Annotated in this window: 57 protein-coding genes and 2 tRNA genes (2 of these 59 cut by a window edge); 28 read left to right on the top strand and 31 right to left on the bottom strand. The window is 59.8% G+C overall.

The window, feature by feature from the left end; all coding sequences use genetic code 11:
• Positions 1–1,919, bottom strand: the 5' portion of a protein-coding gene (locus GGD50_RS01925; protein ID WP_107107439.1) for a sensor domain-containing protein. 400 nt of this gene lie to the left of the window's left edge; the window shows 1,919 of its 2,319 coding nt (coding positions 1–1,919); it begins with the start codon at positions 1,917–1,919; its stop codon lies off the left edge, out of view.
• Positions 1,920–2,157: 238 nt separating this feature from the next.
• On the opposite strand from GGD50_RS01925, the gene GGD50_RS01920 reads away from it, so the two are divergent.
• Entirely contained in the window at positions 2,158–3,531 is a 1,374-nt protein-coding gene (locus tag GGD50_RS01920; RefSeq protein ID WP_107107438.1) for a TIGR03808 family TAT-translocated repetitive protein, read from the top strand.
• A gap of 6 nt (positions 3,532–3,537) precedes the next feature.
• Here GGD50_RS01920 and GGD50_RS01915 read toward each other — a convergent pair whose 3' ends face one another.
• The 7 genes from GGD50_RS01915 to GGD50_RS01885 form a co-directional block, all read right to left on the bottom strand.
• On the bottom strand, positions 3,538–4,320 hold the full coding sequence (locus GGD50_RS01915) for a crotonase/enoyl-CoA hydratase family protein (RefSeq protein WP_107107437.1): 783 nt from the start codon (positions 4,318–4,320) through the stop codon (positions 3,538–3,540).
• On the bottom strand, positions 4,317–5,186 hold the full coding sequence (locus tag GGD50_RS01910; protein ID WP_107107436.1) for a hydroxymethylglutaryl-CoA lyase: 870 nt from the start codon (positions 5,184–5,186) through the stop codon (positions 4,317–4,319). Before GGD50_RS01910 ends, GGD50_RS01915 begins: the two co-directional genes overlap by 4 nt.
• Entirely contained in the window at positions 5,183–7,171 is a 1,989-nt protein-coding gene (locus GGD50_RS01905; RefSeq protein WP_107107435.1) for an acetyl/propionyl/methylcrotonyl-CoA carboxylase subunit alpha, read from the bottom strand. Before GGD50_RS01905 ends, GGD50_RS01910 begins: the two co-directional genes overlap by 4 nt.
• Positions 7,172–7,180: 9 nt before the next feature.
• Positions 7,181–7,564 carry a RidA family protein gene (locus GGD50_RS01900; RefSeq protein ID WP_107107434.1) on the bottom strand — a complete coding sequence of 128 codons (384 nt, stop codon included), beginning with the start codon at positions 7,562–7,564 and terminating at the stop codon, positions 7,181–7,183.
• 10 nt (positions 7,565–7,574) lie between these two features.
• Complete coding sequence (locus GGD50_RS01895) at positions 7,575–9,182, bottom strand: carboxyl transferase domain-containing protein (protein ID WP_107107433.1); 1,608 nt, start codon at positions 9,180–9,182, stop codon at positions 7,575–7,577.
• A 35-nt stretch (positions 9,183–9,217) separates the two neighbouring features.
• Complete coding sequence (locus tag GGD50_RS01890; RefSeq protein ID WP_107107432.1) at positions 9,218–10,381, bottom strand: isovaleryl-CoA dehydrogenase; 1,164 nt, start codon at positions 10,379–10,381, stop codon at positions 9,218–9,220.
• A 79-nt stretch (positions 10,382–10,460) separates the two neighbouring features.
• Complete coding sequence (locus GGD50_RS01885) at positions 10,461–13,934, bottom strand: indolepyruvate ferredoxin oxidoreductase family protein (RefSeq protein WP_107107431.1); 3,474 nt, start codon at positions 13,932–13,934, stop codon at positions 10,461–10,463.
• A gap of 292 nt (positions 13,935–14,226) precedes the next feature.
• Between GGD50_RS01885 and GGD50_RS01880 the strand changes: the two genes are divergently transcribed.
• Positions 14,227–14,886 (top strand): glutathione S-transferase family protein, encoded by a 660-nt coding sequence (locus GGD50_RS01880; RefSeq protein WP_107107430.1) that lies wholly within the window; start codon positions 14,227–14,229, stop codon positions 14,884–14,886.
• Between the two features lie 27 nt (positions 14,887–14,913).
• Here GGD50_RS01880 and GGD50_RS01875 read toward each other — a convergent pair whose 3' ends face one another.
• Both GGD50_RS01875 and GGD50_RS01870 read right to left on the bottom strand, forming a co-directional pair.
• On the bottom strand, positions 14,914–15,810 hold the full coding sequence (locus tag GGD50_RS01875) for a LysR substrate-binding domain-containing protein (protein ID WP_107107429.1): 897 nt from the start codon (positions 15,808–15,810) through the stop codon (positions 14,914–14,916).
• A gap of 31 nt (positions 15,811–15,841) precedes the next feature.
• A complete protein-coding gene (locus GGD50_RS01870; RefSeq protein ID WP_181316020.1) occupies positions 15,842–16,198 on the bottom strand; it encodes a hypothetical protein in 357 nt (118 codons plus the stop codon).
• 47 nt (positions 16,199–16,245) lie between these two features.
• Between GGD50_RS01870 and GGD50_RS01865 the strand changes: the two genes are divergently transcribed.
• Positions 16,246–16,608, top strand: coding sequence for an MmcQ/YjbR family DNA-binding protein (locus GGD50_RS01865; protein WP_107107427.1), 363 nt, complete (start codon positions 16,246–16,248; stop codon positions 16,606–16,608).
• On the opposite strand, the gene GGD50_RS01860 is transcribed toward GGD50_RS01865, so the two are convergent.
• Together GGD50_RS01860 and GGD50_RS01855 are read right to left on the bottom strand one after the other, a co-directional pair.
• Positions 16,609–17,229: a glutathione S-transferase family protein gene (locus GGD50_RS01860; protein ID WP_107107426.1), complete on the bottom strand. Its 621-nt coding sequence runs from the start codon at positions 17,227–17,229 to the stop codon at positions 16,609–16,611. It abuts the gene before it with no gap.
• Positions 17,230–17,347: 118 nt separating this feature from the next.
• The gene (locus tag GGD50_RS01855) at positions 17,348–17,704 is read right to left on the bottom strand and encodes a DUF4406 domain-containing protein (protein ID WP_107107425.1); all 357 of its coding nucleotides are present in this window, start codon (positions 17,702–17,704) and stop codon (positions 17,348–17,350) included.
• Between the two features lie 123 nt (positions 17,705–17,827).
• Between GGD50_RS01855 and GGD50_RS01850 the strand changes: the two genes are divergently transcribed.
• Positions 17,828–18,589, top strand: a complete 762-nt coding sequence (locus GGD50_RS01850) for a DeoR/GlpR family DNA-binding transcription regulator (protein ID WP_107107424.1) — start codon at positions 17,828–17,830, stop codon at positions 18,587–18,589.
• 23 nt (positions 18,590–18,612) lie between these two features.
• Here GGD50_RS01850 and GGD50_RS01845 read toward each other — a convergent pair whose 3' ends face one another.
• Positions 18,613–19,203 carry a phosphatase PAP2 family protein gene (locus GGD50_RS01845; protein WP_245407434.1) on the bottom strand — a complete coding sequence of 197 codons (591 nt, stop codon included), beginning with the start codon at positions 19,201–19,203 and terminating at the stop codon, positions 18,613–18,615.
• Here GGD50_RS01845 and GGD50_RS01840 point away from each other — a divergent pair.
• The 5 genes from GGD50_RS01840 (at position 19,202) to GGD50_RS01820 (ending at position 22,932) form a co-directional block, all read left to right on the top strand.
• Positions 19,202–19,678, top strand: a complete 477-nt coding sequence (locus tag GGD50_RS01840; RefSeq protein ID WP_107107423.1) for a DUF2127 domain-containing protein — start codon at positions 19,202–19,204, stop codon at positions 19,676–19,678. The genes GGD50_RS01845 and GGD50_RS01840 overlap by 2 nt on opposite strands.
• Positions 19,679–20,010: 332 nt before the next feature.
• Positions 20,011–20,253, top strand: coding sequence for a hypothetical protein (locus GGD50_RS01835; RefSeq protein ID WP_146143980.1), 243 nt, complete (start codon positions 20,011–20,013; stop codon positions 20,251–20,253).
• Between the two features lie 241 nt (positions 20,254–20,494).
• Complete coding sequence (locus tag GGD50_RS01825) at positions 20,495–21,301, top strand: DUF2092 domain-containing protein (RefSeq protein WP_107107500.1); 807 nt, start codon at positions 20,495–20,497, stop codon at positions 21,299–21,301.
• Positions 21,298–21,510: a hypothetical protein gene (locus tag GGD50_RS32660; protein WP_107107421.1), complete on the top strand. Its 213-nt coding sequence runs from the start codon at positions 21,298–21,300 to the stop codon at positions 21,508–21,510. The genes GGD50_RS01825 and GGD50_RS32660 overlap by 4 nt, the downstream gene beginning before the upstream one ends.
• 99 nt (positions 21,511–21,609) lie before the next feature.
• Positions 21,610–22,932: a DUF2254 domain-containing protein gene (locus tag GGD50_RS01820; protein ID WP_107107420.1), complete on the top strand. Its 1,323-nt coding sequence runs from the start codon at positions 21,610–21,612 to the stop codon at positions 22,930–22,932.
• A gap of 6 nt (positions 22,933–22,938) precedes the next feature.
• Here the strand turns inward: GGD50_RS01820 and GGD50_RS01815 are convergent, their stop codons facing one another.
• Both GGD50_RS01815 and GGD50_RS01810 read right to left on the bottom strand, forming a co-directional pair.
• Positions 22,939–23,946 carry an asparaginase gene (locus GGD50_RS01815; protein ID WP_107107499.1) on the bottom strand — a complete coding sequence of 336 codons (1,008 nt, stop codon included), beginning with the start codon at positions 23,944–23,946 and terminating at the stop codon, positions 22,939–22,941.
• Positions 23,947–24,056: 110 nt separating this feature from the next.
• Positions 24,057–24,680 (bottom strand): helix-turn-helix transcriptional regulator, encoded by a 624-nt coding sequence (locus GGD50_RS01810; RefSeq protein ID WP_107107419.1) that lies wholly within the window; start codon positions 24,678–24,680, stop codon positions 24,057–24,059.
• A gap of 100 nt (positions 24,681–24,780) precedes the next feature.
• On the opposite strand from GGD50_RS01810, the gene GGD50_RS01805 reads away from it, so the two are divergent.
• Entirely contained in the window at positions 24,781–26,205 is a 1,425-nt protein-coding gene (locus GGD50_RS01805; protein WP_107107418.1) for an MFS transporter, read from the top strand.
• Here GGD50_RS01805 and GGD50_RS01800 read toward each other — a convergent pair.
• The 4 genes from GGD50_RS01800 to GGD50_RS01785 form a co-directional block, all read right to left on the bottom strand.
• Positions 26,186–27,184, bottom strand: a complete 999-nt coding sequence (locus GGD50_RS01800; RefSeq protein ID WP_107107417.1) for an NAD(P)H-quinone oxidoreductase — start codon at positions 27,182–27,184, stop codon at positions 26,186–26,188. The genes GGD50_RS01805 and GGD50_RS01800 overlap by 20 nt on opposite strands.
• A gap of 79 nt (positions 27,185–27,263) precedes the next feature.
• Positions 27,264–29,069: a bifunctional diguanylate cyclase/phosphodiesterase gene (locus GGD50_RS01795; protein ID WP_107107416.1), complete on the bottom strand. Its 1,806-nt coding sequence runs from the start codon at positions 29,067–29,069 to the stop codon at positions 27,264–27,266.
• A gap of 207 nt (positions 29,070–29,276) precedes the next feature.
• Positions 29,277–29,528 (bottom strand): ribbon-helix-helix domain-containing protein, encoded by a 252-nt coding sequence (locus GGD50_RS01790; RefSeq protein ID WP_028750717.1) that lies wholly within the window; start codon positions 29,526–29,528, stop codon positions 29,277–29,279.
• Between the two features lie 233 nt (positions 29,529–29,761).
• Complete coding sequence (locus GGD50_RS01785) at positions 29,762–30,310, bottom strand: HdeD family acid-resistance protein (RefSeq protein WP_107107415.1); 549 nt, start codon at positions 30,308–30,310, stop codon at positions 29,762–29,764.
• A gap of 147 nt (positions 30,311–30,457) precedes the next feature.
• On the opposite strand from GGD50_RS01785, the gene betI reads away from it, so the two are divergent.
• From betI to betA, 3 genes are all read left to right on the top strand, one after another.
• Positions 30,458–31,075 (top strand): transcriptional regulator BetI, encoded by a 618-nt coding sequence (gene betI / locus GGD50_RS01780; RefSeq protein WP_107107498.1) that lies wholly within the window; start codon positions 30,458–30,460, stop codon positions 31,073–31,075.
• Positions 31,072–32,541 carry a betaine-aldehyde dehydrogenase gene (gene betB / locus GGD50_RS01775; protein WP_107107414.1) on the top strand — a complete coding sequence of 490 codons (1,470 nt, stop codon included), beginning with the start codon at positions 31,072–31,074 and terminating at the stop codon, positions 32,539–32,541. Before betI ends, betB begins: the two co-directional genes overlap by 4 nt.
• 163 nt (positions 32,542–32,704) lie before the next feature.
• Positions 32,705–34,354 (top strand): choline dehydrogenase, encoded by a 1,650-nt coding sequence (gene betA / locus GGD50_RS01770; RefSeq protein ID WP_107107413.1) that lies wholly within the window; start codon positions 32,705–32,707, stop codon positions 34,352–34,354.
• A gap of 58 nt (positions 34,355–34,412) precedes the next feature.
• Here the strand turns inward: betA and GGD50_RS01765 are convergent, their stop codons facing one another.
• Positions 34,413–34,859: an RrF2 family transcriptional regulator gene (locus tag GGD50_RS01765; RefSeq protein ID WP_107107412.1), complete on the bottom strand. Its 447-nt coding sequence runs from the start codon at positions 34,857–34,859 to the stop codon at positions 34,413–34,415.
• Positions 34,860–35,349: 490 nt separating this feature from the next.
• Between GGD50_RS01765 and GGD50_RS01760 the strand changes: the two genes are divergently transcribed.
• The 6 genes from GGD50_RS01760 (at position 35,350) to GGD50_RS01735 (ending at position 42,337) form a co-directional block, all read left to right on the top strand.
• On the top strand, positions 35,350–36,081 hold the full coding sequence (locus GGD50_RS01760; protein WP_107107411.1) for a phosphoadenylyl-sulfate reductase: 732 nt from the start codon (positions 35,350–35,352) through the stop codon (positions 36,079–36,081).
• Between the two features lie 128 nt (positions 36,082–36,209).
• A complete protein-coding gene (gene cysD / locus GGD50_RS01755) occupies positions 36,210–37,163 on the top strand; it encodes a sulfate adenylyltransferase subunit CysD (protein ID WP_107107410.1) in 954 nt (317 codons plus the stop codon).
• 1 nt (position 37,164) lies between these two features.
• Positions 37,165–38,649, top strand: a complete 1,485-nt coding sequence (gene cysN / locus GGD50_RS01750; RefSeq protein WP_107107409.1) for a sulfate adenylyltransferase subunit CysN — start codon at positions 37,165–37,167, stop codon at positions 38,647–38,649.
• 223 nt (positions 38,650–38,872) lie between these two features.
• Positions 38,873–39,220, top strand: a complete 348-nt coding sequence (locus GGD50_RS01745) for a hypothetical protein (RefSeq protein WP_107107497.1) — start codon at positions 38,873–38,875, stop codon at positions 39,218–39,220.
• Between the two features lie 428 nt (positions 39,221–39,648).
• Positions 39,649–40,710: a porin gene (locus GGD50_RS01740; RefSeq protein WP_107107408.1), complete on the top strand. Its 1,062-nt coding sequence runs from the start codon at positions 39,649–39,651 to the stop codon at positions 40,708–40,710.
• A gap of 562 nt (positions 40,711–41,272) precedes the next feature.
• Positions 41,273–42,337: a 3-deoxy-7-phosphoheptulonate synthase gene (locus tag GGD50_RS01735; RefSeq protein WP_107107406.1), complete on the top strand. Its 1,065-nt coding sequence runs from the start codon at positions 41,273–41,275 to the stop codon at positions 42,335–42,337.
• Between the two features lie 106 nt (positions 42,338–42,443).
• Here the strand turns inward: GGD50_RS01735 and GGD50_RS01730 are convergent, their stop codons facing one another.
• Positions 42,444–43,223: a class I SAM-dependent methyltransferase gene (locus tag GGD50_RS01730; protein WP_107107496.1), complete on the bottom strand. Its 780-nt coding sequence runs from the start codon at positions 43,221–43,223 to the stop codon at positions 42,444–42,446.
• Positions 43,224–43,425: 202 nt separating this feature from the next.
• On the opposite strand from GGD50_RS01730, the gene GGD50_RS01725 reads away from it, so the two are divergent.
• Positions 43,426–44,316, top strand: a complete 891-nt coding sequence (locus GGD50_RS01725) for a LysR family transcriptional regulator (RefSeq protein WP_107107405.1) — start codon at positions 43,426–43,428, stop codon at positions 44,314–44,316.
• Here the strand turns inward: GGD50_RS01725 and GGD50_RS01720 are convergent.
• The 7 genes from GGD50_RS01720 to GGD50_RS01690 form a co-directional block, all read right to left on the bottom strand.
• The gene (locus GGD50_RS01720) at positions 44,313–44,711 is read right to left on the bottom strand and encodes a DUF6314 family protein (RefSeq protein WP_146143979.1); all 399 of its coding nucleotides are present in this window, start codon (positions 44,709–44,711) and stop codon (positions 44,313–44,315) included. The two genes, GGD50_RS01725 and GGD50_RS01720, sit on opposite strands and share 4 nt — an antisense overlap.
• Positions 44,712–44,742: 31 nt before the next feature.
• Positions 44,743–45,273, bottom strand: a complete 531-nt coding sequence (msrA, locus tag GGD50_RS01715; RefSeq protein ID WP_107107403.1) for a peptide-methionine (S)-S-oxide reductase MsrA — start codon at positions 45,271–45,273, stop codon at positions 44,743–44,745.
• Entirely contained in the window at positions 45,270–45,719 is a 450-nt protein-coding gene (gene msrB, locus GGD50_RS01710; RefSeq protein WP_107107402.1) for a peptide-methionine (R)-S-oxide reductase MsrB, read from the bottom strand. Before msrB ends, msrA begins: the two co-directional genes overlap by 4 nt.
• 188 nt (positions 45,720–45,907) lie before the next feature.
• Positions 45,908–46,405, bottom strand: a complete 498-nt coding sequence (locus GGD50_RS01705) for a GAF domain-containing protein (protein ID WP_107107401.1) — start codon at positions 46,403–46,405, stop codon at positions 45,908–45,910.
• A 44-nt stretch (positions 46,406–46,449) separates the two neighbouring features.
• On the bottom strand, positions 46,450–47,247 hold the full coding sequence (locus GGD50_RS01700) for a pentapeptide repeat-containing protein (protein WP_245407433.1): 798 nt from the start codon (positions 47,245–47,247) through the stop codon (positions 46,450–46,452).
• A gap of 815 nt (positions 47,248–48,062) precedes the next feature.
• The gene (gene tnpA, locus GGD50_RS01695) at positions 48,063–48,497 is read right to left on the bottom strand and encodes an IS200/IS605 family transposase (protein WP_107107399.1); all 435 of its coding nucleotides are present in this window, start codon (positions 48,495–48,497) and stop codon (positions 48,063–48,065) included.
• Positions 48,498–48,645: 148 nt separating this feature from the next.
• Positions 48,646–48,722 (bottom strand) — tRNA-Pro (locus GGD50_RS01690).
• Between the two features lie 305 nt (positions 48,723–49,027).
• Here GGD50_RS01690 and GGD50_RS01685 point away from each other — a divergent pair.
• Positions 49,028–49,423 carry a hypothetical protein gene (locus GGD50_RS01685; RefSeq protein ID WP_107107495.1) on the top strand — a complete coding sequence of 132 codons (396 nt, stop codon included), beginning with the start codon at positions 49,028–49,030 and terminating at the stop codon, positions 49,421–49,423.
• A gap of 191 nt (positions 49,424–49,614) precedes the next feature.
• Here GGD50_RS01685 and ftsZ read toward each other — a convergent pair whose 3' ends face one another.
• A complete protein-coding gene (gene ftsZ, locus GGD50_RS01680; RefSeq protein ID WP_107107398.1) occupies positions 49,615–50,637 on the bottom strand; it encodes a cell division protein FtsZ in 1,023 nt (340 codons plus the stop codon).
• A 193-nt stretch (positions 50,638–50,830) separates the two neighbouring features.
• On the opposite strand from ftsZ, the gene GGD50_RS33465 reads away from it, so the two are divergent.
• From GGD50_RS33465 to GGD50_RS01665, 3 genes are all read left to right on the top strand, one after another.
• Positions 50,831–51,133, top strand: a complete 303-nt coding sequence (locus GGD50_RS33465; RefSeq protein ID WP_107107397.1) for a DUF2293 domain-containing protein — start codon at positions 50,831–50,833, stop codon at positions 51,131–51,133.
• A 62-nt stretch (positions 51,134–51,195) separates the two neighbouring features.
• Positions 51,196–51,924 (top strand): GIY-YIG nuclease family protein, encoded by a 729-nt coding sequence (locus GGD50_RS01670; RefSeq protein WP_107107396.1) that lies wholly within the window; start codon positions 51,196–51,198, stop codon positions 51,922–51,924.
• A 6-nt stretch (positions 51,925–51,930) separates the two neighbouring features.
• Positions 51,931–52,278: a hypothetical protein gene (locus tag GGD50_RS01665; RefSeq protein ID WP_107107395.1), complete on the top strand. Its 348-nt coding sequence runs from the start codon at positions 51,931–51,933 to the stop codon at positions 52,276–52,278.
• Between the two features lie 104 nt (positions 52,279–52,382).
• Here the strand turns inward: GGD50_RS01665 and GGD50_RS01660 are convergent.
• Positions 52,383–52,457 (bottom strand) — tRNA-Gln (locus GGD50_RS01660).
• 158 nt (positions 52,458–52,615) lie between these two features.
• Between GGD50_RS01660 and GGD50_RS01655 the strand changes: the two genes are divergently transcribed.
• Together GGD50_RS01655 and GGD50_RS01650 are read left to right on the top strand one after the other, a co-directional pair.
• Positions 52,616–52,915, top strand: coding sequence for a cupin domain-containing protein (locus tag GGD50_RS01655; protein WP_107107394.1), 300 nt, complete (start codon positions 52,616–52,618; stop codon positions 52,913–52,915).
• Complete coding sequence (locus tag GGD50_RS01650) at positions 52,912–53,820, top strand: MBL fold metallo-hydrolase (RefSeq protein WP_107107393.1); 909 nt, start codon at positions 52,912–52,914, stop codon at positions 53,818–53,820. Before GGD50_RS01655 ends, GGD50_RS01650 begins: the two co-directional genes overlap by 4 nt.
• A 6-nt stretch (positions 53,821–53,826) precedes the next feature.
• On the opposite strand, the gene GGD50_RS01645 is transcribed toward GGD50_RS01650, so the two are convergent.
• Entirely contained in the window at positions 53,827–54,759 is a 933-nt protein-coding gene (locus tag GGD50_RS01645) for a DUF1499 domain-containing protein (protein ID WP_107107392.1), read from the bottom strand.
• 234 nt (positions 54,760–54,993) lie between these two features.
• Here GGD50_RS01645 and GGD50_RS01640 point away from each other — a divergent pair, with 234 nt between their 5' ends.
• Both GGD50_RS01640 and GGD50_RS01635 read left to right on the top strand, forming a co-directional pair.
• Positions 54,994–55,419, top strand: coding sequence for a hypothetical protein (locus tag GGD50_RS01640; RefSeq protein WP_107107391.1), 426 nt, complete (start codon positions 54,994–54,996; stop codon positions 55,417–55,419).
• A gap of 123 nt (positions 55,420–55,542) precedes the next feature.
• Positions 55,543–55,627 carry the 5' portion of a hypothetical protein gene (locus GGD50_RS01635; protein WP_107107390.1) on the top strand. The gene runs 185 nt beyond the window's last position, so the window shows 85 of its 270 coding nt (coding positions 1–85); its start codon is at positions 55,543–55,545; the stop codon falls past the right edge of the window.

Here is a 55,627-nt window from a genome sequence, read left to right as displayed (position 1 = left end):
TCGAGCTCCAGCCATTGCGGGTCGAGGCCGCTCGCCTCCAGAGCTTCGGTGACATGCGCGGCAAGCGCCGGATCGCTGAATTGCCGCGCCGAAACATTGACGGCGATCGTAAGCGGCGGCAGGCCCATCGCCTGCCATTCCTTGGCCTGTCGGCAGGCCTCGTTCAGCACGAATAAGCCGAGGGGGATGATCAGCCCGGATTCTTCCGCAAGCGGGATAAACTGACCGGGCGGCAGCATGCCGTGGCGCGGATGACGCCAGCGCACCAGCGCTTCCAGTCCGACGATGCGGCCGCTCGCGACATCGACCTGCGGCTGGTATTCCAGGAAGAACTGCTTGGCGCCGATGGCGCTGCGCAATTCTTCCTGCTCGCTCAGCGGCATGGTGCCACCCGCGTCCGACCTATGGATATGATATTGCAATCGGTTGCGGCCATGTTCCTTGGCCTTGTACATGGCCGCGTCGGCGCAGGCGATCAACTCATCCGGCGTCTCGCCATCGGCCGGAAAGGCGGCAACGCCGATACTGCTCGTCACGGCGACCTCGATTTCCCCGATCATCACCGGCTGCGTAATCGCCTTCTGCAGTTCGCGCAGCCGCCGCGTGATGCCGGTGTCGTGGCGCGACTGATGGACGATGACCAGCAGGAATTCGTCGCCGCCGAGTCGTACCACCATGTCGGAGGCCCTGAGGCTATCGACCATGCGCGCCGTCAATTCCTTCAACAGCTCGTCGCCGGCGCTGTGGCCGCGGCTGTCATTGACTTGCTTGAAATTGTCGAGATCGACATAGGCGACCGTCACCTTGCGGCCGTTTCGACGCGCCTTGAACAGGATCTTCGCCATGTTCTCCTTGAGAAAGGCACGGTTCGGCAGGCCGGTCAGGTCGTCATGATGGGCCATGAAGTAAATACGGTCTTCGGCGCGCTTGCGCTCGATGGCGATGCCGGCAATGTGGGTCGCCATGGCCACCAGCTCCAGCTCGCGTTCGGTCGGCTCGCGCACGGTGCCGGAATAGAGCGCGAACGTGCCGAGCACATTGCTCTGCGAGGTCACGATCGGCGTCGACCAGCACGAGCGCAGGCCGTACTGCGCGGCTAGAGCACTAAAATCCTCCCAGAGCGGGTCCGTCTGGGTGTCACTAACGAAGACCGGCTTGCCACGCCAGGCGGCCGTACCGCAGGAACCGACCTTCGGGCCGATGGCGATGCCGTCGATCAGGCGGCTATAGGCGGCAGGCAGATTGGGTGACGCACCATGGGAGAGACGGATGCCTTCAGGATCGAGCAGCAGCACCGACCCCTTGATGTCGGTCATCTGATCCTCGACCATTAATACCAGCGCCTCGAGGATCATCTCCAGCGGCTCGCTCTTGGCGATCATTTCCAAAAGTTCGGCCTGGCTGCGGCGCAGATGCTCCTGGCGCTTGCGCTCGGTAATATCGCGCGACGTGCAGATCAGGCCGATCACCTCGCCACGATCGTTGCGCAGCGGTAACTTCGAGGTCAGCCGATAGACCGGCTTGCCGCCGTTCGCGGAGGGAATGACGTCCTCCATATCAAGCCGCGGCTTGCCGGTAGCGATGATTTCCTGCTCGATGCGGTAGTATTTCGTAGCCCGCTCCAGCGGCACCAGATCAAAATCGGTCTTGCCGGTCAGCGCGCTTGCTCTTTCCATGCCGAGACTTTTTGCCGTGGCGGCATTGGCGAAGACGAAGCGGCTTTCCCGATCCTTGACGAAAAGAAAATCCGGCAGTTCATGCACGATCGCCTTGAGGCGTAGTTGCTCGATGCCATCGGCGACATGGTGCGCATTCGCCGCCATCAGCGCCTGCGTCGCTGCCAACAGGCGCTCCGTCTCAATATCAAGCGAACGACTGCGCTCGCCTGACCGGACGTGCTGAAGAGCCGGCTTATTCATGATGTGCATTCTCCCAACCCGGCCGCAGCTTCATCAAATGTCACAACCGAAACGCGATCATTATAGCTCCCGCTTCCTTCGAGGCTCTTAAGCGGATGGGTGAACGAAAGGATAAAACGGCGGAACCTGCGAGAAACGGGCGGCCTAATTCTACGAAAACAGCTCTTTTCGTGCCAAATCGGGACAGGCGCGCATGGCACGGTTCCTGCTTCTGCAAGGTTCGTTTCAGGAGTTGATAATGGTCCAGCGCCGCGCGTTCATTGCCTATATCGCCGCCTCGGCTGCAACCGGCCTGTTTGCCCGAAGCGCCTTTTCTGCGCCGCTCGCCAAGATGGCCGGCGCCGAGATGCGTGGACCGATCGATGCCATCGCCTACAAGGCGACACCGGGCACCAGCGACATCAGAAGCGGCAAGCTTCAGGCGATGATTGACAGCGCCGCGCGCGACAACGCGCCGGTCTTTCTGCCGCCCGGCAATTACAATGTGTCGAACCTTTCGTTGCCCGATAATACGCGCGTTACCGGCATCCCCGGCGCTTCGCGGCTGGTCTATGGCGGCGAAGGCCATCTGATGAGCGCCGACAAGGCGAAACGCATCGAACTGTCCGGCCTCGTCCTTGATGGCGGCAACCGCTGGCTTGCCGACTATGCCGGCGGGTTGCTGCAATTTACCGGCGTCGACCAGGTGCTAATCGACAATTGCGACATCGCCGGCAGCCGCAAACATGCACTGCAATTGGAGCGCTGCGGCGGGCGGATCGAACGCAGCCGCATTTCGGGGGCAGCCGAAGCCGGCCTTTATGCGGTCCAGTCGACCGGATTGACAGTCGCGGGCAATACGGTCGAGGATTGCGGCAATGGCGGCGTCCTCATTCATCGCTGGGACAAGGGCGAAGACGGCAGCATCGTCACCGGCAATCGCATCTCCCGCATCGGCGCCAATGATGGCGGCACCGGCCAGAACGGCAACGGCATCAACATCTTTCGCGCCGACGGCGTTTTGGTCTCCGGCAACCAGATAGCCGATTGCGCCTTCACTGCCGTCCGCGCCAATTCAGCCTCGAGCGTGCAGATCACCGGCAATCAGTGCTTGCGCTCCGGCGAAACGGCGATCTTCTGCGAATTCGAGTTCGAAGGCGCCGTGGTCAGCAACAATCTCGTCGATGGTGCTGCCAACGGTATCGCCATTGCCAATTTCGACAAGGGCGGGCGGCTTGCCAGCGTCACCGGCAATATCATCCGCAACCTGTCCCTGACCGGCCCCTACCCCCAGGAAAGCGGCTTCGGCATCGGGATCTCAGCCGAAGCCGACACGCTGATTGCCTCGAACCTCATCGAAAACGCCCCGCTCTGGGGCCTGAAACTCGGCTGGGGTCCCTATCTCCGCAACATCGTCGCCACCGGCAACATCGTCCGCCAAGCCCCTATCGGCTGCGCCGTTTCCGTCGCCGATGGTGCCGGCGCGGCTGTCATCTCCGACAATCTGTTCCAGCAAATGGAAAAAGGCGCAGTCTTCGGCTTTCGGTGGGACAAACCAGCTTCCGGCGACCTTACGATAACAGAGAGCGGAGAGTTTCCACAACTGACGATAGAGAGAAACAGGCTGATTTAAACGCCGCTATCTCCAGCTTGGCTCCCGCCGCTCGAAGAAGGCCGTAACCCCTTCCCTTGCTTCCTCCGTCTCCCACGTATCGGCCAGTTGAGTGATGACGCGATCAATAAGCTCATCGCTGATCGGCATGCCGAGAGAACGAGCCAGTGCCTTTGCCCGCGCCGCGGCCTGCGGCGAGGCGGCAAGCAGGTGGCGGATTTCGGATTCGATGGCTTCGTCGAGTGCGTCCTCCGGGACGACCCGGGACAGCAGGCCGGCCGCATGGGCCTGCCAGGCGTCAATGATCTTGCCAGACAGGAAGAGCGGGCGAGCCTTGGCCTCGCCGATGCGAGCAATGACATAGGGGCTGATCGTGGCGGGGATGATGCCGAGCCGAACCTCCGTCAGGCCGAAACGAGCCGTCGCCGCGGCAATCGCCATATCGCAGATACTGAGGATGCCGATGCCGCCGCCGAAGGCATTGCCATGCACGCGGGCGATCAGCGGCTTCGGCAATTCGTTCAGTGCCTTGAACATCATGGCAAGCCGCCGGGCTTCGACGATGCGTCCCGCACGGGTGGCATCGAACTGGGCGCGCATCCAACCGAGATCGCCGCCGGCGCAAAAGCTTCCGCCTTCACCCGCAAGAACCACCACGCGCACGCTTGCGTCCCTGCCGAGATCGTAAGCCGCCTCCGTCAGGGCATCGATCATCTCGGCCGACAGGGCGTTGTGCTTTTCCGGGCGCGCCAAGGTCAGGCGGGCGACACCACGTTCCTCGATGGCGATATGGATGGTTTGCGATGTCATGCGACGCTCCTCAGGCTGCGGGCAAAAGCGGCGGCTTGGGCAAGCTTCTCGTCATCGAGGCCTGTTTCGAAACCGTGCAGTGCCAGATAGTGGTGAACCGCCACGGTATCGACATTGCCTTTGGCGCCGGGCGCAAAAGGACAGCCGCCGAGACCGCCGGCAGCGGCATCAAACACCCGGATGCCCCGATCCAGGGCTACGCCGATATTGTCCAATGCCCGGCCCGAAGTATCGTGAAAATGACCGGCCAGCATGGCGGCGGGGAGATCGGCAAGCACGACTTCCAGCATTCTGTCTACCGCCTCCGGTTCGCCCCTGCCGATCGTATCGCCGAGGCTGATCTCGTAACAGCCGAGTTCGCGCAATTGCCGAGCGACGCTTGCGGCATTTGCCGGCGGCACTGCGCCTTCATAGGGGCATTCGACGCCGCAACTGACATAGCCGCGCAGCGGAATGCCACGATCACGGCTCGCCGCGGCCACCGGCCGGAAACGCTCGATGCTTTCGGCGATGGAGCAATTGATATTGCGGAGTGAAAAGCTTTCGGAGGCAGACGCGAAGATCGCCACCTCGTCGGCGCCTGCTGCAAGCGCCGCCTCCAGCCCCTGCATATTCGGCGTCAGCACCGCATAGCGAACACCGGGCTTGCGTTTGATCCCGGCCATGACATCGGCAGCATCGGAGAGCTGAGGCACCCATTTCGGACTGACGAAGCTGGTGACTTCGATGCGCTCGAAACCGCAATCGGACAGCAGATCCACGAGTTCGATCTTGGTGCCCGTGTCGATCAGCCGCTTTTCGTTCTGCAGGCCATCTCGCGGCGCCATTTCTACTATTGTGACATGGTTGGAAGTGCGGTCGGTCATTGCGTGTCCTCCGGCCGGAGCGATAGCAGGACAGCGCTCTCGCTGGTCTGATCCCCTTCGCCGACATGCAGGCTTTCCACCACACCGTCGCGCGTCGCCGTCAGCGTCAGCTCCATCTTCATGGCTTCCATGACGATCAGCGCCTCGCCCTTTGCGACCATGTCGCCTTCCTGCACCCGAACGATCTTGATGAGGCCGGGCATCGGCGCAATCAGCCGGTCGCCGCCAACGGCCGCCTCTTCAGCGCTATCCAGTGGGTCGGCCCGATGGAAATGATGGGTGTGGCCATCGAGGAACAACGTCATGCTGTGCGGCATCTGGAAAAAGTCGGCACGCAATTGCCGCCCGTCGATCTCCACGCGGCAGCAGCCATCATTGCGGCTGATGATCTGAACGGCGAGCGCGCGACCATCGAAATGCACGGAGTATCGATCCTGCCCTTTCGCAATCACGCGGCCGTTCGTGTGGCCGCCACTGTGATGCAAGGTGACAGGGCGGTTCACCTCACCCCAAAGCTGCCAAGCGCCAAGCGCTTGCCACGGGTCGCTCTCCAGGGATCGCGCCATGCCTCCGGCCTCGAAGATGGCGGCAATGGCAAGCGCGATATCGTCCGGTATCGGTGCTGCAGTCAGCCTCTCCGCGTCGCGGTCGATCAGGCCCGTATCCGGATGGCCCGCAACGAAATCCGGCTGCTGGCTCAATCGAACCAGGAAATCGAGATTGCTTGCCGTTCCCGCCGCCTGGGTATCCTGCAGCGCTCGCGTCAGCTTGGCGAGGGCCGCTTGACGGGTTGGCGCATGGACGATGAGCTTGGCGATCAGGGGATCGTAATGCGGTGTAATGCTGTCGCTTTCGCGCACGCCGGTATCGATGCGGACATCGCCCTCCGGAAATCTGAGATGTGAGAGCGTGCCGGTCACCGGCAGGAAACCCCGCGATGGGTCTTCGGCATAAAGCCGTGCCTCGAAGGCCCAACCGTCGATGGAGAGTTCGGCCTGGGTTCTCGGCAAGGGCTCGCCGCCGGCAATCCGCAATTGCCATTCGACCAGATCGACGCCGGCTATCGCCTCGGTGACAGGATGCTCGACCTGCAGGCGGGTGTTCATCTCCATGAAGAAGAAGCGATCCGGCGACAGGCCATCGGAGACATCGGCAATGAATTCGACAGTGCCGGCACCGCGATAATCGATGGCGCGGGCTGCGCGGACGGCAGCTTCGCCCATGGCGCTGCGCATCTCCTCCGTCATGCCGGGGGCCGGCGCCTCCTCGATCACTTTCTGATGACGGCGTTGCAAAGAACAATCGCGCTCGAAAAGATGCACGACATTGCCATGGCTGTCGCCGAAGACCTGGATTTCGATATGCCGGGGCTGGGTCAAATATTTTTCGATCAGCACGGCGTCGTCCCCGAAAGCGGATTTCGCCTCGCGTCTTGCCGCTTCCAGCGAGGCCACAAAATCTTCCGGTCGATCCACCCGCCGCATGCCCTTGCCGCCGCCGCCTGCCCGCGCCTTGATAAGAATAGGAAAGCCGATCTCTGTTGCCCGCTCCGCAAGGAAAGCCGTGTCCTGTTTATCACCATGATAGCCGGGAACGACAGGCACGCCTGCGCGCTCCATCAACGCCTTGGCCGCGTCCTTCAGGCCCATGGCGCGGATCGAGGCCGGCGATGGGCCGGTAAAAACCAGTCCTGCGGCTTCGACGGCCTCGGCGAAATCGGCATTTTCCGAGAGAAAGCCATAGCCGGGGTGAATGGCCTCGGCGCCGGATCGCCGTGCGGCGGCGATGATCCGCTCCCTCGAAAGATAGCTTTCGCTCGCAGCCGCCGGACCGATGTGAACGGCCTCGTCCGCCAACGCCACATGCAACGCATCTCTGTCGGCGTCCGAATAGACGGCGACCGTGCGGATGCCCAGCCGCCTTGCCGTCCGGATGACCCGGCAGGCGATTTCTCCGCGATTGGCGATCAATATCCTTGAAAACATTGGCAAACCCTATTGCGCGGCGACGACCTCGACTTCGAGCAGCCACGCGGTGTCGAAAATCCCCGCGATCACCACCGTCATCGCCGGGGCGAGCGAGCCCAAGTACTCACTGCGGATCTCGCGGTTCTCGAGCGTATGGTGACGATCGGCGAGAAAGGTGGTGACCTTGACGATGTCGGCCTTGCTCATCCCCGCAGCCTTGAGCTGTGCGTCGACATTGAGCCAGACCTGACGCGCCTGCGCCTGAAATCCCTCGGGAAGCGTATCATCGGCGGTCGTCGGAATCTGGCCGCTGACAAACAGCAATCTCTCAAAATTCTCCAGTTTGACGGCCTGGGCGTAGCCGCCGCGCGGCTGCGGTGCGTTCTTGGCATTGACGATGTCGCGTTTCATCTCAATCTCCTCACATCCTGAACAGGCCGAAGCGCGTGTCTTCGACCGGCGCGTTGAGCGCGGCGGAAAGCGACAGAGCCAGCACATCACGGCTCTTGCGCGGGTCAATGATACCGTCGTCCCACAGACGCGCTGAGGCGTAGAGTGGGTGGCTCTGGGTCTCGAACATCTTCAAGGTCGGTTGCTTGAAGGCCGCCTCTTCCTCCTTTGTCCAAGGCTTGCCGGCGCGCGCCAGGGCCTCGCCGCGCACCGTCGCCAGCACGCCGGCCGCCTGCTCTCCGCCCATGACCGAGATACGGCTGTTGGGCCAGGTCCAGAGGAAGCGCGGCGAATAGGCCCGGCCGGCCATACCGTAGTTGCCGGCGCCGAAGGAGCCGCCGATGAGCATGGTGATCTTCGGCACTTTCGTCGTTGCCACCGCCGTCACCAGCTTGGCGCCGTGCTTGGCAATGCCTTCCGTTTCGTATTTCCGGCCGACCATGAAGCCGGTGATATTCTGCAGGAAAACCAGCGGGATTTTGCGCTGCGAGCAAAGCTCGACGAAATGCGCGCCCTTCAATGCCGATTCCGAAAACAGCACGCCATTATTGGCGATGATGCCGACGGGGATGCCGTGAATATGGGCAAAGCCACAGACCAGTGTGGCGCCATAGCGCGCCTTGAATTCGTCAAAGCGTGAGCCATCGACGATACGGGCAATGATTTCACGGACATCGTAGGACGTGCGCAGGTCGGAGGGCACGATGCCGAGTATATCCTCCGGATCGTAGAGCGGCGGCTCCGGCGCGCGCAGTTCGACGGTCGTCGGTTTGTGGCGATTGAGATTGGCCACGGCCTGCCGCGCCAAGGCAAGCGCATGCGCATCGTCGCGCGCCAAATGGTCGGCGACGCCGGATAGACGCGTGTGCACATCGCCGCCGCCAAGATCTTCGGCAGACACCACCTCGCCGGTTGCGGCCTTGACCAGCGGCGGCCCGGCGAGAAAGATCGTCCCCTGCCCCTCGACGATGATGGTCTCGTCGGACATGGCCGGCACATAAGCGCCCCCCGCCGTGCACGACCCCATGACCACGGCGATCTGCGGAATGCCCGCCGCCGACATATTGGCCTGATTGTAGAAGATGCGGCCGAAATGTTCGCGATCTGGAAAGACCTCATCTTGGTTCGGCAGGTTGGCCCCGCCGGAATCCACAAGATAGAGGCAGGGAAGATTGTTTTCAGCCGCGATCTCCTGCGCCCTCAAATGCTTCTTCACCGTGATCGGATAATAGGTGCCGCCTTTGACGGTGGCATCGTTGCAGACGATCATGCAGTCGCGGCCGGCAACGCGGCCGATGCCGGCGATCAAACCCGCTCCCGGCGCCTCATCGCCATACATGCCGTGAGCCGCCGTCGCGCCGATTTCGAGGAAAGACGTCGCAGGATCGATCAGCCCCGCCACCCGGTCACGCGGCAGTACCTTGCCGCGACTGACATGACGCTCGCGCGCCTGCACGCCGCCGCCCTCCGCCGCCCGCAACGCCGCCGCCTTAGCCACACCGATCGCCTCCAGCATCGCGGCACGATTGTCCCTGAAACGGTCCGAATGCGTGGAGATTTGGGATTTCAGGACGGTCATGCAGTATCACCAAAATTGGGGGTGAAATTTCAAAATCAGACAGTCTCGGTAAATAGCTCCCGCCCGATCAGCATGCGGCGGATTTCGGAGGTGCCGGCGCCGATTTCGTAGAGCTTGGCGTCGCGCAGCAGCCGGCCGGCGGGGTAGTCGTTGGTATAGCCGTTGCCGCCGAGGGCCTGGATGCATTCGAGCGCCATGCCAGTCGCCTTTTCGGCAGCATAGAGAATGCAGCCCGCGGCGTCCTTGCGGGTCGTTTCGCCGCGATCGCAGGCCGCGGCAACCGCATAGACATAGGCGCGCGCGGCGTTCATCGTCACATACATGTCGGCAAGCTTGCCCTGCATGAGCTGGAATTCGCCGATCGGCTGGCCGAACTGCCGGCGTTCATGCAGATAAGGCAGCACGACGTCCATGCAGGCGGCCATGATGCCGAGCGGGCCTCCCGACAGGACGACGCGCTCGTAGTCGAGGCCAGACATCAGCACGCGGACACCGCCATCGACCTGACCCAGCACATTCTCCGCCGGTACCTCGCAATCGATAAAAACCAGCTCCGAGGTGCTGGACCCACGCATGCCGAGCTTGTCGAGTTTCTGGCCTACGGAGAAACCCTCGAAACCTTTCTCGACCAGGAAAGCGGTGATGCCGCGCGGGCCGGCCTCCGGCGCGGTCTTGGCATAGACCACCAGCACATCGGCATCCGGACCATTGGTGATCCACATCTTGCTGCCGTTCAACACATAGTGGTCGCCGCGCTTTTGCGCGTGCAGCTTCATCGAGACGACGTCGGAACCTGAGCCGGGTTCCGACATGGCGAGCGCACCGATATGTTCGCCAGAGACCAATTTGGGCAGATAGCGTGCTTTCTGCTCGTCGGTGCCGTTGCGATTGATTTGGTTGACGCAGAGATTGGAATGGGCGCCGTAGCTCAGACCGACGGAGGCCGAGGCGCGGCTGATCTCCTCCATGGCGACCGCATGCGCGACGTAGCCGAGACCAGCGCCGCCATAGGCTTCATCGGCGGTGATGCCGAGCAGCCCAAGATCGCCCATTTCCCGCCACAGCTCCATCGGAAAACCATTGTTGCGGTCGAACTCGTCGGCGAGCGGCGCGATGCGCTGGCCGGCAAAGCGGCGCACGCTGTCGCGCAGCGCCTCAATCTCCTCGCCGAGCGCGAAGTTCAATCCCCCTGCAAACATCACCTTCTCCTCCCGCTTCCCCTAGAGCATGATCTTTTCCAAAGCCGCCTTACGGGCTCATGTGCCAATTTTGAGAGCATCACGCCGCATCGGCGGGTACGTGACGCTTCTCTTCCGGCATGTCATAGGTCTTCAGCTTCTCGGCGATCCGCGCCATAACCTTACGAGCCGCCTCCTCCTTGATCGGTCCGAAGCCTCTGATCTCATCGAACAATGTCAGGATGGCAAGAGCCTCCGTCTCATTTCCCGCGCGCAGACCGTTGAGAACGCGGTCGGCAATCACTTGATATTCACCGATCAAGCGGCGCTCCAGCCGGCGCTCCCGCATATAGCCAAACGGATCGAAGACCGTGCCGCGCAACCGCTTCATCGGTGCGAGCCTGCGCAGCAGCGGCAATATCCAGGGGCCGAATTCGCGCTTCTTCGGCCGGCCGTTCGGGTCTTTTCCGCCCAGCATCGGCGGGGCGAGATTGAAGGCCAATTTGAAGTCGCCTTCCATCTCGTCGCGCAAATGGGCCTCGAAGGCCGGATCGGTCAACAGTCGCGCCACCTCATATTCGTCCTTATAGGCCAGCACCCGCGCATAGGTCGCGGCGACGGCGAAGGGCACTTTATCCGAAAGCCGCTCCCTGGCAGCCGCAGCCGTGGCACGCTGGACGAAAGCGGCATAGCCATCGGCAAGCGCGGCATTCTGATAAGCGGTCAGATGCGCCTTGCGGTGGGCGATCAGCTCATCGAGGCTCATCTCCGCCAGCGTCTTGCCGGCATCCGGTTCCGTCATCATTTCCCGCACGGCCTGCGGATCATGCGCCAGCAGACGGCCCCAATGGAAGGCCGAGAGGCTGGCCTTGACGGCCACGCCGTTGAGCTCGATCGCCTTCTCGATCGCTTCCAGCGACAACGGCAGCAAGCCGCGCTGCCAGGCAAAGCCGGTGAGAAGGATATTGGTCGACATGGCATCGCCAGTGACCTCGCTTGCAACATGACCGAAATCAAGGAAGACGGATTTGTCGCTGACGGTCTTGGCGATGGTGTGTTGTACCGAGCCGATCTTGAAATCGAAGTCGCGATTGCGAACGAAATCGGCGACCGGCATCAGGCCGGTATTGACGATGGCCGTCGTGCGGTTCGAGGCGCAGAGCGTAATCGCATCCTTGGAGGCACCGACCACCTCGTCGGCAGCAAGCAGCAGATCGGCGCCGCCATTGACGATGCGCGACGAGGTGACGTCGGCCTCGCTGTAGCCGATACGCAGATGGCTCATGACGGCGCCGCCCTTCTGCGCGAGGCCGGCCATGTCGAGGATCATCGGTACTTTGCCGTCGAGATGGGCAGCCATGCCGAGAATAGCGCCGATCGTCAGGATACCGGTGCCGCCAACGCCGGCGATCGCGATGTTCCAGGGGCGCTCGCCGATGACGGGCACCTCGGGCATCGGCACTTCGGCATCCGCATGCTCCAGCGCCTTGCGCTTGCGGCGCTTACCGCCATGCACGGTCACGAAAGACGGGCAGAAGCCTTTGACGCAAGAGAAATCCTTGTTGCAGCTCGACTGGTTGATCTGCCGTTTGCGGCCGAACTCCGTCTCCAGCGGCTCGACGGAAATGCAATTGGATTGCACCGAGCAATCGCCGCAGCCTTCACAAACGGCGGGGTTGATGAAGACGCGCTTGGCCGGATCCTCCAGCAAGCCGCGGCTCCGACGGCGGCGCTTCTCGGCCGCACAGGTCTGGACATAGACAATGGCCGAGCAGCCTTCGGTCTCGCGCAGCGTCAGCATCACCTGATCGATATTGTCGCGGTGCAGCACTTTAACGCCGGGGGCCAGATCCGATGCCGCGTAGGCGGCGGGATTTTCCGCGAGCAGGTAGATCGGCGAAACGCCCTCGCCGTGCAACTGGCGGGTCAAGAGCTGTGGCGTCAGATAGCCATCGATCGGCTGGCCGCCGGTCATGGCGACAGCATCATTGTAGAGCAGCTTGTAGGTAACGTTGACCTTGGCGGCGACCGATTGGCGGATGGCGAGAATGCCGGAATGGAAATAGGTGCCGTCACCGAGATTGACGAACATATGCTTTTCGTCGGTGTAGCGGGCGATCGCTGTCCAAGGCACGCCCTCGCCGCCCATCTGCGTGAAGGTCTGAGTGTTTCGGTCCATCCAGGTGACCATGTAATGGCAGCCAATGCCGGCCATAGCGCGGCTGCCTTCGGGCACGCGGGTGGATGTGTTGTGCGGACAGCCGGAGCAGAAGAACGGCGTGCGGTTGAGCGGCGCGACGTGCGTGCGGCTGATCTGGCCGCGTTCGGCGAGATAGGCAAGCTTGGCAGCGATCTGGTCGTGCAGCGAAGGATCGAGATCGAGTTTGACGATGCGCCCGGCAATGGCTCTCGCCACCGAGCCGACGGTCAAAGCGGCCGAGAGGCTGAGATAGGGTTTGTCGTGCTCATCGAACTTGCCGACGATGCGTGGGCGGACATCGGCGCGCCAATTGAAGAGCTGCTGCTTGATCTGGTTTTCGATGATCTCGCGCCGCTCCTCGACGACAAGCACCTCGTCCAAACCTTCGGAGAAATGCCGGACGGTCTCGGGCTCCAGCGGCCAGGGCATGCGGATCTTCAGGATACGCAGGCCAATGGCGGCCATTTCCCTGGGGCCGATTTCGAGTTCGCGCAGCGCCTGTAATACGTCCTCATAGGCCTTGCCGGAGGAGATGATGCCGAAGCGGGCGTTGGGCACATCATGGGTGATTTCATCGACGCGATTGGCGCGGGCGAAAGCGATGGCGGCATAGGCCTTGTAGGTTTGCAGACGGTCGTCCTGCACCAGCGGCGGATCGGGCCAACGCAGGTTCAGGCCGCCGGGCGGCAGCTCGAAATCGGTCGGCAGCACGAATTGCCGCCTCTCGCCCGAGAGGTCGACGGCGGCCGTCGTCTCGATGGTGTCGGCAATGAACTTCATGCCGACCCAGCAGCCGGAATAGCGCGACATGGCGATACCGAGCAGGCCGTATTCGAGGAATTCGTGGATTGAGGACGGATAGATGACCGGAATGACCGCCGACATGAAATCATGGTCGGTTTGGTGCGGGATCGTGGAAGATTTGGCGGAATGATCGTCGCCAGCGAAACAGAGGACACCGCCATGCTTGGAGGTGCCGGCCGCGTTGCCGTGTTTCAGCACATCGCCGGAACGATCGACGCCGGGACCCTTGCCGTACCAGATGCCGAGCACGCCGTCCTTGCGGACGCCGGGCGACAGGCCGACTTGCTGCGTACCCCAGATGGCCGTGGCGGCAAGGTCTTCGTTGATGCCTGGCTGGAAGGTGACGTCATGCGCGTCGAGATAGGTCTTGGCTTTCAAAAGCTGTTGATCGTAGCCGCCGAGCGGCGAGCCGCGATAGCCGGATATGAAGGCTGCGGTGTTGAGACCGGCAGCGCGGTCGCGGCGCATCTGCGTCATCGGCAGACGCACGAGGGTCTGCAGTCCGGTCATGAAGACGCGGCCTTCATCTGCTGTATATTTATCGTCAAGCGATACGCTGGTCGCTAGCATCTGCTCTCCTCCCGAGATCGCAGTCACCGAATGCGTAAGAACATCTCCGCCGAATGCCTCCTACCGCACCGGAGAAAATCTAAATCGATATTAGCATGCACCATCGCTAATTTCCGAACGAAGGCGGTGCGCAGCCGGCACGATTCGCAAAGATTGGAGGGCTTGGCGGATATTTTCGTGCTTGATCCTGTACACTCATCAAAAGCTTTCATTGCAGATATAAGCCGGAGCCTCTTCCGCTTGGCGAAAGCCGCCCATAACCTCGCTTCGACTCGATTTTTGGAGACCGACCATGCTGACGATTTACGGCGTCTATCGCTCACGCGCATCGCGCAACTACTGGATGGCGGAGGAGCTTGGCATCCCCTTTCAATCCGTGCCCGTGATACAGGCAAGTCGGCTCGAAAATCCGCTAAGCCCGGAAGCGCCTATCAATACGATAACGCCCGAATTCCTGGCCGTGAATCCGATGGGCATGATCCCCGCTGTCAAGGACGGCGATCTCGTCATGCATGAATCGCTCGCCATCAATCTCTATCTCGCCCGCAAGTATGGCGGGCCGCTATCCGGGAAGACGGTGGAAGAAGAGGGTCTGCTCGGCATGTGGACCATGTGGGCAGCTACGGAGGTAGAGCCCTACTCCGTGGCCCTCGTCCGCATCTACGACCGTTCGCAGGAGAACACCGATGCCGGCAAGGCCGGGATCGCGGTTGCCTGCCGGTCGCTGAAGCGGCCATTGGACGTGCTGGAAAAGCACCTGACGGGCCAGGATTACCTCCTGGGCGATCGCTTCACCGTCGCCGACCTCAATCTCGCGGAGGTGCTGCGCTACGCTCAGACCGAGCAGGCATTGTTCGATAGCCATCCGAATTTGAAGACCTGGATCGAGCGCTGTCAGTCGCGCGATGCCTATAAGGCGATGCAGGCGACACGCGGCAAGGAGCCGGTGTAAAAACCGCGCGTTTTCCCTGGAATTGCCTTAGCGAAAGAGCTTCATGCTCTCTTCCATCTCGTCGCGCATCCAGGTCTTGAAAGCAGTCACCTTCTTGGCTTCACGCACGCCTTCCGCCGTGATGAAATAATGGCCGAAACCGTTTTTGGCACGAATGCCAAAGGGATCGACGAGGCATTTCTGTTGTAGTGCATAGGCGGCCAGCGTCTGCCAAGCGAGCATGACGCCCTGGCCCGCCATGGCGGCGTCGAGGCAAAGCGAGGCGTCGTTGAAGATATGCCGCTCTTCCATGCATTTGCCGGAGAGGCCGGCCTTGCTCAGCCAGACCTCCCACGTGAACATAGCCCTACTGTCGATGACGGCGGGAACCTGCAGGAGATCGGCCGGTTCCTTCAATCGGCTGGCGATCTGCGGCGTCACCACCGGAAAGATCTCCTGTTCCAGCAGTAGCTCGGACTTGACGCCCGCCCATTGGCCATCGCCGACGCGGATGCCGATATCGACATCCGACGTTGCCGGATTGATGAGTTGCATGGTCGCATCGATACGCAGCCTGATATCCGGATGACGTTTGGCGAAACGATCGAGCCGATGCACCAGCCATCGCGCCGCAAGAACCGGAGCCACGGAAATAGTGAGAATATTGTCATCACGGTGCTGCGCGGCTGTCACCGCCGCCGACAGTGCCTGAAAGCCTTCGCCGAGGCGTGCCAAGACCGAAAGGCCTGCCTCGGTCACGATCATGCCCTTCGGCGTACGCTCGAAAACCGGCCGCCCCAACTGCGCCTCAGCCTTGATCACCTGCTGGCTGACGGCGCCGATGGTCACGCCAAGCTCGTCGGCAGCCGCCTGCAACGACCCAAGCCGGCCCACGGCCTCCAATGCCCGGAGGCCATTCAGATGAACGCTGTTGAGATTCTTCATATAGAATATCTATATCAGCATCCCGGCATTCTCAATTGAAAAGCTGGGCGATGCGCGCGATCATTGCGGCATAAAACCACAACCGCCACCATCCCGTCGACTGATACACCACAAGCGCATCGTTGCGGTAGCGAGGAGGCATGCCATGTCGATACTGAAGCTTTTCTTCAATCACCTGCCGCGCGATAACAACGAGCGTGACGACCCGTTGCAACATCCGGCACTGGCGGCCATGTCGCTGGAGGAACTGGCCGACCTGCCGCTCATGCCCGAGAATTTGGGGCGGAAGGAAGGCCCAGATCAAAGATTGAAAGAATGCGTGTAACGAAAGAGCAAGCCCTTTCACACGCTGAACCTTCCCAACCGGCTCTTCGGCTATCTCTTCCACTGGTGTATGATTGTGGACGACATACGACCGGAACGGGAAAGCGCAGTATGGCCGTCAGCATCGAAACCGACGCGATATCCCAACGCCTTCAACGCGTTGCTGCGCAAGCCGGCCTGCCCGAAGTCGAGGTCAGCACCCACTATGGCACGCCGGCGCTGAAGGTCGGCGGCAAGGCTTTCGTTTCGGTCAAGAATGGCGAGACGATCGTGCTGGCGCTGCCGATCGACCGCAAGGAGCAGCTCATCGAGATGGCGCCCGAGATCTATTTCCAGTCGGATCACTATGTCGGCTGGCCGGCGCTGCCAACGCGTATCGACGCCATCGGTGACGAAGAACTGCAACTGCGGCTGATCGAGGCCTGGCAGTTTCGGGCGCCGAAGACATTGCGGGCTGCCTTCGACGCCTGTTGATCAAGCCCGCTCGGCGGCGATGGCTCTTTGCACGGCAGGGCGTTCCAGCATCCGCGCGTGGTGGGCGCTGACCTTCTCAAAGCGGGTCGGATCGACGCTATCGCCCGGCAACCAATTTGTCAGCGTGAAGAGATAGCCGTCGGCAACGGTATATTGCTCGCCCATCACCCATGGCCCTTCCAGCATCTTTTCCTCGATCAGCGTGAAACACTCACCCATATTCTGCGGCACCTTGGCCTTCATCGCTTCGATCGCCGCCTCATCGTCGGTCCAGCGATAGCCGCGCCCTTTGTGAGCATGGTTCACATGCACGGTCGAGGCGAGGTAGCTGTTGAAGGCCTGCATGCGGGCAAAATCGAAGGGATCATCGAGCGGCGCCAGCCGGGCGGCCGGCGCGATCTGGGCGACATAGGCGAGGATCGCAACGTTTTCCGTGATGACGCCTTTGTCTGTCACCAGCGCCGGAACACGACCCTTGGGATTGATCGCCAGATAGTCCGGCGACCGCTGCTCTCCGTTGGCAAAATTGAGGCGCCGCGGCTCGTAGGCAAGGCCCGACTCTTCAAGCGCTATCAGACTGGCGAGTGCACAACTGCCCGGTGCGAAATACAAATTCAGCATATCCGTTTCCTCCGCTCTGATTTCGTCAGACGTTAACGGCGACCGGAGGAATACGGAAGTGGCTGGCATCGATATCGGTTATGAAAGCTTTTGATGTATGCCGCCTGCGCACCGCACCTTAGGCACAGCCCGGCACATCTTCCAGCCGATACCAGACGGGAATGCCGCGTTCGCCGGCGATGCGGACGTCGTTGTCGGCTCCCTTGGACTCGCCGGGAAGCCGGAGAACGCCCTCGCACAGTTGCAGCAACCGGCCTGCGGTCGGGTGGAATATCTCTTCGTAGAGATCGTCGCCGATGCTCTTGCCGCCGGCGGCATGCCAGACCGGCAAGGCGACCCATTCGCCGATCATCGGCAGATGCCCTGCCTTGAACAAGGCATAGGACGGCTCTTCCAGCCGCTTGAGATTCTCCGCCATCTTTTGCGGATCGTCTCCGGTTCCCGAACGATACGGCCCGGCAATCAAGATCAACATGTCACATCTCCTCTTCCTCATGCATCATGCATGGATTTGCACGAATATGCGTTAAAGTTCTTGATTGTCGACTCATTTTTGATAAATTCACGATATTTCATGAATTATCGTGCGGAAACAGGCATGCTTACAGGCCAGCGAAAGACCCTCATCCTCGATATCCTGCGGCGCGACGGCCAGGTGATCGCCAAGAAGATCGCAGACGATTTCGGCCTGTCCGAAGACACGATCCGCAGGGATCTGAGGGAAATGGCGGCGGAGCGGCTGCTGAAACGCGTGCATGGCGGCGCGCTGCCGCTCGCACCGGAGCTACCGGATTTCTCCACGCGACGGGGTGTAGCGCCGGATGTGAAGCGGCAACTCGGCGCCTTTGTGGCGAAGATGGTTCAACCGGGACGAACGGTGTTTCTCGATGGCGGGACGACGACGGCGGAGATCGCCCGCCATCTTCCCAGGAACTTTGCCTTTACCGTCGTCACGCATAGCCCGACGATCGCGGGCGAGTTGGAACATCATCCGACAGCCGACGTGATCCTGATCGGCGGCAAGCTCTACAAGCACTCGATGGTGGCGACAGGCGCGGCGGCTATGGCGGCAATCTCATTGGTGCGGCCAGATATCTTCTTCCTGGGCGTAACCGCCATCCACCCCGTTCACGGCCTTTCGACCGGCGATTTCGAGGAGGCGGCAATCAAGCGGCATATCGCGCAATGCTCGGCGGAAACCTATGTGATGGTGACCCAGGAAAAGCTGGATGCCGCCTCTCCATGCCATATCCTGCCCATCACGGCGGTTTCGGGCATGGTCGTGCCGCCTGACATCACCGAGGCGAGCCTGGCGCCCTATCGGAGCGCACAGGTTCCCATTTTCACGGTCAGCGACTGAAGCAAGCTGCGATACAGATGCATTCAAAGCAGGCCAGTAATCCACCTGTCCAGCTTCGAATCCTGACGATAGGCTATGTTTATAACAGCCGCCGAAACGATGGCTGTCGCGGCGCCACCGAGAATGTCGGTGATATAGTGCGTCCCGACATAGATTCTGGACAGACAGACCAACAGAGCGACAACGAGGAAGGCGATACCTCTCCGCCACAGGCCACATAGCAGGAAAGCCGCAACAATGGCGAACGTCGCGGTCGCGTGATCGGACGGAAACGACCAATCGGCGGAGCGATCGATAATCAGGTGCGTGATACCTGCATCATATGGACGAATCCGGTGCACGAACAGCAGGATGATTTGATTGACGCCTAACCCAATAAGAAAAGACAACCCCGCCACAATACAGGCATGCCGCACATGAGTTTTGGAGGCGCCCCCACTCCACCATTGCAGCACAATCGCCAGAATGAGGAGTGGAACCCCGAATTGCGTGATCATGATCATGATCCGGTCCAACATTGGACTTATGCCTGCGAAACTATTGATCCATTGTGTGACTGCTTGATCCATGTGGTCATTCATCCAAAATTGTTGACGGGGATTGCGATCGAGCATGAATGAACGCCGGATTCATCAGCTCTTTGAGATCAGCGTGTTGCTAAAGGGCGCTCATGCGCTCATCGAATGTATTGGGGGAATAGCGCTTGCGCTGGTGAGTACCGCTTCGATCGTTCGTCTCGTGAATGCACTCACCCAAGAGGAATTGATCGGAGATCCCAAAGACTTCATCGCCACTCACCTTCTCGCCTGGTCGCATGACTTCTCCCTCGCGACCAAGAACTTCTATGCGTACTATCTCCTGAGCCATGGCCTGGTGAAAGTGCTGCTCGTCATCGGCCTTCTCAGGGGCAAGCTATGGGCATATCCAGCATCTTTGGCGGCTTTGGGGCTTTTCATCGTCTATCAGCTCTACCGTTTCACCGACACGCATGGCATCGGGCTTCTGGTGCTGACGGCCTTCGATGTGGTCGTCATGGGCTTGATCTGGCATGAGTACAGGCTCGTGCGGCAGCATCTGCCGACAAGGTAGTAAACAGGCGGCGCCATGTTGCTGTCGCATGTTGTCCTCCGACATGGAGGGACAAAGTCTGATTTCTGAATCTGTTTGCAATTGAACGCGGCGTTGAGCGGGCGGTATATGCGGCGTGCAATACAGTAATATACGCCCTCTATGCGATTGCTTCGCGTATAATCCAAATTCGATCTCTGAGACACGGGATAGAAGGAGGCGCGAAATGCTGAAACGCGATCTCCTACAAGTATCCGTATCACAGCGTGCTTTAGCGTATCGATCATCGACTACGCGACCGACTCGTTGTAGGGCGGCGGGGATATCGAGCCGCGCTGATCGAGGTGGCAATCGTGTTGAACGCCGCCGTCACTGCCTACGGCATCCGTCCAAGCCTGAATCTTGGTGAGCGCGGTGCAATTGATGTCGTCTTCGGGGTCTATCTTCTGGAGGAACGGCTGGTTTGGTCGCCGGGGCATGCGGGTCCGGACTGGTTCGGCCTCGCGCCTACGCCGCGCGACGCTAACGAATTCGTTGCGTTATGCGGCCTCCTGGTGTCGTGCCCTCGGATACAAGCTTTGCTTGATGGCGTCTGAAGAAGTTCCGGCGCTCGTTTCGATTTGGTCTTGAGACCTTTGATTTGGGCGAATTCGTAGCTCGAACCAATCGTCGACGTGCTCAACCAGAATTTTTTCGCGGAGGAAATCATGTGGAGCGACCAGCGCATAGGCCAGCCGGATTGACCAGTTCTTCGCGGGTGCCGGGCTCGATTTGAAATAGCCCCCGCCAGGCAGTGCGCCATGACCAATCATGAGCAACCAGAAGGAGGATACACCGATGAGGAGAAAAGAGCGAAAGGCCACATGGTCGACCGGAGTGGCGTTTTCGTCGGCACTGGCGCTGATCTTTGTGATAGGAGCGTCGCAGGGAGCAAGCGCTGGCGAAGCGGAAGCCAAGGCGCTACTTAAGGCGATGTCGGACTATATGGCGGCTCAGAAGACCATTTCGTTCGCGTATGACAGTAATCTCGAAGTCGTCACCAAGGACCACCAAAAGCTGCTGCTGGCGAGTTCGGGCAACATTGAACTCGGCAGGCCCGACAAGATCCGCGTTGCCCGGACCGGCGGATTCGCCGATGTCGAAATGCTTTTCGACGGCAAGACGCTCACCCTGCTGGGCAAGAACCACAATCTCTACACGCAGATGGAGGTGCCTGGCACGGTCGAGCATCTTGTCGATGAATTAAGGGAAAAGCTCCACAAACCCGTACCCGGCGCTGATCTGCTTTTGCCCAATGTCTACAATGAATTGATCGCAGATGTGGTCAATGTGAAGGATCTCGGCAGCGGCGTGATCGGCGGTACCGAATGCGATCATCTCGCATTTCGCAACAAGGATGTTGATTGGCAGATATGGATCGCCCAAGGCGACCACCCCTATCCCTGCAGGTATGTAGTCACCGCCAACAAGGTTGACCAGGCACCGCAGTACAGCATCCAGATCAGGGATTGGAAAGCAGGCGCTGACGCTGCCGCGGATGATTTCGCCTTCAACAACGCAACTGGAGCCAAGAAGACCGACATCGAGGAACTGAAAGATATCGACGAACTACCCGCTCATTTTGTCAAAGGAGGTGGCCAATGACCATGATCAGGAAACTGGGAATTCTTTTGATGGCTGCAGGCATGGGATTGTCCGGGCTTGAGGCGGGCGAAAGACTGTCGGTCCCCGGCATCCATGGCTTTGTCTCGACAGCGGAGGCAAGAGTCGGGCGTCCCTTGACGCCGGTTAGTGTGGCAGGCGTGGCACGGCGCACCTCACGGCGCTGCGCCGCAGGAGTGTACGCGTGCTAGGATCTCGCTGATTGTAGTAGATCGAACCACCGATATGCCTATTTTGGCGTAATCTGTGATGCGGCGATGGTATCCCGCTCGGATACCGAGGAACAAAAGATGAGCTGGAGCCGATTATATAGCTTGAAAAGCTACATAAAATCTTCGCTATGGCTCGTGCCGTTCATCGCCTTACTTATGTATATCATAGCAATTCGCATGGCCTATCTATTTGAACCGTGGTTAATCTGGATCGAACCATGGCCATGGGGTGTTGCGGGCTCGCAGAGGCTGCTGGAAACGATCATTACGATGACGCTGACCTTCGTCGTCTTTACGTTTGGGTCGCTGCTGGTGGCGATCCAAATCGCAGGCGGTCAACTGACGCCCCGGATCATTGCGACTACCTTGCTGCGCGACAATGCCATCCGATTCACCGTCGGACTTTTCATATTCACGCTGCTGTTCGCAACGGGCGCACTCGCAAGGCTGGAAACCGACACCCACCATGCCATCATAGGTGTCGCGGGCTTTTTGGGTTTTCTGTCCATCGCCGCCTTCCTTTATTTGATCGACTATGCCGCCCGTCTCCTACGACCGGTCAGCATTGTCTTGCGAGTGAGCGAGCAGGGTCGCGCGGTCATCGAGGACGTGTTTCCGACAATGGCGACAAGAGAAGCGGACGCCGCTACTAGAGATCCGAGACCAAGTACTCGGCCCGACAAAACTATCCTCTACAAGGGGCGACCCGCCATCATCGTGGCCATCAACAAAAGTGCCTTATTGAAGTTGGCCGAGAAAACGCAGTCAGTGATCGAATTGGTCCCGAGGATCGGTGATTTTGTGGCATCTGGCGAGCCCCTCTTTCGATTGTACGGCAACCGATTTCCCGAGGAATCCGTCCTGAAGGCGATGATCGCCTTCGGGCCGGAACGGACCCTTGAACAGGACGCGACATTCGCGTTCAGGATCATCGTGGATATTGCCATCAAGGCTCTCTCGAAGGCGATAAATGATCCGACGACCGCGGTGCCCGCGATCGATCAGTTGCAGCGCCTGCTCTGCTTCGTGGGTAAGCGCAACCTAACGGGAAAAACGATCCTGAACCAATCTGGAGAACTACGGGTCATCTGCAGGACGCCGGACTGGGAAGATTTCGTAAAATTGACCTTCAGCGAAATTCGGTTTTATGGCGCGGAAAATTTCCAGATCGCGCGCCGCCTGCGCGCCGTACTGGAATATGGCTTGCAGGTGCTGCCCGATTTCCGCCGGCCGGCTTTGGAGGCGGAACTGGCATTGTTGGATCGGCGGCTGGCAGAGCTATACGACTTTCCGGAGGACTTGGCGCTGGCCCAAATGGCGGATTCGCAAGGCTTGGGCGGCTCGACGCCTTCAACCGTACGACCGCTGTCCGGCACATCTCAGATTCGGAATAGTGGCTAAGCAGCCTTATGCCGTCAGCGCTTCCGCCGCTCTGATATCGCCGACATGGATGCCGTTCCAGTTGCTGAGCGTCCTGTTGGCCATCGCCATCAAACCGGCATGGACGTCCCCGCCCTTTTCAAAGAAGCGGGCGAGTACGGCGGCAACCATGGTTTCGGCGCCGCGGCCGCTGCCATCATCGCATTTGACCGCAATCGCGACGCCTTGTTCGGGAATTGCAGCGCAGAAGACGCCTTCGGCGCCGGTCTTGGCGAAGATGCGGCCCGGGGCCACCTGCATCAGCTTGGTGCAGGCCCGGCCGGTGCCGGCAACATAGAAGGGCTCGGCCATGCAGGCTTCGAACAGTCGGCGCGAGGCCTTGCCGCGCAGCGGCTCCAGGCCAACGCCCGTCGCCATCTTGGCGAAACCATGTGCCAGGCTTCTGAGCGGCACGGCGTAATTCGGGATCGAGCAGCCATCGGTGCCGCAATTGTCGTGGCCTAGCGGCGTTCCCGTCAGGTTTTGCATCGTTACGCGGATCTGCTGCTGCAGCGGATGGTCGTAGCCGACATAGCCCTTGGGATCGATGTCCTGATGGCAGCAAGCGCACACGAAGCCGGAGTGCTTGCCGGAGCAGTTGTTGTGCAGCGCCGTCGGCTTTCCGACAGTGCGCGCCTGGTGGATGATCGCTTTCTGCTCGAAGGACCAATGTGCGCCGCATTCCAGCGTGCCGACATCCCGGCCGGCGCGGGCAAGCATGGAGGCAGCCAGAGCCACATGCGCGTCCTCGCCGCTATGCGAGGAGCAGGCCAGCGCCAATTCCATGTCACCGAAGCCATAGGCATCCGCCGCACCGCTTTCGACCAGCGGCAAGGCCTGCATCGCCTTGCAGGCCGAGCGCGGAAACACTCCACTCTCGATATCGCCAAGCGACAGCACCAACGTCCCATCACCATCGACGACGGCAACCGAACCGCGATGACGGCTTTCAACGAGATTTCCACGGGTGACTTCGACACAGACGGGATTGGACATGATGGGAAGCACTCTTTGATTTGCGAGATACGCTACTGATAGCCGGTGAGCGGGGGATTGCCAACCGCCTCAGGAATCTATGGCCATGGTGACCACATAGCCGTTTCGCTTCAGATCGCCCGAATCCGATAGGCACAACGGCGCGCGCCGAGAAGGATGTGCTCCTCTCGCTCCACGTCTGCCCCAAGTGTCGCACGAAACGTTTCGAGTTCGGACCGACAGAAACCGGCGCATACCGTTGCGGCGGCGCAGATCGGGCAATGGTTCTCCACCAGCACAAGCGAACCGTCCTCTTCCTGCCAATGATCCGCCATATAGCCTTCGCGCGTGCGGATGGCGGCGAGGGTGGCGACGCGCGACGGCAGGTCGGCGGTGACCTCGATCTCGCTACGGTAGCGCTTGAGCGTCTCCGTTTCGCGGGCGGAAATGACCGCATCGACCGCACCCTGCCCCAACTGTTCGGCCATGGTCGCTAGAAGCGTCGCGGTCAAGTCGGCATGGCCATCGGGAAATTGGCGGTTGCCGGCCGCCGTCAGGTGCCAGAATTGCCGCGGTCGCCCCCGGCCCGATGCGGCTTCCGTCACAGGCTCGACCAGGCCCTCCTCTCCCATCTTCGTCAATTGTTGGCGCGCCGCTTCAGACGATATGCCGAGCGCACCACCGATCGTCGATGCGAGCTGCGGCCCGTCGGTTTTCAGCAGGATCAGAATGCGGTTTGCCGGCGATTGGCGCATTTTTCCAAGTTTTCTCTTGTTTTAATTTCGGCACGATGTAATTTCCAATTCATAACTTGGAAAATAATTATTCGCTAGGGAAAATGCCGAGGATCATCCGATGTCGAGCATCCAGAACGCAGATACGTCCCACTCCACCTCCATCTTCACACTCTTCTCGCCCCAGCTTCTGCCGGCAACCTTGATGCTCGGCGGCGGTGTCGTCCTCTATGCCGTCGAATCCTACATCACCGCGACGATCGCACCTTCCGTCGTTCGCGATATCGGTGGTCTGGAGCTGTTTTCCTGGATGACCACGCTTTTCGTCGCGGCCGGCGTTCTCGGCTCGATCACCGTTGCGACACGGCCGAGAGGCATAGGCCTGCGCACGGTCTACATCGCGGCGGCGCTGATATTCGGCTTGGGAAACCTGATCTGTGCCATGGCGCCGGCGATTCAGGTCGTGCTTGCCGGTCGTGCGGTGCAGGGTTTCGGCGCCGGCATGCTGGGCGCGCTTGGCTATGCTTTCATCCGTTTCGTCTATCCGGAGCCGCTGTGGCGGAAAGCGTCAACACTTTACGCCGCCATATGGGGTGTCGCGACGGTGCTCGGGCCGACATTGGGCGGGCTGTTTTCCCAAGGCAGCGCCTGGCGCGAGGCCTTCATCATTCTCGTGCCGTTGGCGGGCGTTATGGCGCTCTCGGCCCCGTGGCTGCTGCCGCGCGTCGAGGATGATCGAGCGCAACAGAAGACGCCGTTCCTTCAGATTGCCCTTCTGCTCGGCGCGGTCTTGTTGGTAAGCCTCGCCGGAACCATCGGAAATATGTCGAGCAAGGTCATGCTCGTTGCTATTTCAGTGGCTTCCGTTTCCGCCATGCTCACCGTCGAGCGAAAAAGCGCGAGCCGGCTTCTGCCGCAAGGCGCGGTCATGCTCAGCAAGCCGATATCCCGGCTCTATCTGACGATGTTCACGATGATGATGGTGCTGACCAGCGATATCTATATTCCGTATTTCCTGCAGACGCTGCATGGCGTGGCGCCGCTGGTTTCGGGCTATCTGGTCGCCCTGGTCGCGCTGGGTTGGACTTTCGCCGCCTTTTTTAGTGCGCCATTTTCCGGAAACCGGGCGGGCGCTGCAATCATAGTCGGCTGTATACTTGAAGCCGTGGCCACGGCTTCACTCATCCCGTTTCTGGCGAGGGATAATCCGTCCGGCGATCTTATTCTGCTCGGCCCGGCTGTCGTCGCCATGTTCCTGATGGGTTTCGGCGTCGGTCTCGGCTGGGCGCATCTGGTGACCAAGGTCATCTGCCTTGTCGGCCCTGACGAGCAGGACAAGGCGTCGGCTGCCATTTCCACGGTTCAGTCGCTGGGTGGCGCCTTTGGCTCTTCCTTTGCGGGCGTCATCGTCAACGGCGCCGGTCTTGCCGATCCCGGCGGCGTCCCAGGCGGCCTGTCGGCGGCCACATGGCTCTATGCGTTGATGGCCCTGCCCGGCTTCGTTGCCATTGCGATGTCGTTGACCCTCAAACGAGCTTCAGCATGATCTTGCCGATGTGATTGCTGGTCTCCATCAGCTTGTGCGCCTCGACGACGTCTTCGAAGGCAAATGTGCGATAGATAACGGGAGCGATGGTGCCTTCGTCGAGCAACGGCCAAACCTGGGAAAGGAGATCATCGCGGATGGCGCGTTTTTCTTCCGCCGTGCGCGGGCGCATGGTCGATCCCGTCACCGTCAGGCGTTTGACCATGATCGGCTGCAGATTGACCTTATCGGCCACCGCACCGCCGAGGAAGGCGATGATCGACAGGCAGCCGTCCTTGGCGAGCGAGGCCAGGTTCTTTTCAAAATAAGCGGCGCCGATCATATCGAGGACGGCATCGACACCATGGCCGGTTTCCGCCTTGATGACCTCGGCAAAGTCTTCCTCTTTATAGTTGATGGCCCGCTTCGCGCCGAGCTTCTCGCAGGCTTCGCATTTCTCCTTTGAGCCGGCAGTGGCGTAGACCGTGGCGCCGAAGGCTTTGGCAAGCTGGATTGCCGTCGTGCCGATGCCGCTGGAACCGCCGTGGATCAAGACGCTTTCGCCTTCGGTGAGGCCAGCCATTTGGAAGAGATTGGCCCAGACGGTGAAGAAGGTCTCGGGCAGTGCGGCCGCGCGAACGGCATCATAGCCATTCGGAAACCGCAATGCCTGGCCAGCCGGGAGAACACAATATTCGGCGTAAGCGCCGCCATTGGCGAGGCCGCAAACCTTGTTGCCGATGGCGAATTCTGTGACGCCGCGTGCGACATCGACAACTTCGCCGGCGACTTCCAGACCGAGAATAGGGCTTGCGTCCTTCGGCGGCGGATAAATGCCCTGGCGCTGGGCTACATCGGGCCGGTTGACGCCGGTCGCCTCGACGCGAACGAGGATTTCACCGTCTTTGAGGACGGGCAGAGGCCTGCGGGCGATCGTCATGACCTCGGGAGCGCCGAAAGACGGCAAATCCACAAAACGCATTTCAGACGGCAAGGGCATGACTCACTCTCCTCTCCCAGCAAAGCAATGGAGATAGTTTAGCGCATGCCGATTGAAAAGAAGCCGGTATGGGAGGGCGTCAATTAGTCTCGCCCAGACTCAGGAAGGCAACGCCGGTTTCGTCTTCCTTCGCCCTTGTCTTGATGCCGGCGATCGAGGTGCTGACGCGATTGATATTGTCGATAACCAGCCCTTCGGGCATTTCGAGAATGCCGATGGAGCAACGCATCAGCGGGAACATCGTCTCCGCGCCGCTGCGGTCGTGCCCGCGGATGCGGCCGGCGGCGCGGTCTTCGGCCGAATAGAACTCCAAGACGTCGGCATGGAAATCGGCCAGCAGCCGATCCAGAACCTCGCGCAATTCGTCAAGATTCCAGCCGGTCACGCCGATGAAGAAATCATCGCCGCCGACATGGCCGAGGAAATGGCGCTCGGCAAAAAAGTAACGCCGCATCAGCGCCGCAAACAGCGAGATGGCATGGTCGCCGAGGTGGAAGCCGTAGGCATCGTTGAACGGCTTGAAATTATCGAAATCGCAATAGCAGAAGTGCCTGATCTCGTCGCCGTCGCGACCGGCATTCTGCATGAAATCATGAATGGCGCGATTGCCCGGCAGGCCGGTCAGTGGGTTCTGATCCTGCGCGATCTTGAGCTGCTTCTCGTTGATGACCTTGATCAGCGAAGCCGCCGAGACGATGCCGGCATAGTGCGTGCCCTCGGTGACGATCAGACAATTGCTGCTTTCCATATTGGCGAAGATCGTCATCAGCGTATCGGCGTCAGAATCCAGACCCACGATCGGCGCCATCTCGACGAAATGCGAGATCGAGCGTTCATAAACCTTGTTCTTCAACAGGTCGCGGCCGAAGGGCTGGTAGATATATTCCTTGAGCCGGTATTCGTGGATGATGCCGCGCGGCTCGCCATTGGCGTTGACGACCGGGAAATAGGCCCGCCGCGGATTGCGGCGGAAGAGTTCGAAAACGCTGTCGATGCTGTCATTCTCGCGGATGGTCGGCAGCACTTCGATCTGCTTGCGGATGAGAATTTCGTCCAGCGATTGGCTGTTGCGAGCCATTTTGCCGAGATCCTGCAGATGCGGAAAGCTGGGCTTCAGCTCGTTGATCAGCGTCGTCGGACGGGCAATGAACCAGCCCTGGACAAGATCGACCCCGAATTCGCGGCAGATCAGGAACTCCGCCTCCGTCTCGATGCCTTCGGCGATGACGCGGGTACCAAGGACATGGGCGATATGGACGAGGTTTCTCAGAATGTGGCGCTTGCGGGCGTTGCGATCGATATTGGAGACGAAATGCCGGTCGATCTTGAGATAGTCGACAGGATAGTCCGACAGCAGCTTCATCTCGCCGTGACCGACACCGAAATCATCGATCGCCAGCTTGAAGCCGGCGCCGCGCAGCTTGGCGACCAGATCGCCGAATTCCGGCACGCTGGTGTTGTCGAAGCGCTCGGAAAATTCGAAGCAGACGGAGGACGGTGCGATACCGGCCTTCTTCATGTGCTGCAGCAAACCGCCGACCAGCGTTTCGCCCTGCGGGATCAGCCGGACGTCGAGATTGAGGAAGAGGGTCGCGGTTCGAACATTGGCAAGGGTCGCAAACTTCGCCAGCGCCCGGCTCATTGTCATCTGTTCTAGGCCGAAGAGCTGGCCGGTGCGCTCGGCCTCGTCGAGGATTTGGATCGGGCTGTCGAAGCCGATGCGTTCTTGCCCGCGCATCAAGGATTCATAACCGAAAACCGCGCCGGTACCCACCTCGACAATCGCCTGGAAAGCATTTTCGATGACGAGTTTGGCAAGCATGACAATCTGGTCGCTGGCATACCGGCGCAATACGCCCGGCTCGATGGCGGCAGTCAGGGACATGCCCATCTCCACTTAAGAATTTTGACTAAGTTTTGGGTAAAACTTTGGATTTGGCGCGTTTTCGGCTCAAGATGCGTCACAAGCGTCAAGGAAATCTTTCCCGGATGTGAAAGTTTCGTGAATGGTAAAAGGGCATTAACCGTAGCTTAGCCGCCTCTATCCAGGGGCGGCGGCCGGTCATCTCGTCAAGGATGTTGTATTCGCCGCTCAGTTATGCCGGCGTCTTTCCGCCTCGTAATCAGCAAACATGTCGGCAACACAGCGGCTGCTTTTCGCCACGCTCTCAGGATCGTTGGCTGCACGGGGTACATCGCAGATCTCACCACGCTTGCGCGCGGCATCCCACATGCGCAACGCCTCGCGCACTACCTCGCTGCTCGAAGCATATGTTCCGGTGTCGACAGCCGCGCGGATGCCAGCAGCCTGAAGCGGAGAGATGGAAACCGTTACCATCGGCATGATATTTCTCCCTTTTTTAGTTCTTAAGAAAAACTGTTTGCTGGAGATATATTCAAATGCATGTCGTTGGAGCTTCGAAGGCGCGTCTTGATAGATACGCATGCTCCAGATAACGGCGCCTACCGTTACGTCAGTCAGCGCCACTCCGTCCTCGACGGAAGCCCTCAAAGAGTAACGCCGCTCACGCCTCTTGTCAAAAAGTAGTAGTTCGTTAGCCCCTCTTTACCCGCCCGCTACTGCCTAAGAGCGAGGCCAAAGGCCATCAGCGTCCAGCCTTGAAAAATCAGGTCGAGCGCCAGGAACAGGCCAAGAATCCAGAGACTATTGACCGGCCAACCGACAGCGATCGCAATGCCGGCGAGCGCCGTCACCACACCGCCGATGACGATCCATATCCAGCCCCGTTCCGGCTTTACCTTGCGGCCGACCCAGACGCGAAATGTGCCCGCAATCAGCAATGCAATGGCAAGAAACATCGTCAAAGCTTCGGAGACGAGCAAGGGATTGGCAAAAGCAAGAATGCCGGCGAGCGTATAGAGCAGGCCGCTGAGCACCCAGAAGAGAATATGCTCCCATCCGCGGACCTGAAAGGCATGCGCCAGGTGAATGACCCCGCCGATCAGCATCAGCATGCCGATGTAATAGACCGATACGACCGTGGCGATGAAGAGATTGCCGAGTGCGATCCCGCCGCAAATGAGCAGAAACACACCGAGCGCAACGAACCATCCCCACTTGTCCCGCATGGCGGATGGCGGAACTTCATCCAGAACATTGACCATGACTGCACCTCCTCGTTCCCGGGGGCATGATACAGGATGTATCTCGGAAAGCGGCAGGAGATTCAGAAGTCGATCAAATCGGCCATCACTTTTTTGTTGATTGATCAGTCAATCAAAAATACAATGCCTCAAACTCCGAGGTGGTATATGCCGAAAGTCGGAATGGAACCGGTGCGCCGCAAGGCGCTTGTGGATGCGGCGATGCGCGTGATCGGCGATCACGGCTCGCTGACCGTCACCATGTCCGAAATCGCCAAGCAGGCTGGGGTATCTCCTGCCCTCGCCCATCACTACTTCGGCAGCAAAGAACAGTTGCTGATCGAAACCGTCCGGAGTCACTTACAGCGGCTGCGCGACAGCGTGGTGATGGAGCTGAGCGCCGCAAAGACGCCGCGAGAAAAACTGTCCGCCATCATCCGCGTCAGTTTCCAGGCCGATCAATTCGCGCCGGAGACGATTGCCGCGTGGCTCGCCTTCTATGCCGAGGCGCAGCGTTCCGAGGAAACGCGCCGCTTCCTTGTGATCTACGCGAGACGGCTGCGCTCCAATCTGCTTGCCAACCTCAAGGCACTGTGTCCGCACGAAGACGCAGAACGTATTGCCGAAGGCGCAGCCGCGATGATCGACGGCCTCTATATCCGTCAAAGTCTGAGATCGGCGCCGATCAGCATCGAAGCTTCGATCGCGCTCACTGAAGATTACATCAACGCTCTGCTCGCGCCGCTTTCCAAAAAAGGCCGCCCTTCAAAAGGACAGATAAAATGACCCTCAAAGCCCAGCCGAAAGCCTCGCATTTCATCGATGGGGAATATGTCGAGGATACCGATGGCACCGCCATCGAAAGCATCTATCCCGCGACGGGTGAAGTCATTGCTCGGCTGCATGCGGCAACTCCCGCCATCGTCGAGAAGGCGATCGCCAGCGCGAAGCGCGCGCAGCCGGAATGGGCGGCGATGAGCCCGACGGCGCGTGGCCGCATCCTGAAGCGCGCCGCCGAGATCATGCGCGAGCGCAACCGTGAGCTTTCCGAACTGGAAACACTCGACACCGGCAAGCCGATCCAGGAAACGATCGTCGCCGATCCGACCTCGGGCGCCGACAGCTTCGAATTCTTCGGCGGCGTGGCCGCAGCCGGCCTCAACGGTTCCTACATCCCGCTCGGCGGCGATTTTGCCTATACCAAACGTGTGCCGCTCGGCGTCTGCGTCGGCATCGGCGCCTGGAACTATCCGCAGCAGATCGCCTGCTGGAAGGGTGCGCCTGCCCTCGTCGCCGGCAATGCCATGGTGTTCAAGCCTTCCGAAAACACGCCGCTCGGCGCGCTGAAGATCGCCGAGATCCTGATCGAGGCCGGCCTGCCGAAGGGGCTCTACAACGTCATCCAGGGCGACCGCGAAACCGGACCGCTGCTCATCAACCACCCTGATGTTGCCAAGGTGTCGCTGACCGGCTCGGTACCGACCGGCCGCAAGGTCGCCGCATCCGCCGCGGGAAGCCTGAAGCACGTCACCATGGAGCTCGGCGGCAAGTCGCCCCTGATCGTCTTTGACGATGCCGATCTCGACAGCGCCATCGGCGGGGCCATGCTCGGCAATTTCTATTCGACCGGCCAGGTCTGCTCGAACGGCACGCGCGTCTTCGTCAACAGGAAGATCAAGTCCGAATTCCTGAAGCGCCTGAAGGCCCGCACCGAGGCCATGGTGATCGGCGACCCCATGGACGAGGCAACGCAAATCGGCCCGATGGTGTCCTGGGCGCAGCGCGAGAAGGTGCTGTCCTATATCGAGAAGGGCAAGGCGGAGGGCGCCACGCTGGTGGCCGGCGGCGGCATTCCCAACAATGTCGCCGGCGAAGGCTATTACGTTCAGCCGACCGTCTTTGCAGACGTGACCGACGAAATGACCATCGCCCGCGAGGAGATCTTTGGCCCGGTCATGTGCGTGCTGGATTTCGATGACGAGGCAGAGGTGATCGCTCGCGCCAATGCCACCGAATTCGGCCTGTCCGGCGGCGTCTTCACCGCCGATCTCACCCGCGCGCATCGCGTCGTCGACCAGCTCGAAGCCGGCACGCTGTGGATCAACTCGTACAACCTTGCCCCGGTCGAAATCCCCTTCGGCGGCTCCAAGCAATCCGGCTTCGGCCGCGAAAATTCGCTGGCCGCGCTCGAGCATTATTCCGAACTGAAGACGGTCTATGTGGGGATGAGCCCGGTGCAGGCACCTTACTAACGCAACCTCGGGGCTCGACCTCGCCTTTCGAGGTCGCCAACAGCGGCACCTCAGGGTGAGGTCGAGAACGACCAACCGCAAGCGCGAACGATGATCCGCCTCATCCTGAGGTGCTCGCCAAAGGCGGGCCTCGAAGGATCGAGGCGGCCACAGGGAGACAAAAATGCAGGCAGATTTCGTCATCATCGGCTCAGGTTCCGCCGGCTCCGCCATGGCCTACCGGCTGTCGGAGGATGGTAAGAATTCAGTCATCGTGCTTGAATTCGGCGGCAGCGACATCGGCCCGTTCATCCAGATGCCGGCGGCGCTTGCCTGGCCGATGAGCATGAGCCGCTACAATTGGGGTTACCTTTCCGAGCCGGAGCCGCAGCTCAACAACCGGCGCATCACCGCGCCGCGCGGCAAGGTCATCGGCGGCTCGTCCTCGATCAACGGCATGGTCTACGTCAGAGGTCACGCGGAGGATTTCAACCGCTGGGAAGAGCTCGGCGCTCAAGGCTGGGCCTATGCCGACGTACTCCCTTATTTCAAGCGGATGGAGCATTCGCATGGCGGCGAAGAGGGCTGGCGCGGGACCGACGGTCCTCTGCATGTCCGGCGCGGCGATGCCCGCAATCCGCTGTTCCACGCTTTCATCGAAGCCGGCAAGCAGGCGGGCTTTGAGGCGACCGAGGATTATAACGGCGGCAAGCAGGAAGGCTTCGGCCTGATGGAGCAGACGACATGGGCCGGTCGGCGCTGGTCCGCGGCGACGGCCTATCTGAAGCCGGCGCTGAAACGGCCGAATGTCCAACTGATCCGTTGCCTCGCCCGCAAGGTGGTGATCGAAAACGGCCGTGCGACCGGCGTCGAGATCGAGCGCGGCGGCAAGGTCGAGATCGTCAAGGCGAACCGCGAGGTCATCGTTTCGGCCTCCTCCTTCAACTCGCCGAAGCTGCTGATGCTCTCAGGCATCGGCCCCGGCGCGCATCTGCAGGAGATGGGCATCGAGGTGAAGGTGAACCGGCCGGGCGTCGGCGCCAATCTGCAGGACCACATGGAATTCTATTTCCAGCAGACCAGCCTGAAGCCGGTTTCGCTGTATTCCTGGCTGCCCTGGTACATGCAGGGCATTGCCGGGGCGCAATGGATGTTCTTCAAATCCGGCCTCGGAACCTCCAACCAGTTCGAAGCCTGCGCTTTCGTGCGATCCGCACCAGGAGTCAAGCAGCCCGATATCCAATATCACTTCCTGCCGGTCGCTATCAGCTATGACGGCAAGGCGGCGGCGAAGAGCCACGGATTCCAGGCGCATGTCGGCTATAACCTGTCGAAATCACGCGGCGCTGTGACGCTGCGCTCCTCAGATCCCAAGGCCGATCCCGTCATCCGCTTCAACTATATGAGCCATCCGGAGGACTGGGAAAAATTCCGCCACTGCGTGCGGCTCACGCGCGAAATCTTCGGGCAGGAGGCTTTCAACGAATATCGCGGCCCGGAAATCCAGCCCGGACCGGACGTCCAGACCGACGATCAGATCGACGCCTTCCTCCGCGAGCATCTGGAGAGCGCCTATCATCCCTGCGGCACCTGCAAGATGGGCTCGAAGGACGATCCGATGGCCGTGGTCGACCCGGACACGCGCGTTATCGGCGTCGATGGCCTGCGCGTCGCCGACAGCTCGATCTTCCCACATGTCACCTACGGCAATCTCAATGGCCCCTCTATCATGACCGGCGAAAAAGCCGCCGACCATATTCTCGGCAAGCCAAGGCTGGCGCGATCGAACCAGGAGCCCTGGATCAACCCGCGCTGGACGGTGAGCGATCGGTAAGTTCCGCGGGCGATCGAGAAGGAAGCCGGCGAGGAGCATACCGCCAGCCGAAGCCTCATCAAGCCAGCAGCCGAGCGACTTCCGTGGTATTGGGCAGCGCCACTGCATCGGCGATGGTGGTCGAGAACAGGACCTTGCGGGTGGCATCGGCAACCCTGGCGAAAACGTGGCGGATTTCGCAGGTTTGCTCGCCGTCGCAATCGTCGCAGCGACGATAGGCGGTAATGGAAAGACAGGGCAATGGCGCGATCGGCCCGTCGATGATGCGCAGGATCTCGCCGAAGGTGATTTCGTTCGCAGGCTTGCGCAGGAGATAACCGCCCTGTTTGCCGCGACGGCTGATGACGATGCCCTGATGTTTCAGGTCGAGAAGGATCTGCTCCAGAAATTTCTTCGGGATTTTCTGCTGCGCGGCAATATCGGAAATCATAACCGGCTCTCCCGCTTCGGCCTGAGCCAGAGCAGACAGCGCCCGCAACGCATATTTTGCTTTCTGAGTGATCATTTCGAACCGTCTACACACACATACGATGCGCTTACCCGATACATCCGGCCACATCGTTTCGGAACTCTCAATACTTTTACCAAGCTTCCATCCCGCATTTACACGCAGATAATGAAAAGCTTGGGTCGTGCCGGCAACCCAGCCTTGTTTTCATTCTTATCGCTATGCCCACAGTTTAGGGCAAAATTCGGCGTTCCGCATCTTTTTGGCCATCACTTCCGATTTCCGTTTGACAAGCCGCGTGTAACCCTACTATTTCTATAGACATTAAAGCAAGCACTTAGATATGACTAGTCTTATCGGTGCCGCTGCGCCGACCGGCCTCAGAGGGCAAAACGTCTTGGTTAACAGCCGAGGCGGTCGCTTTTCCGCATGGGCGCGGCTTCATGGAGATATTTGCTCTCTATTCCCTCGCTTTCGAAATCCATTTTTCTGTCCGCCCCCCTGACAAGCTGCGATACTCCGGTCCAATATCAGGACAGGATTCTCCATGACTGCCATCAATCTTATCGAAGAAGCCGGAACGCTGAACAGCCGGTTGGCGGCGCTCGATCTCGCGGGCCGTCTGTCTCTGGTCGCCGGCCTCGGCGGCCATGCCGTCTTTACGACCTCCCTCGGGATCGAAGATCAGGTTATCACCGCAGAGATCGGCAATCATCGCCTGCCGATCGAAGTTGCGACGCTGCAGACCGGCCGTCTTTTTCCGGAAACGCTGGCGCTGATCGATGAAACCGAAAGCCAATACGATATCCGCATCACCCGTTACGAGCCGGAACAGGCCGACATCGATGCCTATGCAGAGAAATATGGTCTCAACGGTTTCTATGAGAGCGTCGAAGCCCGTCATGCCTGTTGTGGCGTGCGCAAGCTGAAGCCGCTTGCGCGCGCACTTTCCGGCGCAACGATCTGGGTCACCGGCCTGCGTCGCGGCCAGTCGGCCAATCGTGCCGATACGCCTTTTGCCGAATACGACCCCGAGCGCAATCTCATCAAGGTCAACCCGCTTGCCGACTGGGACATCGACGTGATCCGCGCCTATGTCGCCGACAACAGCGTGCCGGTGAACCCATTGCATCAGCGCGGTTATCCCTCTATCGGCTGTGAACCCTGCACCCGCGCCATCAAACCGGGCGAGCCCGAGCGGGCCGGTCGCTGGTGGTGGGAAAACGACGAGAAGCGCGAATGCGGCCTGCATGTTCATGAGGAAACCGCTGCACAGTGACATCTCCCGCCGGTTCCCGGCACCGGTGTGAGGCGCAGCTAGACCTGCCGCCAGCCTACCGGGAACCAACACATCCTGTTCTTCCGGCCAGCCTCCCGGTCGGAACTATCTGAATTCTGGAGTTAGAAATGCCTGATAGCCGTCCGGATACGGAACTCTCCAATCCGCAGAGCACCAAGCCGCCGCTCGACCCGCATTTGAAGGCGCTAGAAAACGAGTCGATTCACATCTTCCGCGAAGTGGCGGCCGAATTCGAGCGTCCGGTGATGCTGTATTCGATCGGCAAGGATTCCTCGGTGCTGCTGCATCTGGCCCGCAAGGCCTTCTATCCTGGCCGCGTGCCCTTCCCGCTGCTGCATGTGAACACCGGCTGGAAGTTTGCCGAGATGATCACCTTCCGCGACGAGATCGTGAAGAAGTACGACCTCGACCTGATCGAACACATCAATCCGCGCGGCAAGGCCGAAAACGTCACGCCGTTCACCCATGGCTCGGCACGCTATACCGACATCATGAAGACGGAAGCGCTGCGCCAGGCGCTCGATGCAGGTCAGTACGACGCCGCTTTCGGTGGTGCGCGCCGCGACGAAGAGGCCTCGCGCGCCAAGGAACGCATCTATTCCTTCCGCACGCCGGACCATCGCTGGGATCCGCGCAATCAACGGCCGGAACTCTGGAACGTCTATAACGGCCAGATCCGCAAGGGCGAGAGCGTCCGCGTCTTCCCGCTGTCCAACTGGACCGAGGTCGATATCTGGCGCTACATCCAGGCCGAGGACATTCCCATCGTGCCGCTCTATTTCGCCGAAAAGCGTCCGATCGTTGAGCGCGACGGCATGATGATCATGGCCGCCGATCCGCGGCTCGAACTGCTGCCCGGCGAGGTCAAGCGCGAGGAAGTCATCCGCTTCCGTACGCTCGGCTGCTTCCCGCTGACGGGCGCGATCCGCTCGACTGCCACCACCCTCGAAGACGTTATTGCAGAGCTGGAAATCGCCACGGTTTCCGAACGACAGGGCCGCGCCATCGACCGCGACCAATCCGGCTCCATGGAAAAGAAGAAGCGTGAAGGATATTTCTGAGATGACCGCAGCCGCAACCGCAAACGTCGTCACCCTGCCGGCCGCCGAGCCCGCCAAGGCAGTGCGCGACTCGCGCCCGCTTCGCCTGATCACATGCGGCAGCGTCGACGACGGCAAATCCACGCTGATCGGCCGTCTGCTCTGGGACACCAAGGCCGTCAAGGAAGACCAGGCCGCCACGCTGCAGCGCGATTCCACCGGCAAGCAGAACGATCTCGGCCTGCCCGACTTCGCACTTCTGCTCGACGGCCTGCAGGCCGAGCGCGAACAGGGCATCACCATCGATGTCGCCTATCGCTATTTCTCGACCGATAAGCGCTCCTTCATCGTCGCCGACACGCCCGGCCATGAGCAATATACCCGCAACATGGCGACCGGCGCCTCCACCGCCGATCTCGCCGTGCTGCTGGTCGACGCGCGCATGGGCATCCTCGAACAGACGCGCCGCCATGCGACGATCGCTTCGCTGCTCGGCATCAAGCAGTTCGTACTTGCCATCAACAAGATCGACCTGACGAACTACGACCGCGCCGGTTTCGAGAAGATTTCGCATGATTTCCGCGAATTCGCTCTGTCGCTCGGCGTCAAGCAGATCACCGCAATCCCCATGTCGGCGCTGAAGGGCGAGAACGTCGTCTATTCCGGCCAGGCCGCCATGCCCTGGTACACCGGCCCGACGCTGGTCGAGACGCTGGAACTCGCCACCGTGCGTTCGGCACAGGCGGTCGGCTTCCGCCTTTCCGTCCAGCGCGTGTCACGACCGGGCGAAAGCTTCCGCGGCTATCAAGGCACCGTTGCCGGCGGCTCGGTGAAGCCGGGCGACAGCGTCATGATCCTGCCGTCGGGCATGGTCGCCAATGTCTCCAAGATCGTCACCTTCGATCTCGTCCGTAACGCTGCCGTCGCAGGAGACGCGATCACGCTCGTGCTCGACCGGCAGGTGGACGTATCGCGCGGTGACATGATCGTCGCCATCGACAGCCAGCCGCAATCCGGCCTCTCCTTCGACGCGCAGATCGTCGCGCTGCAGCCGGAGGGCATCGAGCCCGGCAAGCGTTACTGGCTGAAGAGCGGCAGCCGTCGCCAGCGCGTGCAGGTGCAGCCGATCGCTCAGCTCGAGCTGAAGACCGGCGCCTGGGCACCTGCACAGGCGCTCTGGATGAACGCGATCGGCAAGGTCCGCCTCTCCTTCGACGAAGCTGCGGTCTTCGATCCCTACGAGCAGAACCGCTCGACCGGCTCCTTCATCCTGATCGACCCCGAAACCAACAACACGGTTGCGGGCGGCATGATCACCGGCAAGCGCGCCGACGTCGGCGGCATTCATAAGGATGGCCAACGGGTACTCCTGTCGCTGCCGGCCGATCTTGCCGACCAGATCATGGCCAGCGAACTCTTCAGCAGCCGCCGCGACGAAACCGAAGTTCGTCGCGTCACCGCAGCACAGGCCGCGGAGATTTGGGCGAACGCCGCCAGCGATATTTGATCGACGGTAAATTGGTGATGGAAAAAGGGGCCGAACGGCCCCTTTTTTTTAGAAAATATTAGCCATAAGCGCCGTTAGCTTTTCGTCGTGCGCAACAATATATTTCCCGAACACATAAAATGTGTGCATCGCAAGATGGTGATCACAACTCATAGCAAACGCGGGAGACTGGAGTTTCAGTCCGCCGCTGCTATACAATAGCCCCATGATATCAGGTCGGTTTTTGAAAATTATCGCGTGGAGCTATATCGCGGCACTGGTTGCCGTGACCCTCGCGCATCTCAATTTACAGGCCGAACTGGGCAATCCCTTCAACATGTATCGTGCCGGCGCACTCTGCGTCGCGGGCATGCTGGCGCGCCTTGCTTATCCGCAATCGCCCTCCTTCACCTGCCTGTTGATGATCGGCAGCGTCTCGGTGCTCGGCTTCTCGCATTTCGTGGCGAATGGAAGTTACGGTTCTCCGATGGATATCATCGTGGACATGTCCGGTGGCCTCTGGGGCATCGCGATCGGCGCCGTCCTTAGCAAGCTGATATCGCCGTCCTCGAAGCGAACCGTTCTGTATTAGTCGGACGGCCCTTCACCTTACATCAATCCAGTTCGCGATGTCGTCAACGGCGTCGACTTGGTCTGCGTGCCGCACACGCACGTTCAGCATTGAACTTCCGCGACTTCCAAGAGCGCGCTGCAGCCGGAACAGATTTCCTAATCCGAAGTGATTATTACGTAGATAGCATTACGGGAACCTTACATTTCGGTAACCTTACTATCTGTATTTGCAGATGTGGCTTTCCTGCAACTTAAAATGAAAAATCAAGAAAACGTCATTCTGTGAAAAATATATCATATTACTTTGAAGGAATTCGGTCTTAATGACGAACAGAAGCGGGTGGGGCCCGTTTCTCCCGAGTCGGGGTTTTTAACAGGGATAGGGTGAGGCACGTCGGTTTTTCGGCGCGATGGCCTGTGCCCAATCTATATTGGATTGGAGTTTTTATGAATATCAAGAGCCTTCTTCTCGGCTCCGCTGCTGCCCTCGCAGTAGTTTCAGGCGCACACGCTGCTGACGCTGTTGTTGCTGCTGAGCCGGAACCGCTCGAATACGTCCGCATCTGCGACGCATACGGCGCCGGCTATTTCTTTATCCCGGGCACTGAGACCTGCCTCAAGATCGGCGGCATGGTCCGTACCGAAGGCAAGTGGTACAACGCCTACAACCCGGCTGACCGTTTCGGCACGCTGTGGCACACCCGCGCTCAGTTGAGCGTTGACACCGCAAGCGACACCGAATTCGGTCCGCTGAAGACCAACACCATCTACCGTTGGGATTGGCAGGAAGGTGGCTCGACCACCACGAAGCTCCTGTTCGCCAACATCAGCCTCGCTGGCTTCACCGTTGGTAAGCTCGACTCGCAGTATAACCTGTACATGGGTTATGCCGGCAACGTCATCAACGACGACGTGGTCTATGACGGCCCGTACGAACTCAACCAGTTGACCTACAACTACGACGCAGGCAACGGCTTCACCGCTGTTATCTCGCTCGAAGACTCCAACTCCGGTTCGGGCGCCAAGGGCGTCAACGGCGAAGACAGCTCCGACCATTACGCTCCGGACGTTGTTGCCGGTGCTGGTTATAAGGCTGGCAACTTCGGCTTCAAGATCGTCGGCGGTTATGACTCGATCGTTGAAGAAGGCGCTATCAAGGCTCGCGCCGATGCCGACTTCGGCGTCTTCAAGGCGTTCGTCATGGGCGGCTGGAACACGGACGGCGACAAGCTGAACAAGTACGCCAGCGCAAACGGCGCCGGCCCGGCCAAGGGCATCGGCTGGGGCGATTGGGCTGTTTGGGGCGGCGTCACCGTTCCGTTCAACGACAAGCTCCAGGCCAACGCTCAGGTTGCTTACACCGACTCGAAGATCTTCGCAGCTACCGCCAACCTTCGTTGGAACCCGGTCAAGAACCTGCTGGTTCAGCCGGAAGTTTCCTACACCAACTGGGACTCCATCAACCAGGACCAGTGGGCTGGCGTTCTGCGCTTCCAGCGTAGCTTCTAAGACCTCGTTTCTGAGATCTGATCTGACTTGACCCCTGATCGGATGGGGGCCGGTCCAACTTCCAGCGAAGTTGGGCCGGTCCTTCCGAGTTAGGGTATTCTTACATTTTAGAGCAACTACCAACCGGATGCATCACATCCGGAGGTAGATTTTTATTTTCGTCATATTATATATAATGATATTCTCATTTGCATGACCTGACCTCTCCAATGCCAGGACAATGGCATTGTTTCGGGGGCACTGTCCGCAGAGGGCCAAGAAGCTGCAAGCAGTTCTCGGAAGGTCTTGAAGCAAAAGCGAGAAGCCTCCGCCCACAACGAAGGTTGTGATGATGCGCTGCGAAAGTATCAACATTATCGACAAGCCGTCTTTTTTGTCGTAGAGAGGCCGCATGTCATTCACCTGCGCAAATGCCTCGCGATTTTATTCGTACCGCTGCTCTCAGCGGAGGCGGGCGCGTGCGTAGGTAAAATCGACGCAACGACATAGACCCGAACAGCCGCTAGTCCTACCTGGCGGCTTTTTTGTCGGCACGGTATGACCCCAAAAAGGAACCGATACCGTGTTGAATTCCACTGATGATTTGCGAATTGTCGAGATCACTGCCCTCACCTCGCCCTCCCGTATCATAGAGGAGATCCCGCGGGATGAGGCCGTCACCACAACCGTGACGGAAGCGCGTAGCGCCGTCCATCGCATCCTGAACAATGACGACGATCGATTGATCGTGGTGATCGGCCCCTGCTCCATCCACGACCCTGTCGCAGCGCGCGACTATGCCGCCCGCCTGAAAGAACAGCGCGACCGGTTCGCCGACGATCTCGAAATCATCATGCGGGTCTATTTCGAGAAGCCTCGCACCACGGTCGGCTGGAAGGGCCTCATCAACGATCCTCATCTCGACGGAAGCTACCGCATCGAAGAGGGATTGCGCATCGCCAGAAGCCTTTTGATCGACGTCAACGAGATCGGGCTGCCCGCCGGCTGCGAATATCTCGACACGATCACGCCGCAGTACATTTCCGATCTGGTAAGCTGGGGTGCGATCGGTGCAAGGACGACCGAGAGCCAAGTGCATCGCCAACTCGCGTCTGGCCTTTCATGCCCGGTCGGCTTCAAGAATGGCACGAATGGCGATGCAAGGATCGCGCTCGATGCGATCGTGGCGGCCTCGCAGCCGCATCATTTCCCGGCGGTGACCAAGGAAGGCCTTGCAGCGATTGCCTCGACACGCGGCAACGAGGATTGCCACCTCATTCTGCGCGGCGGCAAGCAACCCAACTACGACGCGGCCAGCGTGCAGGCAGTATCGGCGCAGGCTCAGCAGGCCGGACTTGATCCGCGGATCATCATCGATGCCAGCCATGCCAATAGCGGCAAGAACCCCGAGAACCAGCCGATGGTCGTCAGCTCCGTCGCAGAGCAGATATCTGCCGGCGACCGTCGCATCAAAGGCATGATGATGGAGAGCAATATCGTCGGCGGCCGCCAGGATCTGGTGCCCGGTAAAGCGCTGGTCTATGGCCAAAGCATCACCGACGGCTGCATTGATTGGCCAACGTCCGTCCGCACGCTGGAGGAACTGGCCCGAGCCGCACAAACACGGCGGCGGATGGCCCGCCAATAGCATTTCCGATCAAGGGGTCGTTCACCGATATACATTGGTGAACGACCACCGGTCGCTTTCAAGCTTGCCCTCACCAGGCGCCTCAGGACAAGCCTCCTCCTCCGTTTCAGGATCGCCTACCGACAATCAGTTTTAGCGATCCCTCGAATTCCGGCTGCGCACGCAGATGCCCGTATTTGGCATCCCATGTACCGTCCTTGAGATCGCGTCCGAGATCGAAGGCGAAGCGGTCGCCGATCGAAGCATCGACGAAACTCCAGGCCGAGTTGGCGAGACGGGCACCCGGCTCCAGCAGGCGTTCCGGGCGCCCGTAATAGGCCTCGCCGAAACCGTCCGTGCAATGGAGCGGGATCGGCACCGGAATGACTTTGGCATTGCCTCCCAACCCCTCGCTGATGGTCGCTATCTGCGGGTAGCGGCGTGCCTCCACCGCGATCACTTCCGGCGCATAGTCAACGAGCCAGAAGCGATCGAGTTCGTCCGGATCGGCGGTGAGGATCAGGACGGGACCGCGCGTCACCCGCCGCATCTCAGCAAGCCCTGCCGCCAGATCGGACCACTGATGCACGGTGAATGTCGCCATGCAGGCATCGAAACTGCCATCAGCAAAGGGAAGCTTCTCGCCAGTGGCGTCAATGGCTGCAGGCAGATGCACCGGCCGCTGCGCCCGCATCGATGCAGACGGCTCAACCGCCGTCACCGCGCGATCAACGGGCTCATAGGAGCCGGCGCCAGCACCGACATTGAGGACGCTGCGGGCATCGCCCAAGGCGGCCTGGATGAACGCCGCAATATGCGGATCCGGCTGGCGATATTTTGCGTAATTCGTGCCGATCACGCCGTAGTTCGCGTCACCTGCGCTGCCGTCCTGATGTCTGCTGGCCATCATCTCTTCATCCTCATTGTCTGGCTGGGCTGAGCAGCCTCGCGGTTCGTCAAGCATAGCGTTGCCATCGCCGAAAATGCTCGCGCATTCCGAACGTCATTGTTCCCTCAATGGGAAAATTTACATTGTAAGCAGGACAAAACATTATGGCGCACAGGAAGAAAACCGATATGATCGAACAAAAGCTGTTCGGAAATCTCACATGGCCCGCCGCATCCCATCCCTTAACGCCTTACGTGCCTTCGAAGCCGCCGGCCGGCATGGACGGATGACGCTGGCGGCGGACGAGCTAAACGTGACGCATAGCGCCGTCAGCCGGCAGATCCAGCATCTCGAGGATGTGCTGGGTGTGCCGCTATTCGAGGGGCCGAAGAACAAACTACGGTTGACGGAGGCAGGCTCGACCCTGTTGTCGGGCTTGGTCTCCGCTTTCGATCAGATCGATATGTCGGTGCGGTCGGTAGCCGATACGGAAGACGGATCACTCGACGTCTCCTGCCCCGGCACCTTTACCATGCGCTGGCTGATCCCGCGGCTTTATCGATTTCAGGCCGAGTATCCCAATATCGAAGTCCGCCTGACGGCATCGTCCCGTCCTGTCGATTTTGCGCGCGACGGCTTCGATGTTGCGATCCGGGTCGGGGCGGCACCCTGGCCGCAGGGCGCGGAGGTCATCGCGTTGTTTCCGGAGCAGACAGGCCCCGTTCTTTCCCCTTCCCTCGAAAGAACCGCCTCCGAAAATTTCGCTGGCGTTCCGCAGCTTCATACCAGAACCCGCCTTCGCGCCTGGGGTGACTGGCTGTCGCGGTCTGGCGCGCCGGTCGAGGCCGGAGGGCGCGTGGAATATGAGCATTTCTACTTCATGCTGGAGGCTGCCAGTGCCGGCCTTGGCGTCTGCGTAGCACCTTGGCCCTATGTGACCGACGACATCCGCTTCGGCCGCCTCGCCGCGCCCCTGGGCTTCATCGACAGCGGACATCATTACGTGGCGCTGCGGCGTGCCCGGCGCAATCGAAAATCGGTCCTGTTCTGCGAATGGCTGCAGAAGGAAGCGCAGGCATTTTCAGCCTCGCATCCCGCCCTGACGAGTTAGGCGCGGCGATAGTGAGCCAGACTCACATAGTGCTTTCGTGGCCCTTGCACATGCCATATCTCGGCCCAGGCATCCGGCCCGCGAAAGAAGAGACGGCCGCGATAGAGATCGGGGCCACATTGATGGACAAAGCGCTGCGAGGCGCCATTTCCGATGCGAATGAATTCGGTGAGGTCGGGGAAATTGACGGTGACATGCCCGGCCTCGCTATCCAGCCGGTAGGTACGGCTGCTCCTAAGCGTCGCATGGTCCATCATCGTGTCGCCATGCTCCTCGAACTGGTGCGGCGTGACGAATGCCTGTCCTTCGAAGAGGATAAGGGAGGCGTTGAGGCGGTCGATGACCTTCCGCCTCACGTCCCACGTGCCGAGATAGGGTCTCAGCCGTTCATCCATGACCGCCCCCGGCGGCCAACGCATCCGTCATTCAGGAAGCCGCGCGCTGCGTAGTAGCATCGGACTGCCGGGCCGGCAGCTTCCAGCCGGGGCGAACGAAATGGCAGGTATAGCCGTTCGGGATGCGCTCCAGATAATCCTGGTGCTCCGGTTCGGCTTCCCAGAAATCGCTTACCGGCGTCACTTCGGTGACGACCTTGCCCGGCCAGAGACCGGAAGCGTCGACATCGGCGATCGTGTCCAGGGCGACCCGCTTCTGCTCGTCGCTCGTATAGAAGATCGCCGATCGATAGCTCAGGCCGACATCGTTACCCTGGCGGTTGCGTGTGCTCGGATCATGGATCTGGAAGAAGAATTCCAGAAGGTCGCGATAGCTGATCTTCTCGGGATCGAAGGTGATCTCGATCGCTTCCGCATGGGTGCCGTGGTTGCGATAGGTCGCATTGCGGACGTCGCCGCCGGTATAGCCGACGCGCGTCGATATGACGCCGTTATAGCGGCGGATGAGGTCCTGCATGCCCCAGAAACAACCGCCGGCGAGAACTGCACGTTCCGTAGTCATCGGATATCCTCCACTTGGTCGAGATAGGCGCCATAACCCTCGGTTTCCATGCGATCACGATGCACGAAACGGAGGGAGGCGGAGTTGATGCAATAGCGCAAACCGCCGCGATCCTCCGGCCCATCCGGGAAGACATGGCCGAGATGGCTGTCGCCATGGATAGAGCGCACCTCGGTGCGCAGCATGCCGTGCGAGATGTCGGTAAGCTCGTTGATATAGGCAGCTTCGATCGGCTTGGTGAAGCTCGGCCAGCCGCAACCCGAATCGAACTTGTCGGACGAGGCAAACAGCGGCTCGCCCGATACGATGTCGACATAGATGCCGGGCTGCTTATTGTTCAGATATTCGCCCGTGCCCGGACGCTCGGTACCGCTTTGCTGCGTCACGCGGTACTGCTCGGGAGACAGCTTCGCTATAGCCTCGGAAGTCTTGCTGTAGTTCTGCATTCCTGTTCTCCTTACCCTCAGACGCATATTTCGAACTCAGCCAGGTACTACGAGAGAACACTGGATATCGTTACAGACATCAAGCTCGATGAGCGTCGCGGGAGTGGTTGCGACGGAAATATAGGTATGGAGCAAGGGATTTGCCATATCGCACACAGCAGCGTGATGCGCCGGCCATCTAGCGGCGATCATTCATCCCAGTCGCAGGCAGCGGTAAAAATAGCCGCCAAGGCCTCAATGCCGGCCTGGTCGTCGGCGTCGAAGCGGCGGGGGAGCGGGCTGTCCAGATCGATGACGCCGAAGACATAGCCTTCGCGAAACAGCGGCACCACCAGCTCCGACCGGGAGGCGGCATCGCAGGCGATATGACCCGGGAAAGCATGCACGTCTTCGACAAGGATCGACCGCTCCTCCTCGACCGCCGTCCCGCAGACGCCGCGGCCGACGGCAATGCGCACGCAGGCCGGCTTGCCCTGGAACGGCCCGAGCACGAGTTCGTCATCCGACTGCAGGAAATAGAAGCCGGCCCAGTTGAGGTCCGGTAGCATCTGATAGATCAGCGCCGAGGTGTTGGCGGCGTTGGCGATCGGATCGGACTCACCGTCAAGCAGCGCCTGCAACTGGCCGGCAAGTTCGCGGTAGAATTCAGGTTTGCTGCCGTGCTGGATCGTCTTTTCTGTAAACATCGGATTGCTGCCTTTCGGTTATGTCGTTACCGGCCGGATTGTTTTCAGTCCTTGTCGTCGGGCGGACAGGGCCAGCCTTCCGGCGTTTTCAGCCCGGCGGGCAACTTGGTCGCTTGATCGCCGCAGGCAAGATTGATCTGCTGTTGCTCCAGGCCGGTGGCGGCCGAGAGATCGAGCCCTTCGATACGCGTCAGATACATGAAGGCGCCGCTAAAGGCGACCGGACCCTTGATCGTCGCGCCGCTCAGAGCGGCGCGGGAAAGATTGGCGAGTGAAAAATTGCTCCCCGTCAGCACCGCCTTGTCGAAATCAGCGCGGCCAAGCTCGGCCTTCTGAAAATCCGCGTTGGTAAGCTGCGCGCCGCTAAATTCCGCCCGTTGCAGCTCGGCACTGGCGAATCTGGCGCCGTTGGCCAGGACATTGGTGAAATCGGAGCGGTATGCTTCGATTCTCGAGAAATTCGCCGCCTCAGCCCGCGCATTCTTCAACCACGTGCGCACCAGCGTTGCCTTCTCCAGATTTGCCAGTGTGAGATTGGCGTTGCTAAGGTCGGTGCTGTCGAAATGAGCACCGACAAGATTGGCTCCGTGCAGGTCGGCGCCCTGCAGCATAATATTGTTTTTGCTGCATTCGCTCCAATCGAGACCGGGCGAAGCCACGCTGCCGCAATCGCCGGCTCGTGCAGAATTGTGGGCGCCGGATGCGAGCAGGATTGTCACTGCCAGCGCCAGCCCGGAAAGACCGGCAACGACGCCCCTATCCCTCGCTGCAAACCAATTCAAAGCCGCGCCGCCGGCATTTCGTCCCCGCCAAGACCGCATCCTTGTCCCTCGCTTCTTCATGCGGGCGCCTCCTCAGCATCGAGTCAACCACCCCGCTCCAATTTTGTATATAGGTGTTTTTCGCCCACGAAAAACGCCCCTGCCACAAAAGGATATCTGTTGCCGCAGCCGTTATCAGCGGTTCGTTGCGAGGATAAAAACCCGTGAGCCACGGATAAGCAAAATCGGCAAATTCGGGAACAGCGCCGCGCCCAGGGAGCAAAGCTGCCCGAAACGAGAAGTGGCCTGGTCGAGGGAAACGACCAGGCCACCATGGGCGCAGATTGGAGGTCAATCTAATCTAGCAAGCTAATAGTAAGTCAGACTTAGCTTTTGTCAACAAGCATGTGGTGGGGCGTTCCTATCGCCGCCACACAGGCAATTCTCACATCGGTAAACTCAAATAGTGACAAAAAATTGGGCCGCCTTTCGGGGACGAGGGGGCGGCCCAGTGGCTACCGGAGCAGCCACGTAGGCGGAGAGTCGCCTAACGGTTAGATAATATCATTAAATTTTTGAATCTCAACGAAACTATTTTAATTAGTTGAATTGAATTTTAACTAAAGAGCCTAGACCTAAACGTCTAAACCATTCGGCCTCAGAACCGGTCGGACAAACTATTCTCACCGACAGCTCATCCGAAAAGCACCGCATCAAGGCTGGCCAAGTCTCTTACCTCCTGATCAGGCCGCATAGCGCCACGCCCAGACGAGCCGGACGTTAAAAGAAATAATCGGTGAAGAATTCGGCTCTGACGTCCGAAAAGTCATGACCTCCACCAGAGGTGGAGGTTTGAAACGCTGCGCTTGAACCGCTAGAAGCGGTTTTGCTATAGGTTAGTAGCTAGGATTAAAGAGGTCGGCAAAGTCGGAAGCTTTGTCGGCCTTTTCTTGATTACGGATATAGCGTCTGACGACCTGCTCATCGTAGCCAGTCGTGGACACGAAGTACCCACGCGCCCAAAAGTGATATCCCTTGTAGCGCCGCTTGCGGGCACATTTGTTGGCAACGTAAAGCGCCGTCTTGCCCTTCAAGAAGCCGACAATGTGCGACACCGAATATTTCGGCGGGATCGATATCAGCATATGCACATGGTCGGGCATCAGGTGCCCTTCCTCGATCCGGCAATCCTTTTGCAGAGCAAGCCTATGCAAAAGGTCACCCAACTCACGGCGCACGTCCCCGTAGAGTCTTTTCGTGCGGTATTTACTCGCGAAGACCACGTGATATTTGCAGTCCCACGTCGCATGTGATTGCGAGCGTTCATCCATAAAACCTCCGTTTCATGTCTCGGCCAGCCTAGCGGTCCAAGCACGGAGGTCTCTCAATTACTATGTAGAACTCGTCCAGTCCTCCACCGAAGGTGGAGGTTTATCTTGCTCACAACGAAAAAAGCCCGCGAATGCGGGCTTTTCAAGCTGGTCGGAGTGGAGTGATTCGAACACTCGACCCCCACGTCCCGAACGTGGTGCGCTACCAGACTGCGCTACACTCCGTGACCAGCGGCGCTTCTATAGACCAGCCATTTTTGATGCACAAGCACCAAAATCAAAAAAACCATTCGATTTTTGACGAAAAGATTACAAAGGCAATTGCTTAGAAAATCGGCAGGAAAACAGGTGGCAAACCGGCCGACGTGCGTAAGACGCAACACATTCAGCAAAATCCCACTTTGTACACGCGGATGGGAATTTTCTTTTGCCGGCTTTGGCGCTAAAGCCTTAGCGGGACAGGCGGAAAGGTCGTGGGACAGCGGCGCTTCCGCAGCCGATTGCGAGACAGAAGCTTCAAGGACGATACGATGAATATCCGCATGATTACCGCGGCGGGGCTGTTGCTGGCCCTGGCCGGCTGCACGACCACAAGCACAGCTCTTCCGACGATTGCGAGCAACCCGGTTCAGGACCGTTGGGAAGGCCAGTCGGCCGGCCGGTTCTTCGCCTCCTTTGGTCCGCCGCTTTCCGACCGCGACGAAGGCGGCAACCGCGTCTACACCTGGCGCGGCGGCTACAAGACGGTCAGCGTTGGCGGCAAGAAGGGTGCAAAGAAGGGCAAGCTCTATCTTAGCTGCAAGGCCGATATCGTCACCAACCAGAGCTATGTCATCCGCTCGATCCACATCCTCGGCGACCAGCCTGGCACCAACGGCTCCTCTTACTGCGCCGAACTGCTGGCACCGCCGGAAAAGGCAAGCTGAGCCTCGAAATATCGAGGACGGAATATCGCAGGCGGCTCGAAAGGGTCGCCTGTTTTCGTTTGGTGAACTCGAGCGGTTCAGCGTTCCACGGAATCGCTTTCCCGCTCTATCCCATTGTTTTGACGCATTCCGGATGGAAAGCGGCTCACGCACTTTTCCTGGAACTGCTCTCGGCATCGAAATTACGCGTGCTATTGCAGCGTAGGCTTTGGCTCCATATCCAGAGCGAAAACTCCCATCGGATCAGGGAGTGAGCTACCTTCCAATCCGGTCGCCACGACGGAGAGCCGGAACCTGCCGTCAAGATTGGGGTCGAAGATCGCACCGATGACGATTTCCGCGTCACTTTGCACCTCGTCGCGAATGCGGCTCGCGGCTTCGTCGACCTCGAAGAGCGTCATATCCGAACCGCCGGAGATCGAGACCAAGACACCCTTGGCGCCTCGCATCGAAACGTCATTCAGCAACGGGTTCGCGATTGCAGCCTCAGCCGCTCTCATCGCCCGGTCGTCCCCCGTGGCTTCGCCCGTGCCCATCATCGCGCGGCCCATGCCACGCATGACCGATTTCACATCGGCGAAATCTAGATTGATCAGGCCTTCCTTGACGATGAGATCGGTGATGCATCCGACGCCGGAATAAAGCACGCGATCAGCAGTCATGAAGGCATCCGCGAACGTGGTCTTTGCATCGGCAATGCGAAACAGATTTTGATTGGGAATGACGATGACCGTATCGGCTGCCTGCCGCAGCGCCTCGATGCCGAGTTCCGCTGTCTTCATGCGGCGATTGCCTTCGAATGTAAACGGTTTCGTGACAACGCCGACGGTCAGGATGCCGGCCGAGCGGGCAGCATGAGCGATGACCGGTGCGGCACCGGTCCCTGTTCCGCCGCCCATTCCGGCGGTGACGAAGCACATGTGCGAGCCGCTGAGATGATCCATGATCTCATCGATCGACTCCTCGGCAGCCGCGTGGCCAACTTCCGGCAGCGAACCGGCACCGAGACCTTCCGTTACATTTGCTCCGAGTTGGATGCGGCGTGATGCCTTCGATGTCGCGAGGACCTGAGCGTCCGTGTTGGCCGCGATGAAGTCTACACCCGCCAAATTTTCAGCAATCATATTGTTGATCGCGTTACCGCCACCACCGCCCACGCCAATGACAGTAATGTGTGGTCTTAGGCCTGCAATGGCGCTCTTGGCATCCGTCATGTTCCACTCCCCTCATTCGTCTTGATCGCACGTCTGTCGCTTCGAACAGCGATTCGCGCGTCATCGTAGAGTCGCAACAAGGCGTTGGCGGGGCAATGGAGTTTGCGCAGCCGAATGCGAGACGGAAGCTCAAGGGCGCTACGATGAATGATATTTCTTAGCTGCGAAGTCGATATTGTCACCAACCAGAGCCATGTCATCGCGCGGCCCACATGCGCGAGCATTTTCGAGGTTGTCCCGAGGTGGCGATCTTTTTCTACGCATACAAAATCTGCGCAGTCCCGAAGAATTGGCAGGCGCTACGATTGCAGAAGCAGTCGATCTGACGATGCAGAACCATCTACGCCACGAGTTCACCGACCATGATCAACTGCTAATGGTAGGTATCCGGCGAAAGGAGGCTCGCCGCAGGGGGCCAGCCGAAGATAGACGCGATGATAGCATTGTGGAGGAAGCTCGACATCCTTACCCACTAATTGCGGCTCGACCGCTTTGATCGGCGGGCTTTTCTTTTGTCTCGCAACAGGCACAATGCGCGTGTAAGGAGAGTCGTCGCGCATGAACGATCATATCAAACAAGACATTCTCTTAAAGATAAGGCAAGTTGCCGCCACTAATGGCGGCAAGCCTCCCGGTGTTGCCCGCTTTGAAGCGACTACCGGCGTAAAGCGCCACGCGTGGCAAGGGAAAATTTGGCGCAATTGGAGCGATGCAGTTGTCGAAGCCGGTTTCACTCCGAATGAACTTCAGGGTGCCTGGCGCGCGGAAGAGATACTTCGGATAGTTGCGGATATCGCGAAGGCCCTCGGTAAATTCCCGACAAGTAATGATCTCAAATATGAGCTTCATCAACGCCCGAACAGCCCCGATGCAAAGACGGTTCTCGCAAAATGGAACATGTCGGATTTAGCGTTTGCGCTCGCCGAGTATGCCGACCGGCAGGGCGAAAATGAGGTTTCGGTCTACGCCCGAGCTTATGCTCCTCGCCAGCGCAATCGTGATGACGACGCCGAAAAAGCAGATAACTCGCTGGGCTACGTCTATATGCAACGCCACGGCACCGACTACAAGATCGGCTACACTACGTCGCTCAATAAGCGCGGCCGACAAATCCAGATCGAGCTTCCTCAGGAAATAGAGCTTATTCACTCAATCCTCACCGATGATCCTACAGGCGTTGAAGCCTACTGGCACAAACGATTCGCTGCGAAGCGGACGCGCGGCGAATGGTTCAGGCTAACGAAAGCCGATGTCACTGCTTTCAAACGATGGTCAAAGATTTGGTGAAGTATCATGGAATGGGTTTTGCCGCTCATCGGTGGCCTTGGTCTCGGATCGCTATTGAAGTCGGTTATTGACAATTTCAATAGTCGTAGGGCGGTGATGAAGGACCGCCTTTATCAAGAGAAGCGTGAAGCCTACCTTGGGCTACTCGCCGCACTTCATAAAGCAGCAGTGAGCCACTCAGACGAGAATTCGAAAGAGTTTGCCCTTTGGCAGACCCGTTGCCATCTATTCGGATCGCCGGACGTGTCGAAATTTGCCCAAGACATCATTGATACGAACGACCGGCCACGAATCGAACGGGAAGAGGCGTTTAAGGGCTTGCTACAAGCCATGCGGAAAGACCTTCAGCCATGACGCCGAAGGCAGCCTAAAGGCCCATATGGAACATCCACAAGGATGTCACACTTAGGGGTTCTTAAACCGCTATAATCTACTGATTTTATTGGCAAAATAAGCAATGGCTGGGGCGCCTGGATTCGAACCAGGGGATGGCGGTACCAAAAACCGCTGCCTTACCGCTTGGCTACGCCCCAACAGTGCGACATGGCGACTATTCGCGCCAAATCGGCGTCTGATTAGCAAAGGTCGCATCCGGTCACAATCATTAAGTTATGCGTGAGCGCATATTTCTGTGTGCTTCCGGCAGGGCTATGATAGGGCTTGCTGTTCCAAAATCCACTCAGGAGATCCAATGAGCCAGTTTCGCGCCCGCCCTCCGGCCGTCCCTTCGGTGCTTGTCGATGACGCCATGGTGCGCATTACCCGTTGGGATTTCGAGCCGGGCGCCGATACAGGGCATCATGTGCATGGTCTCGGCTATGTCGTGGTGCCGATGACGGATTGCCAGTTCCTGATCGAGGAAGGGCCGGAAAGCCGGCGCGTCGATCTCGCCAAGGGTGCTGCCTACCGGCGCGATGCCGGCGTCGAGCATAATGTGGTCAATGCCGGCTCCGAACCGATGTCCTTCATTGAAATTGAATACAAACGATGAGCGTTCCTGAATTCGATCTTGCCTTCGAGCCCGCCTATGGGCGCGCCGTGCCCATTGCGCCCGGTGTCGAACGGCTGACGGTCAACAATCCCAGCGCTTTCACCTTCCACGGCACCAACAGCTATATCGTCGGCGGTTCGTCGGTGGCGGTCATCGATCCCGGCCCGGAGGATGAGGCGCATTTCGCGGCGCTGATGGCGGCGCTGAAGGGGCGCGAGGTGACGCATATCTTCGTCAGCCACACCCACCGCGACCATTCTCCGCTCGCCAAGCGGCTGAAGGAGGCAACGGGTGCCCTGACGGTCGGCGAAGGGCCACACCGCGCGGCGCGGCCGCTGCACGAGGGAGAGATCAATCCCTTCGCCGAAAGCTCCGATACGGATTTCCGGCCGGATATCGCGCTTGCCGACGGCGAAAGCGTCTTGGGAGACGGTTGGCAATTAACTGCATTGCTGACGCCGGGCCACACGGCCAATCACGCCTGTTTTGCGCTGGAAGGCAGCGGCATCGTCTTTTCCGCCGATCATGTCATGGCCTGGGCAACGACGATCGTCGCGCCGCCCGATGGCTCCATGGCCGACTATATGGCGTCGCTCGAGCGGCTGCTTGCCCGCGATGACCGCCGGTTCTTTCCCGGCCATGGCGGGCCGGTGATGGAACCCGCCTCCTTCGTGCGCGGCCTCAGGACCCATCGGCGCATGCGTGAGCGCGCCGTGCTGGAGCGGATCAAGGCCGGCGATCGTGTGATCCCCGACATGGTGAAAGCCATCTATCGCGACACAGACCCCCGCCTGCATGGCGCAGCCGCGCTCTCGGTGCTGGCGCATCTGGAGGATCTGGTGGGAAAAGGCCAGGTGGAGACGGACGGGCCGCCGGCTCTCTTCGGAACGTATCGGCTGGCGTGAGCGGCTTCAGCTTCCGGCGATGCCAAGGAGTTCGGCATCCAGCGCCTTCAGATAGGTTTCGGCTATATTGGCGCTGATGCCGAGATCGTCCTGGCCATAGCGGGAGGCGACGCGGACATCGACAAGCGTCGTCTCCGCCTCTTCACGCAGGCGGATCAGCACATCGAAATTCAGGCCAAGAAGGCGGGTGCGGATCTCGCCCTGCAGGACGACGTCGGAATTCTGGCGGATCAGGTCCGCCACGCCATCGCGAAAGGGGCGCGGCGTCGGCACGGGGACGACATCGGGCATGTCGGTGACGGCAGTGTCGTCCGGTGTCGGAGTCTGATTCTGCCGCGGCGCACGACGCTTCGGCTTTTCATAGCCATTCGGATCAACGACATCGGCGCCTTCTGCCTTGACGATGGTGATATGGTTGTCCTTGGCGACTTTGCGCACCGCTTCGAGCACGCGGTCGATAGCGCCTTCGTAGCGACGCCCGGTCAGGGCCGGATAGGCGGCATATTGCGCCTCGCGGTCCTCTGCCGTCACAAAATGCCTTGCCGGCAGCCAGATCTGCTTGGCCTGCGGCGCCGCCAGCCATTCCGGAGCGTCAACGAGATCGGTGGAGACGTCATAAATGGCGGGCCGTGTCCAATAGCGCTCCACGCCGATGCCGACGATCACCAGCGGCAGCGCGGCATAGATCAGCGCCCTGAAGGCCGAAACGCCACCTATGGCGGCAACCCGCCAGAGCTGCGTCAAGCCAATGACGGCGAGCAGCACCGCCACCGCGGCAAAGCCAGCGGAAATCAGCATCAGCAGGACGAAATAGGGCGTTTCCAGCGGCCCGAATCGATGGCCGACCAGAATTACCCCGCACAGCACCAGCGCAAAGGATGCAATCAGGCGCGCGGCACGGGCGGCATGCGAAACGGGACGGTCGAAGCGAATGGTCATCAAGAACTCGTCGGCACGTCGGATCGGAAGGCGGATGCACTCCAATCCCGAAGGTCGACCCCATGTTTAGAACAAGAAATGGCGAAAATAAATCAGATCTCGATGGGGATGATTAACACGCGAACGCAAGCCAATTGCAGGGGTAGCCGACGCAAAATGTGAGTACTTGCTTAAATTCTGAAAAAGGGCCATGCTTTTTAAGGTTTTACTGAGGCCATGAAAGGACTTGAGGAGATGGAAACGACGCAATCGCCGGACATCGCCGCCAAGCCGTTGCCTGCAGCCGCCGGCACGGTCGCCGATGCCGCCGATCCCACCCTGCCGCTCGAACTCCTTGAGCTGGAACTATCGCTCGAAGGTTTTTCCGGTGGCGAGGAAGCCTTTTGCGAAGCAGTGCGACATGCCGCCCGGGCTGCCCATGGCGAATTCCTGTTCGATCTCCCCGCAACGGGATTGATATCGGATTGCCGCCGGCTTGCGGTTCTGCGGATCCCCGAGGATAGCGAGACCATGCGCGTCATCTTCGCGGTGCTCGACGAGGACGATGCGGAAATCCGCCTGCTGCAGCCGGATGAGGAAACCGAGCCCCTGCTCCGCTTCGCCGATGCCTTCGTCAATCTGCTGCAGCGCCTGCCGGAAAGGCCGCGCGGCGACGCTTGAGCGGCCAAGCCCCTCCCCACGCCGTTCAACGGTTCGTGATGAACCGGCGGCAATATACCTTTCGCACCTCATTGCGGGAGATTATAATTCCTGCGTGCATATTTGTGCCGAGGATATCGAGTCATGCGTATTTTTCCCGCACTCTCCCTCATTGTCATGGTTCTGACGCTGTCAGCCTGTCAGACAGCTGAGGAGATTCGCGCGGCGG

It is taken from the genome of Martinezella paranaensis (assembly GCF_014200235.1).
Classification (GTDB): Bacteria; Pseudomonadota; Alphaproteobacteria; order Rhizobiales; family Rhizobiaceae; genus Rhizobium; species Rhizobium paranaense.
The sequence above is the reverse complement of the archived record's forward strand: the minus strand, read 5'-3'. Positions and strand labels throughout refer to the sequence as shown.

Bases quoted from the DNA above. Each gene is read 5' to 3' on its own strand.
- GGD50_RS01920 (WP_107107438.1), top strand. From the start codon at position 2,158: ATGGTCCAGCGCCGCGCGTTCATTGCCTATATCGCCGCCTCGGCTGCA.
- GGD50_RS01915 (WP_107107437.1), bottom strand. From the start codon at position 4,320: ATGACATCGCAAACCATCCATATCGCCATCGAGGAACGTGGTGTCGCC.
- GGD50_RS01910 (WP_107107436.1), bottom strand. From the start codon at position 5,186: ATGACCGACCGCACTTCCAACCATGTCACAATAGTAGAAATGGCGCCG.
- GGD50_RS01905 (WP_107107435.1), bottom strand. From the start codon at position 7,171: ATGTTTTCAAGGATATTGATCGCCAATCGCGGAGAAATCGCCTGCCGG.
- GGD50_RS01900 (WP_107107434.1), bottom strand. From the start codon at position 7,564: ATGAAACGCGACATCGTCAATGCCAAGAACGCACCGCAGCCGCGCGGC.
- GGD50_RS01895 (WP_107107433.1), bottom strand. From the start codon at position 9,182: ATGACCGTCCTGAAATCCCAAATCTCCACGCATTCGGACCGTTTCAGG.
- GGD50_RS01890 (WP_107107432.1), bottom strand. From the start codon at position 10,381: ATGTTTGCAGGGGGATTGAACTTCGCGCTCGGCGAGGAGATTGAGGCG.
- GGD50_RS01885 (WP_107107431.1), bottom strand. From the start codon at position 13,934: ATGCTAGCGACCAGCGTATCGCTTGACGATAAATATACAGCAGATGAA.
- GGD50_RS01880 (WP_107107430.1), top strand. From the start codon at position 14,227: ATGCTGACGATTTACGGCGTCTATCGCTCACGCGCATCGCGCAACTAC.
- GGD50_RS01875 (WP_107107429.1), bottom strand. From the start codon at position 15,810: ATGAAGAATCTCAACAGCGTTCATCTGAATGGCCTCCGGGCATTGGAG.
- GGD50_RS01865 (WP_107107427.1), top strand. From the start codon at position 16,246: ATGGCCGTCAGCATCGAAACCGACGCGATATCCCAACGCCTTCAACGC.
- GGD50_RS01860 (WP_107107426.1), bottom strand. From the start codon at position 17,229: ATGCTGAATTTGTATTTCGCACCGGGCAGTTGTGCACTCGCCAGTCTG.
- GGD50_RS01855 (WP_107107425.1), bottom strand. From the start codon at position 17,704: ATGTTGATCTTGATTGCCGGGCCGTATCGTTCGGGAACCGGAGACGAT.
- GGD50_RS01850 (WP_107107424.1), top strand. From the start codon at position 17,828: ATGCTTACAGGCCAGCGAAAGACCCTCATCCTCGATATCCTGCGGCGC.
- GGD50_RS01840 (WP_107107423.1), top strand. From the start codon at position 19,202: ATGAATGAACGCCGGATTCATCAGCTCTTTGAGATCAGCGTGTTGCTA.
- GGD50_RS01845 (WP_245407434.1), bottom strand. From the start codon at position 19,203: ATGCTCGATCGCAATCCCCGTCAACAATTTTGGATGAATGACCACATG.
- GGD50_RS01825 (WP_107107500.1), top strand. From the start codon at position 20,495: ATGAGGAGAAAAGAGCGAAAGGCCACATGGTCGACCGGAGTGGCGTTT.
- GGD50_RS32660 (WP_107107421.1), top strand. From the start codon at position 21,298: ATGACCATGATCAGGAAACTGGGAATTCTTTTGATGGCTGCAGGCATG.
- GGD50_RS01820 (WP_107107420.1), top strand. From the start codon at position 21,610: ATGAGCTGGAGCCGATTATATAGCTTGAAAAGCTACATAAAATCTTCG.
- GGD50_RS01815 (WP_107107499.1), bottom strand. From the start codon at position 23,946: ATGTCCAATCCCGTCTGTGTCGAAGTCACCCGTGGAAATCTCGTTGAA.
- GGD50_RS01810 (WP_107107419.1), bottom strand. From the start codon at position 24,680: ATGCGCCAATCGCCGGCAAACCGCATTCTGATCCTGCTGAAAACCGAC.
- GGD50_RS01805 (WP_107107418.1), top strand. From the start codon at position 24,781: ATGTCGAGCATCCAGAACGCAGATACGTCCCACTCCACCTCCATCTTC.
- GGD50_RS01800 (WP_107107417.1), bottom strand. From the start codon at position 27,184: ATGCCCTTGCCGTCTGAAATGCGTTTTGTGGATTTGCCGTCTTTCGGC.
- GGD50_RS01795 (WP_107107416.1), bottom strand. From the start codon at position 29,069: ATGTCCCTGACTGCCGCCATCGAGCCGGGCGTATTGCGCCGGTATGCC.
- GGD50_RS01790 (WP_028750717.1), bottom strand. From the start codon at position 29,528: ATGCCGATGGTAACGGTTTCCATCTCTCCGCTTCAGGCTGCTGGCATC.
- GGD50_RS01785 (WP_107107415.1), bottom strand. From the start codon at position 30,310: ATGGTCAATGTTCTGGATGAAGTTCCGCCATCCGCCATGCGGGACAAG.
- betI (WP_107107498.1), top strand. From the start codon at position 30,458: ATGCCGAAAGTCGGAATGGAACCGGTGCGCCGCAAGGCGCTTGTGGAT.
- betB (WP_107107414.1), top strand. From the start codon at position 31,072: ATGACCCTCAAAGCCCAGCCGAAAGCCTCGCATTTCATCGATGGGGAA.
- betA (WP_107107413.1), top strand. From the start codon at position 32,705: ATGCAGGCAGATTTCGTCATCATCGGCTCAGGTTCCGCCGGCTCCGCC.
- GGD50_RS01765 (WP_107107412.1), bottom strand. From the start codon at position 34,859: ATGATCACTCAGAAAGCAAAATATGCGTTGCGGGCGCTGTCTGCTCTG.
- GGD50_RS01760 (WP_107107411.1), top strand. From the start codon at position 35,350: ATGACTGCCATCAATCTTATCGAAGAAGCCGGAACGCTGAACAGCCGG.
- cysD (WP_107107410.1), top strand. From the start codon at position 36,210: ATGCCTGATAGCCGTCCGGATACGGAACTCTCCAATCCGCAGAGCACC.
- cysN (WP_107107409.1), top strand. From the start codon at position 37,165: ATGACCGCAGCCGCAACCGCAAACGTCGTCACCCTGCCGGCCGCCGAG.
- GGD50_RS01740 (WP_107107408.1), top strand. From the start codon at position 39,649: ATGAATATCAAGAGCCTTCTTCTCGGCTCCGCTGCTGCCCTCGCAGTA.
- GGD50_RS01730 (WP_107107496.1), bottom strand. From the start codon at position 43,223: ATGGCCAGCAGACATCAGGACGGCAGCGCAGGTGACGCGAACTACGGC.
- GGD50_RS01725 (WP_107107405.1), top strand. From the start codon at position 43,426: ATGGCCCGCCGCATCCCATCCCTTAACGCCTTACGTGCCTTCGAAGCC.
- GGD50_RS01720 (WP_146143979.1), bottom strand. From the start codon at position 44,711: ATGGATGAACGGCTGAGACCCTATCTCGGCACGTGGGACGTGAGGCGG.
- msrA (WP_107107403.1), bottom strand. From the start codon at position 45,273: ATGACTACGGAACGTGCAGTTCTCGCCGGCGGTTGTTTCTGGGGCATG.
- msrB (WP_107107402.1), bottom strand. From the start codon at position 45,719: ATGCAGAACTACAGCAAGACTTCCGAGGCTATAGCGAAGCTGTCTCCC.
- GGD50_RS01705 (WP_107107401.1), bottom strand. From the start codon at position 46,405: ATGTTTACAGAAAAGACGATCCAGCACGGCAGCAAACCTGAATTCTAC.
- GGD50_RS01700 (WP_245407433.1), bottom strand. From the start codon at position 47,247: ATGAAGAAGCGAGGGACAAGGATGCGGTCTTGGCGGGGACGAAATGCC.
- tnpA (WP_107107399.1), bottom strand. From the start codon at position 48,497: ATGGATGAACGCTCGCAATCACATGCGACGTGGGACTGCAAATATCAC.
- GGD50_RS01685 (WP_107107495.1), top strand. From the start codon at position 49,028: ATGAATATCCGCATGATTACCGCGGCGGGGCTGTTGCTGGCCCTGGCC.
- ftsZ (WP_107107398.1), bottom strand. From the start codon at position 50,637: ATGACGGATGCCAAGAGCGCCATTGCAGGCCTAAGACCACACATTACT.
- GGD50_RS33465 (WP_107107397.1), top strand. From the start codon at position 50,831: ATGTCATCGCGCGGCCCACATGCGCGAGCATTTTCGAGGTTGTCCCGA.
- GGD50_RS01670 (WP_107107396.1), top strand. From the start codon at position 51,196: ATGAACGATCATATCAAACAAGACATTCTCTTAAAGATAAGGCAAGTT.
- GGD50_RS01665 (WP_107107395.1), top strand. From the start codon at position 51,931: ATGGAATGGGTTTTGCCGCTCATCGGTGGCCTTGGTCTCGGATCGCTA.
- GGD50_RS01655 (WP_107107394.1), top strand. From the start codon at position 52,616: ATGAGCCAGTTTCGCGCCCGCCCTCCGGCCGTCCCTTCGGTGCTTGTC.
- GGD50_RS01650 (WP_107107393.1), top strand. From the start codon at position 52,912: ATGAGCGTTCCTGAATTCGATCTTGCCTTCGAGCCCGCCTATGGGCGC.
- GGD50_RS01645 (WP_107107392.1), bottom strand. From the start codon at position 54,759: ATGACCATTCGCTTCGACCGTCCCGTTTCGCATGCCGCCCGTGCCGCG.
- GGD50_RS01640 (WP_107107391.1), top strand. From the start codon at position 54,994: ATGGAAACGACGCAATCGCCGGACATCGCCGCCAAGCCGTTGCCTGCA.